Genomic DNA, 54,573 nt, shown 5'->3' with positions numbered 1-54,573 from the left:
GTCCCCGCCCCGGGACCGGGCCGCACCGTCCGGTGCACCGCCGCCACGAGCCCTCCACCGCGCAGGGCTCCGCAGACCGGAGAACCCGATGGACATATCCACACAGCAGACAGACGCAGACGCTCCGCCTCTTCCCCCCCGGCCCGTCCCGGCCGAGCACGGACGTGCCGGCCGTGGCGCCACCCGCCCCGGAGACCGGATCTTCCTCGGGCTCTCCCGCGGATCGGGCATCCTGCTCCTCGCGATCATGGCCGCGATCGCGGTCTTCCTCACCTACCGCGCGTCCCTGGCCATCAGCAAGGACCACGGCAACTTCCTGACCGGCTTCGAGTGGAACACCGGCGTGCAGCCGCCGGTCTTCGGCATCGCCGTGCTGGCCTTCGGCACGGTGGTCTCCTCGGTGATCGCGATGGTCGTCGCGGTCCCGGTCGCGGTCGCCATCGCGCTCTTCCTCACCCACTACGCCCCGCGCAGGCTGAGGGGTCCGATCTCGTACGTGATCGACCTGCTCGCCGCCGTGCCGTCCATCGTCTACGGCCTGTGGGGCGCCCTGGTCCTCGTACCGAACCTGGACGGCCTGTTCAGCTGGCTGAACGACTACCTGGGCTGGACCGGCATCTTCTCCTGGGAGGGCGGCGCACCCCGCTCGATGCTCACCGTGGGCATCCTGCTCGCCATCATGATCCTGCCGATCGTGACCAACGTCAGCCGTGAGGTCTTCCGGCAGGCCCCCCGGATGCACGAGGAGGCCGCGCTCGCCCTCGGTGCCACCCGCTGGGAGGTCATCCGCATGGCGGTGCTGCCCTTCGGCCGCTCCGGCGTGATCTCCGCCTCGATGCTCGGCCTCGGACGCGCGCTCGGCGAGACGATCGCCGTCGCCACCGTGCTCTCGCCGACCTTCGACATCAAGGCCAGCCTGCTCGACCCGGGCGGCGGCACCTTCGCCCAGAACATCGCCAGCAAGTTCAGCGAGGCGACCGAGTTCGGCCGTGACGCGCTGATCGCCTCCGGCCTGGTCCTGTTCGTCATCACCCTGCTGGTCAACGGCGCGGCCCGGCTGATCATCGCCCGCCGCAAGGAGTACTCGGGGGCCAACGCATGAGCACCGCAGCCATCGCCGACCAGCGTTCCAGCAGCCTGCGCGGCGCCAGCATGCCGCGGTGGGCCCCGTGGGCCATCGCGGCCGGCTCGATCGCCGTCGCCGTCGTCATCGGTCTGGCCTGCGGCCTGCACAGCCGGGTGCAGTGGGGCCTGATCGCCGCGCTCCTCTTCGTGCTGGGCACGTACGGCATCACCGCCCGGGTGGAGGGGCGCCGCCAGGCCAAGGACCGGGTGGTCACCAGCTTCGTCTGGGTCGCCTTCCTGCTCGCCCTGGTGCCGCTGGTCTCCCTGGTCTGGACGACCGTGCGGCGCGGTGTGAAGGTCCTGGACTTCTACTTCCTGTCCCACTCCATGGGGGTCGTCGCCGACACCGAGCCGGGCGGCGGCATCTACCACGCCATCGTCGGCAGCCTGGAGCAGGTCGGTCTCGCCACCGTGATCGGCGCGCCGATCGGTGTGCTCACCGCGATCTACCTGGTCGAGTACGGGCGCGGCGCCCTGGCGCGGGCGGTGACGTTCTTCGTCGACGTGATGACCGGCATCCCCTCGATCGTCGCGGGCCTGTTCATCCTCAGCCTGATGCTGATCTTCAAGATGCAGCCGTTCGGTTTCGCCGGCTCGCTGGCGCTGGCCATCCTGATGATGCCGGTCGTGGTCCGTTCCACCGAGGAGATGCTCAAGCTCGTACCGAACGAGCTGCGGGAGGCGTCGCTCGCCCTCGGTGTGCCGAAGTGGCGCACGATCCTGAAGGTGGTCCTGCCGACCGCGGTCGGCGGCATCACCACCGGCGTCGTGCTGGCCGTCGCCCGGATCGCCGGTGAGACCGCTCCCGTGCTGCTGCTGGTGTTCGGCAACCCGTTCATCAACACCGACCCCTTCGAGGGGGCGCAGTCCTCGCTGCCGCTGTACATCTACCAGCAGTACACGAACAGCGCGGGTTCCGGCGCGGCCTACGACCGTGCGTGGGCGGCCTCGCTCACCCTGATCGCCGCGGTGATGATCCTCAACCTGGCGGCCCGCGGCATCGCCCGCTGGAAGGCCCCTCGTTGACCGGGCCCCTCGTTGCAAACTGCGGCTCCCGCCGCGTGGCCGGTCGCTGGGCGACCCCTCAGCCGACTGAGACGGAAGTGAAGAAGTAGTCATGGCCAAGCGAATCGACGTGAGCGGTCTCACCGCCTACTACGGCTCCCACAAGGCGATCGAGGACATCTCGATGACGGTCGAGCCGCGTTCGGTGACGGCCTTCATCGGCCCCTCCGGCTGCGGCAAGTCGACGTTCCTGCGGACCCTGAACCGGATGCACGAGGTCACCCCCGGCGGCCGGGTCGAGGGCAAGGTGATGCTGGACACCGAGGACCTGTACGGCGCCGGGATCGACCCGGTCTCCGTCCGCCGCGAGGTGGGCATGGTCTTCCAGCGGCCCAACCCCTTCCCCACCATGTCGATCTTCGACAACGTGGCGGCGGGCCTGCGGCTGAACGGCAACTACAAGAAGAGCGAGCTGACCGACGTCGTCGAGAAGTCGCTCAAGGGCGCCAACCTCTGGAACGAGGTCAAGGACCGTCTGAACAAGCCGGGCGCGGGACTGTCCGGCGGTCAGCAGCAGCGGCTGTGCATCGCCCGCGCCATCGCGGTGGAGCCGAAGGTGCTGCTGATGGACGAGCCCTGCTCCGCGCTGGACCCGATCTCCACCCTCGCCATCGAGGACCTGATCGGCGAGCTGAAGGAACGCTTCACGATCGTCATCGTGACGCACAACATGCAGCAGGCGGCGCGCGTCTCGGACCGTACGGCGTTCTTCAACCTGGCGGGCGTGGGCCAGCCGGGCCGGCTGATCGAGATCGACGACACCGAGCGGATCTTCTCCAACCCGTCGGTGCAGGCCACGGAGGACTACATCTCCGGCCGCTTCGGCTGATCCCCAAGACCCCTCGCGGTGCTGCATGGCGGTGCCACCGCGAGGACGCAGAAGGGCCCGCCCCCGGCTCACGGGGGCGGGCCCTGTGCGTGCTGCGCACGCCGCGGTGCCTACAGGAACGCGAGGTCGATCAGCCAGAACGCGACGGCCGAGACGATCGCCGCGGCCGGCATGGTGATGAACCAGCCGAGGACGATGTTCTTGGCCACGCCCCAGCGCACCGCGTTGACCCGCTTCGTCGCGCCGACGCCCATGATCGCCGAGGTGATCACGTGGGTGGTGGAGATCGGGGCCTTGAAGAGGAAGGCGGTGCCGAACATGATCGACGCGCCGGTCGCCTCGGCGGCGAAGCCCTGCGGCGGGTCCAGCTCGATGATCTTGCGGCCCAGGGTGCGCATGATGCGCCAGCCGCCCGCGTAGGTGCCCAGGGACAGCATCAGCGCGGAGACCAGCTTCACCCACACCGGGATCGGGTCGCCGTAGGTCTCGACGCCGCCGATGACCAGCGCCATGACGACGACGCCCATGGTCTTCTGCGCGTCCTGCAGACCGTGGCCGAGGGCCATGCCCGCCGCCGAGACCGTCTGCGCTATGCGGAAGCCGCGCTTGGCCTTGTGCGGGTTGGTCCGGCGGAAGATCCACATGATGGCCGTCATGACCAGGTAACCGACGATCAGGCCGACCACCGGGGACAGGAACATCGGGGTGACGATCTTGTCCAGCACCCCGGACCAGTACACCGTCGTGCCGCCCGCGAGCGCCGCGCCGACCAGCCCGCCGAACAGGGCGTGCGAGGAGGACGAGGGCAGGCCGAAGTACCAGGTGACCAGGTTCCAGACGATGGCGCCCAGCAGCGCCGAGAAGAGGATCCCCATCCCCTTGCTGCCGGTGGGGGTGTCGATCAGCCCCTCGCTGACCGTCTTGGCGATGCCGCTGCCCAGGAAGGCGCCGGCGAGGTTCATCACCGCGGCCATCGCCAGCGCGGCGCGCGGGGTGAGCGCGCGGGTGGAGACGGAGGTGGCGATGGCGTTGGCGGAGTCGTGGAAGCCGTTGGTGTACGCGAAGCCGAGCGCGACCAGGATGGTCAGAACCAGAGCGAAGGTGTCCATGGACGCCTCAGGACTCCTTGACCGCGATGGTCTCCACCGTGTTCGCCACGTGCTCGAAGGCGTCCGCCGCCTCCTCCAGTACGTCCACGATCTGCTTGAGCTTCAGCACCTCGATCGCGTCGTACTTGCCGTTGAACAGGTGGGCGAGCAGCTTGCGGTGGATCTGGTCCGCCTGGTTCTCCAGGCGGTTCACCTCGATCCAGTACTCGGTGAGGTTGTCCATGGTCCGCAGGTGCGGCATGGCCTCGGCGGTCAGCTCGGCGGCCCGCGCCAGGACCTCGATCTGCTGCTCGACGCCCTTGGGCAGTTCCTCGACGTTGTAGAGGACGACCAGGTCGACGGCCTCCTCCATGAAGTCCATGATGTCGTCCAGGGACGACGCGAGGGAGTAGATGTCCTCGCGGTCGAAGGGCGTGATGAACGAGGAGTTCAGCTGGTGGAAGATCGCATGCGTGGCGTCGTCACCTGCGTGTTCCGCGGCCCGCATACGCTCTGCGATCTCGGCCCGGGCGGATGCGTCCGCCCCGAGCAGTTCCATCAGGAGTTTCGAGCCCGTGACGATGTTGTCCGCGGACGCGGCGAACATGTCGTAGAAGCTCGTCTCCCTGGGGGTCAGACGAAAGCGCACAAGGGGTCCTCGGGGTGCATCGGTTTCGGACAGGGTGATGCTAAGCGCATCATCCGGCCACGGCTAAGGGGCCGTCCCCCAGTGTCGCCCATCAGGCACAGTGGTCGGCACGGGGGCGGTCCTGGGCGGTCCAAGGGCCCTTGTACCCGGGGAAATTCGATAAGATATACCCGGCAGGGGTATGTCTCCTGGGTTTCCGTTTGTTTTCCGTTCCGAGCGGGAGGACGCGATGACGACCACCGAGGCCGGCGCGACGGCGCCCTCCGGGAGCGCCGGGGCGCAGGACGCGGCACCGCCCGAGAACGCGGGTGACGGGCACGCCACGTACGGCTACCACCACCAGAAGGACGAGCACCTCAAGCGGCTGCGCCGCATCGAGGGGCAGATCCGCGGGCTGCAGCGCATGGTCGACGAGGACACGTACTGCATCGACATACTCACCCAGGTGTCCGCCTCCACCAAGGCGTTGCAGTCCTTCGCCCTGCAACTGCTGGAGGAGCACCTGCGGCACTGCGTCGCCGACGCGGCCGTCAAGGGCGGAGCGGAGATCGACGCGAAGGTCGAGGAGGCCACCAAGGCCATCGGGCGGCTGCTGCGCACGTGAGGCGGTGAGCCGCAGATGTGACGGGGATCACCTGCTCGGGGTGGTCCGTCGCTCCTCGGTCACCCTCAGCACCTCGTCGATGTACTCCAGGCTGAGCCGCTCCCGGGCCGCCGAGGCGGCGATGATCAGCTCGCCGCACAGTTCGATCTCGGCGAGGGCCACGTGGTCCTGAACCGCCGTACCGCCGACCGGAGCCACGTGCATCACCTCGTCTCTGCGTCACCGGCTTCGGCGACAACAGACCTAGAGTAGGGAGCCGCGCGCGGCCCGCGCATGGCACGGAAGGGCTAGTTCCCCGGTCATTTCGGGCCCCCGCGCCGGCCGTGCCACCGGGTCACCTCTCGGCCACCCGGCCCGTGTAGATGTCCCGGGCGCGCGGGAGCGTCACGGTCACCGGCGTCCCGAAGGCGTACAGCAGCGTGGTGGAGAACACCTCCACCGTGCCCTTCCGCCGGGCGTTGACGAAGGCGAAGCTCTGCCGGAGCTTGCGGATGCGGCCCTGGTCGTCGAGGTAGGCGTCGAACGGGACGGCGGGCGTGGCGAACCCTTTCGCCGCCGCCCGCAGCGCGCCCCCGCCGGCCGCCGACGCTCCGCCGGCCGCCACGGCGAGGTCGGCGGTGCCCCGGTAGTGCCGCACCGCCACACCCGCGACCCGCGTACGGCCCACGTACGTCGCCGTCCGCGTCCCGCGCAGCACCTCGGCGGCGGCGAACGGGTCGGTGGCCCCGCCGGTGACCAGGTTGCCGTCGGACAGCGTCGCCGTCTCCACCCGCACCCACTTGTCGGCCGGTACGCCCGCGCCCCGGTTCTTCATGAACAGCGCGCCCGGCGCGAGGAGTTCCACGATCGGCGGGTGCCCGGAGTTCCCGGCCGGGTCCTGCGGCAGGATCACGGTCAGCTGTCCGCGCTGCGCCCGGAAGTCGTAGGCGCCCTCGCCGCGGATCGTCACCCGGGTCCCGCCGGCGGCCATCTCCATCGACGTGCGGGTCTGCGAAGTGCCCGCCCGCAGCAGGGCGTCGGGGGCCTGCCGCAGGGTGCGCACCGGGTCGTCGGCGGCGCGCGCGTCCTCGGCGGCCACCCCTCTGGCGGAGCACCCCGTGGCGCCCGCGCAGAGCAGGAGCCCCACCACGAGCACCGCCGCCCCGCCCGTCTGCCGCCGCTCCGTCATCGCCTGCCTACCCCCAGCTGCCGCGTCCGTACCGGGCCCCTGTCGTCCGGTTAACGACGGGTAGGGGACCCCGTCACGCGCCGGGCCGCCCGGTGGCAAGCCGCCACCGGCCGTTCACCCGGGATGGGTAGCGTGGGCGCCGTGGCGCAGGACGAACCCGGGCAGCGGGAGCATCGCACGACGACCGTCGAACAGGGCCGCTTCTGTCTGGCCCGCTGCACCTGCGGGTGGCGCGGCCCGGCCCGCCGGGCGCGCAGCCTGGCCCGTACGGACGCGGAGGCGCACGCGCGGGACGCATGAGGGTGCGGTGGGTCTCGGCGGCGCGCTGCGGGCCGCCGGCCGGTCCGGGGCCGGGCTCCTCCGCGACCGCGCGCGGCGCGGCGGTGAGCGGGCGCCGCCGCGCGCGGGCCTGACCTCGGGTCAGAGGCGGCCGCCGTGCCCGGCCGGGGGCCGTGCGGGCCGTCGTGCGGCGAGCGGCTCCGCAGGGCGCAGCCGACCGGCCGCGCCCGCCGCGGAGGTCACCGCGCTCCGGCCCCGCTCGTACCCCTCGCCGATCCCGCCGATCCCGCCGGTCTCGTCCTTCCCGCCGGGCGTGCCCTTCCGGTCCTTGTCATCCTTCTCGGCCGGCGCCCACGGTCTGCTTCAGCCAGGTCTGCTGGAAGGCGAACCTGGCCGCCTCCACCTCGTGCCGCTGGTCGGCGTGGAGCACGCCGAGCGCGTACGCCGTCGCCGGGGCGATGCGGGGGGTGCGGGCCGCCGAGGACGCGGCCGCCGCCGCCTCGGAGGCGTCGCGGTGCCGGTCCAGGGCCCGGCCCGCCGCCGGCAGCCGGCCGTCGGCGGCCGTCCGCGTGGCCTCCTGCGTGCCGTGCAGGGCCTCCTGGGCGTAGCGGTGCAGGCGCAGCAGCAGGCGGACCTGGTGCCAGGGGGCGTCCTGCGGGTGCGGGGCCGGGTCCGCGGACAGGCCGTGGATCAGGGCCTCCGCGTTGTAGGGGCTGCCCGCGGTGACGAGCGGCAGGGCGGCGACCGCGTCCGCGAGGCGCTCCTCGGCCGCGGCGGCGAGGGCGCGCAGGTCCGTGGCGTGCGCGGCGGGGGTGAGCGGGACGTCGCTGGCGAGTACGGCGACCTTGTCGGCGACGGCGTGGAAGCGGCTCGACCCCAGGGCCTGCAGGGCGGTGGAGTGGGCACGGGTGCGGGCCAGGGTGAGCTGGCGGTCCAGCAGGGCGCCCGCCTTGGCGGCACCCACGGTGAGGTTGCCGCGGTCCGGTGCGGGCGGCCGCGGCAGGTGGCCCGCGGCCCGGCCGCCCGCGACCGCGTGCGCCGGAGCGGCAGCGGTCGCGGGCGCGGGGAAGCCGGCCGTTCCCGAGAGTCTGTTCAGGGCCGCGAGGAGCCGGTCGAGCCGGGCCTGGCAGGCGTGTTCGCGGGCCAGGGTGCCCGAGAGCCAGGCGAGTTCGGGCCGCAGTTCCTCGGCCCAGGCCTCGTCGAGGACGCCCCGGAAGGTGTGCAGGCTGCCGCTGATGCGGCGGGCCGAGCGGCGCAGGGCGCGCGCCGCGTCGGCGGCCTCCTCGCCGGCGCCCGCGGCGGGGCCGGTCTCGCGGTGCAGGCGCAGCGCCCGGAGGAACTCCGTGGCCTGCGCCCGCAGATAGGCCGCGAGGCCGTCCGCGGTGGGCGTGCCGCCCTGGGGGTGGGGTGCGGGGGGCGGTCCGGCGGTGGTGCGCTTCTGCGTCGGGTCAAGGTGTTGCTGTGCCACGCCGGCGCCTCCGGGCGTCTATGAGCGTCTCCTGGATGTTGCGCAGCGGCTGGCCGTCCGCGTCGGTCGCGTGCCGGGTCCACTCGCCGTCCGGGCCGAGGTGCCAGGAGGCGGTGGTGTCGGCCATGCCGGTTTCGAGCAGCCGGTTGAGGGCGGCCCGGTGGGCGGGGTCGGTGACCCGTACCAGGGCCTCGATACGGCGGTCGAGGTTGCGGTGCATCATGTCGGCGCTGCCGATCCACACCTCGGGCTCGCCGCCCCCGCCGAAGGCGAAGACGCGCGAGTGCTCCAGGAAGCGGCCGAGGATGGAGCGGACGCGGATGTTCTCCGACAGGCCCGGTACGCCGGGGCGCAGGGCGCAGATGCCGCGTACCCAGACATCGACGGGGACGCCCGCCTGCGAGGCGCTGTACAGCGCGTCGACGACGGCCTCGTCCACCATGGAGTTGACCTTGATCCGGATGAACGCGGGCCGGCCGGCGCGGTGGTGCTGGGTCTCCTTGTGGATGCGGGAGACCAGGCCGTCGCGCAGGGACTTGGGGGCGACGAGCAGGCGCCGGTAGGTCTCGCGGCGGGAGTAGCCGGAGAGCCGGTTGAACAGGTCGGAGAGGTCCGCGCCGACCTGCGGGTCGGCGGTGAGCAGTCCGAGGTCCTCGTACAGCCGGGCCGTCTTGGGGTGGTAGTTGCCGGTGCCGACGTGGCTGTAGCGGCGCAGGGTGTCGTCGCCCTCCTGACGGACCACCAGCGACAGCTTGCAGTGGGTCTTCAGGCCGACGAGCCCGTAGACGACGTGGCAGCCGGCCTCTTCGAGCTTGCGGGCCCACTTGATGTTGGCGTGCTCGTCGAAGCGGGCCTTGATCTCGACCAGGACGAGGACCTGTTTGCCGGACTCGGCGGCGTCGATGAGGGCGTCGACTATGGGGGAGTCGCCCGAGGTCCGGTACAGGGTCTGCTTGATGGCGAGGACGTCGGGGTCGGCGGCGGCCTGCTCCAGGAAGGCCTGCACGGAGGTGGAGAACGAGTCGTAGGGGTGGTGCAGGAGCACGTCCCGGCTGCGCAGCGCGGCGAAGATGTCCGGCGGGGAGGCCGACTCGACCTCGGCGAGGTCGCGATGGGTGCCGGCGACGAACTTGCGGTACTTCAGCTCGGGCCGGTCCAGGCTGTGGATGCGGAAGAGGCCGGTGAGGTCGAGCGGGCCGGGCAGCGGGTAGACCTCGGCCTCGCTGATCTTCAGCTCGCGCACCAGCAGGTCGAGCACCTCGCGGTCGATGGACTCCTCGACCTCCAGGCGCACCGGCGGCCCGAAGCGGCGCCGCATCAGTTCCTTCTCCAGGGCCTGGAGGAGGTTCTCGGTGTCGTCCTCCTCGACCTCCAGGTCCTCGTTGCGGGTGAGCCGGAAGGTGTGGTGCTCCAGGACCTCCATGCCCGGGAACAGCTCCTCCAGGTGGGCGGCGATGACGTCCTCCAGGGGGACGTAGCGGCCCGGGGAGCTTTCCAGGAAGCGGTTGAGCAGCGGCGGCACCTTGACGCGGGCGAAGTGGCGGTGGCCGGTGACCGGGTTGCGCACGACGACGGCCAGGTTGAGGGAGAGGCCGGAGATGTACGGGAAGGGGTGCGCGGGGTCGACGGCCAGCGGGGTCAGCACGGGGAAGATGCGCTGCCGGAAGAGGGTGAACAGGCGGGCCTGCTCCTTCTCGGTCAGCTCGCTCCAGCGGACCAGTTCGATGCCCTCCTCCGCGAGGGCGGGGGCGATGTCCTCCTGGTAGCAGGCGGCGTGCCGGGCCATGAGTTCGCGCGAGCGGGCCCAGATCATCTCCAGCACCTCGCGGGGCTGGAGGCCGGAGGCGGAGCGGGTGGCGACGCCGGTGGCGATGCGGCGCTTGAGTCCGGCGACGCGGACCATGAAGAACTCGTCCAGGTTGCTGGCGAAGATCGCGAGGAAGTTGGCGCGCTCCAGCAGGGGCGTGTCGGGGTCCTCGGCCAGTTCCAGGACACGTTCGTTGAACGCCAGCCAGCTGCGTTCGCGGTCGAGGAAGCGGCCCTGCGGCAGCTGGTCCTCGCCGTCCCGCGCCTCCTCGTACGCGTCGAGGTCGGCATCGAGGTCGGGGTCCAGATCGGAGACGGCCGCGGCCACGGCGTGCGGGCGGTGGGCCGCGAGGGAGCCCACGGAGGGCTGGTGGTGCGGGACCTGCTGCGCTGCTGCCTGGGTGTCTGGCTGGCTCATGGATCCATTCTTCCGCGCGGCGGGGAAGGCAGGCGCGTCGGAAGGCGCGGGCGGGAGCGCGGCTGCGGACCCCTCGGGGGGCGGCGAAGGCTCGGGCACGGCGGGTCTCATTGAGCGAGCGTCGCAAGCCTGTCTGAATCACCGGTTACGGAGACATGACGTGCGGGATAGCGGGGGGCGGCTCGCGGGGGTGCGGGGCGCTCCGCGGCGGGCCCGGCGGCCGGGGGCGGCCGGGGGCGGGCGGGGGTCTGCCCCCGGCCCGCCCCCGCCGGTGTGCTCAGGCCGTGCGGCGGCGCAGGACCGTGAACGCGGCGGCGGTGACCGCGGTGGTGACGGCGAGGACGATGCCGGTCTCCAGCAGGTGCAGCGGCCAGAAGTGGGACTGCGGGTGGTACGTCGCGACGTACCGTTCGCCGTTGCCGCCCTCCCGCAGCAGGTAGGCGTCGTGCGGCAGCACGACCGGGTCCGCCGAGGTCCGGGTGACGGCGGGCCACAGGTGCGGCCGGACGGCCTCCAGGAGGAAGTGGAGCAGCCACATCGCGGCGAAGGAGAGGCCAAGGGCGGGCAGGGTGCGGCCGACGAGCAGTGCGGTGAGCGCGCCGACGGCCAGGGCGCACAGGGCGTAGGCCACGGTGGCAGGACCGCGGGCCACGAAGACGTCGGCGTAGGACCAGTTGTCGTGCATCAGGTCGCGGTGGGCGGCCCAGCCCCAGCGGTAGGCCAGGACGAGGGCGCCGGCGCCGAGGGTGAGGGCCGCGGCGGGCACGGCGAGCTTGGCCGTCAGCCAGCGGGTGGGGCTCACGCCCTGGGTCCAGGCGAGGCGTGCGGTGCCCGACTCCAGTTCGCGGCCGACGAGGGAGGCGCCCGCGAACGCGGCCACGGCGAGGAAGCTGTAGCAGACGAACGTGGCGATCCAGCCGGTCGGGTCGCTGTAGTCGAGGGCGGCGAACGGCGAGGCGGAGGCGTGCGCCCGCTCGGCGGTGACCTCGTTCAGCCACACCAGCCAGCCGATCGTGCCGGCCACGAACGCGCCCCACACCAGCAGCGCGGCGCGGTGCACGGTGAGGACCGCGCGGGGCAGTCCCTGGACGAGTGCGGTGCTCACGCGCCGGCCCCCTTGCGGAGGGGCGCCGCCAGGCGCGTGCCGCGCCGCAGGACGCTGAACGCGGCCCAGGCGAGCAGACCGGCCAGGACCAGGACGAGGGCGCTGGTGGCGAGGTGCAGCGGCCAGAAGTGGGAGAACGGCTGGCTCTGCGTGTAGAAGCCGGTGGCGTGCAGCTTGGCGTACGCCGAGGCGCACGCGCCCGGGTCCGGGGAGGCGCAGCCGGGGTCGGCGACGTGCGCGCCGGTGGCGGTGACCAGGCCGTGGCCGAGCGGGAGTCCGCCGCCGGCGTAACCCTGCTCCAAGGTGGTGACGCGGGTGACGGCGGGCCACATGTGGGGCAGGACCAGGCCGGCGACGCCGCGCAGGGCGGCGGCCGCGCACAGGCCGGTGACCAGCGCGGGCAGGGTGCGCCGCCACAGCAGGGCGGCCAGCGCGCCCGCGGCGAGGGCGGCCAGGGCGACGGCGACGGTGGTGGGCCCGTTGGCGTGCAGGGTCCAGGTGTCGGTCCAGCCCTTGGCGGTGTCGACCCGGCCGCGCGCCGCCGACCAGGCCCGGTTGTGCAGCAGCACCAGCAGGCCGGTGCCCACGGCGACCAGCGCGGCCGGGACGGCCAGGCGGGTCGCCAGCCAGCGGGCGGGGGTGACGCCCTGGGCCCAGGCGAGCCGCGCGGTGCCGCTCTCCAGCTCCCGCCCGAACAGCGAGCCGCCGGCCCAGGCGCCGACCAGCAGCGGGAGGGCGTTGAGGGCGAGGGTGGTGTAGTTGTAGACGTCCTTGTAGCGCACGATCGCGTCCTGGTCGTACGAACAGCGCGGGGACATGCCGCAGGCGCTGTACTGCCGCCAGGCGCTCGCCGAGGCGTCGGCGAGCGGGCCCCACAGCCACAGCAGTCCGGCCGCGAGGACGAGGACGAGCCCGGCCCACACGTACAGCGCGGGGCGGTGCAGGCGCAGCAGCCAGCGCACCAGGTGCGGCCGGCCGGCGCGGGACCCGGCGGCGGCCGGGCCGGTCGGGGCGGTCAGGGCGGTCATGCGCGGCTCTCCTGGGTCGTGCGGTTGTCCTGGGGCGCGGGGCTCCCGCCGGACCCGTCCAGGGCGGGGGCCGAGGGGTTGCGCAGGTGGGCGAGGACGAGTTCCTCCAGGCTGGGCGGGCCGGTGCGCCAGTCCCCGGGGAGGGCGCCGGCGGGCCGGATCAGCGCGGTGACCTGGCGGCCGGTGGTGCGGGACTCGACGACGGTGTGCCGGGCCAGTCCGGCGGTGCCGGCGGGCGCGGTCACGAGGGTGTGGGCGGCGAGCAGGTCGTCGATGTCACCGGCCAGCCGGATCCGGCCGCCGCCGACGAGCAGCAGGTGGTCGCAGGAGTCCTCCAGCTCGGCGACGACGTGCGAGGACAGCATGATCGTCGTGCCGTGCCGGGCGGCCTCGCCCATCAGGACGCCCATGAGGTCGTGCCGGGCCAGCGGGTCCAGGTCGGCCATCGGTTCGTCGAGCAGCAGCAGCCCGGGACGCTTGCCGAGGGCCAGGGCGAGGGCGACCCGGGTGCGCTGGCCGCCGGACAGGGCGCGGATGCGGGCCCCGGGGTCGAGGTCGCCGGCGGCCACGATCCGTTCGGCGCCGGCCGCGTCCCAGCGCCCCGGGTTGAGGTCGGCGCCCATGCGCAGCGTCTCGGCGACGGTGAGCTGCGGGTAGAGCGGCTTGTCCTGGGCGACGTAGCCGACGCGGGTGCGGGCGCTCGCCGGGTCGGTGCCGAGGACGCTGACACGGCCCTCGGTGGGGGCGAGCAGGCCGGCGGCGAGGGTGAGCAGGGTGGACTTGCCCGCCCCGTTGGGGCCGACCAGGGCGCAGACGCGGCCGGCGGGCAGCCGGAAGGTGCACTCGCGCAGCGCCCAGCCCTTGGTGCGCCGGGCGTACCGCTTGCCCAGCGCGGCTGCCTCGAGTGCCGTGCCGGTGTCGGTCATGAGGGGTCTCCCTGGAGGTGCTCTTCGCGCGGGGCGAAGTGTCGGTCGAGTACGGCGGTGAAGAGTGCGGCCACGTCGTCGCGGTCCAGGCCGGCCGCGCGGGCCCGCGCGGCCCAGCCGTCCAGCTCCGCGCGCAGCGGGGAGTCGTCGGCGGGCGCGGTGCCCAGGGAGCGGCGTACGAAGGTGCCGAGGCCGCGGCGGGCCTCCACCAGTCCTTCGCGTTCCAGCTCGCGGTAGGCCTTGAGCACGGTGTTGGGATTGATGGCGGTGGCCTCCACGACCTCGCGGGCCGTGGGCAGCCGGTCGCCGGGCCGCAGGGCGCCCAGGCGCAGGGCCTGTCTGGTCTGCTGGACGATCTGCATGTAGGTGGCCACCCCGCTGTGCCGGTCGATGCGGTATTCGAGCACCCCCGCGCACCACCCTTTCACTAATTGAGTAGTGAAAGGGTGGTGCAAGATGGTCGGGAAAGTCAAACGCCCCCGGCCCGCGGCCCGGCCCGCCGTGCACCGGAGCCCCGTGGGCCCGGCGTGAACCGGATCGCGGGGTCCGTGCGAAGAGGAGACGTGAGCGGAACGAGAAGCGACGGGGACCTGCTGCGGGCGATCGCGGCGGACCGGGACCGGCGCGCCTTCGAAGAGCTGTACCGGCGGTACGCGCCGTGGCTGACCGCGCGGCTGCGCGGCCGCTGCGCCGACCCCGCGACGGTGGACGACGTCGTCCAGGAGACCTTCCTCGCCGTCTGGCGCGGCAAGGCCCGCTACCGCGAGGAGGCCGCCGCCCAGGACGCGGCCGGATGGCTGTGGCGGATCGGCTCGCGCCGCCTGATCGACGCCCTGCGCGGCGACGGCGCGCGCGGCCGGATGCGCCAGGCCCTGGCCCGGCTGCGCCACCGCGACGAGGCGTCCGCCGAGGAACGCGTGCTCGCGGGGGTCGAGCACGGGGACCTGGCCGGCGCCCTCACCCGGCTCTCACCGGAACTGCGGGCCGTCCTGCAGGCCACCGTCGTCGACGGACTCACCACCCGGGAGGCGGCCGTGCTGCTCGGCATCCCGCCCGGCACGGTCAAGACGCGGGCCCTGCGCGCCCGCAAGCAACTGCGGGAGGCGCTGGCATGAACGGCGGAACGACACCCCGAAAGACCTGGCACGTCGCCGACGAACACCTGCGCGCCTACGACCGCGGCGAACTCGCCCCGCCGCTGCTGTGGTCCGCCGACACCCACCTCGCCGGCTGCGCCCGGTGCCGGGCCCGGCTCGCCGCGCTCGCCGACCCACAGGCACTGGAGGAGGGCTGGGCCCGGCTGGACGCCGAACTGGACGCGCCCCGCCCCGGACCGCTGGAGGCGCTGCTGCTGCGCTGCGGCGTCGCCGATCACACCGCGCGGCTGCTGGCCGCCACCCCGGTGCTGCGCCGCTCGTGGCTGATCGCGGTCGCCGCGGTGCTGGTGATGACCGCGGCGCTGTCCGACACGGTGCGCGCACCCGACTCGCCGACCCTCTTCCTCGCGCTCGCACCGCTGCTGCCGCTCGCGGGCGTGGCGCTCGCCTACGGACCCGCGCTCGACCCGGCGTACGAGACGGCCGTGGTCGCCCCGCTGCACGGGTTCCGGCTGGTGATGGTGCGCACCGTCGCCGTCCTGGCCACCGGGCTCGTCGTCAACGGCCTCGCCACCCTCGCCCTGCCCGGTTACGGGCTGCGCGCCCTGGGCTGGCTGCTGCCCGCGCTCGCCCTCACCTCGACCGGCCTCGCCCTCACCCCCCGGCTCGGCCCGGTCCTCGCCCCCGCCCTGACCGGCGGCGCCTGGGCGGTCTGCCTGCTGGTGACGCACGCGACCCGGCACGGCGGCGGGCCCCTGCCGCCGTTCACGGCGGCCGGACAGGGCACGGCCGCCGCGATCGCCGCCCTCGCCGCCGTCCTCCTCTACCGCCTGCGGGACCGCTTCGACCTGTCCCCGGCGCGCGCCCCGCACGGCGGCCTGCCGTACGGCGACCCGTCATGACCTCCGTACGGGAAGCCGCCGTGACCTTCGTACGGGAGCCCGGCCCCGCCCCCGCCGGGCCCGCCCGGCCCGCCCACGTGAACCGCACCGATCCTTCGCACGGGAGTGCCTCGTGACCGTCACCGTCTCCGCCTCCGGGCTCACCCTCCGCTACGGCGGCACCGCCGTCCTCGACGACGTGTCCCTGCGCCTGGAGGAGGGCATCACCGGGCTGCTCGGCCCCAACGGGGCCGGGAAGACCACGCTGCTGCGGGTGCTCGCCACCGCCGCGCCCGCCGACCGGGGCGCCTTCACCGTGCTCGGCCACGACCCCGGCACCACCGACGGCCGCCTCGCGGTGCGCCGCCTGCTCGGCTACCTGCCGCAGAACCCCGGTTTCCACCCGGACTTCACCGCGTTCGCGTTCGTCGACTACGTCGCGATCCTCAAGGAGCTCACCGACCGCGGCGCCCGCCACCAAGAGGTGCGGCGCGTCCTGGAGGAGGCCGGCCTCGGCGACGTGCGCGGACGGCGCATCAAGAAGCTCTCCGGCGGCATGCGCCAGCGTGTCGCCCTCGCCGCCGCGCTCGTCGGCGGCCCCCGCTTCCTCGTCCTGGACGAACCCACCGTCGGCCTCGACCCCGAGCAGCGGATGCGGTTCAGGGACCTGGTCACCCGCACCGCCGAGGGCCGCACCGTGCTGCTCTCCACCCACCAGACCGAGGACGTCGGGATGCTCTGCAACCGGGTGATCGTCATGGCCGGCGGCCGGATCCGCTTCGAGGGCACCCCCGCCGAACTGACCGCACGGGCCGCGGGCCGGGTGTGGAGCAGCGCCGAACGCGATCCGGCCGCCCGCGCCGGATGGCGCACCGGCACCGGCGACTTCCGCAACGTCGGCGACCCGCCCGAGGGTGCCCGCCTGCTCGAACCGACCCTGGAAGACGGCTACTTGCTCACCCTGGACGACTCCGGCACGAAGGCGGCGGCCCGATGACCACCACCACCGCACCTGCCCCGGCCGCCTCCCTGGCCGCCGCCGGCGGGGCACCCGGGGCCCGGCGCGCCCGTGCCGTCCTCGTCCTGGCCCGCGCCGAGGCGCGCCTGCTGGCCCGCCGGCCCGTCGTACTGCTCTTCTTCGCGGTGTACCTCGCCGCCACCGTCTGGCAGACGTACTCCGGCCACGCCGGCTGGCACGAGCTGACCGGCCGCGAGGGCATGGCCGACCACCCCGCCCTCCAGGACGCCGACCGGGCCACCCAGAGCGGTGCCCTGCTGCTGGGACTCGCCCTGTTCGTCTGCGCCGACCGGGCCGTGCTGCGCTCACGGCGCCGGGGAACCGACGAGCACTTCGCCACCCTGGTCATGGAGCCGTGGCGGCGCACCCTCGCGCACGCCCTGTCCGTCGTCCCGTTCGCGCTGTTCACCGCCCTCGTCGTCGCCTTCCGCTTCACCTGCGACGCGCTCCGGCCGGGCGCGGTCGGCCACGGCTCTGCCGCCGAACTCGCCGTGGCCCCGCTGGTCGTGCTGCTCGCCGGGGTCGCGGGCGTGCTCCTGGCCCGGCTGATCCCCTCCCCGTTCGCCGCACCGCTCGTCGTCGTCGGCGGTTTCCTGGCCGGCACCCTTTTCACCACGGGCGCGGACGGAGCCCACTGGCGGCACTGGCTGTCCCCGGTCGTCACCGAGGACGGCGCCGACCCGTTCCCGTCCGCCCTGGTGGGCCGCCCGGCCGCCTGGCACGCCCTCTACCTGGCCGGCCTGACCGGCCTCCTGCTGGGCGCCGCGCTGCTGCGCTCGGGCGGGCGCTCGCCGCGCGTCAAGGCGTTCGCCGTCCTCGCGCTCGCCGCGACCGCCGCCGGGATCGCCGGACAGTCCCCGGGCCCGTCCGCCGCGCTCCTGGCGGCCCGCGCCCGGGTGTCCGAGCACCCGGAGACGGTGGAGACCTGTGTGGCGCGCGGTGCGACGACGTACTGTGCGCTGCCCGAGTGGGCCGGCCGCACCGGCGACTGGGCGAAGGCCGTCGACCGCGTCCGCTCCCTCGCCGGCCCCGGCGCCGCGGCCCGGCCGCTGACGGTGCGCCAGCGCGTCGAGACACGCTACGGGCTGGAAGGCAGCAGCGCCTACGACCCGCTCACCGCACCCGGCACGGCCACGGTCCGCACCCGCTGGGGCGGCAACCGCGTCCCGGAGTTCTCCGTGGGCCTGGCCTCCGTCCTGGTCGCCGGTGACGAACGGGCGGGCGCCGAGCTGTGCGACGGCCGCGTCGTCACCGTCATGTGGCTCGCGCTGGGCGCCTCCACCGACCCGCTCGAAGCCCTGCGCGACGTCCGGCTCGACGACAGCACCGAGGGCAGCGCCTCCGTGCTGACGCCCACGGGCGGCCTGCGGATGAGCGCCGCCCAGACCACGGTCGTACGGACGTTGCTGGAGCGCCCGCGCGCGAAGACCGCCTCCGCCGTGAAGGCGCACTGGACCGAGCTGACCGCGCCCGGCACGTCGACGGCCCGTGTCGCCGACCTGCTGGACGTGCCCGGCGTGGGCCACGGGAAGGGGGCGGGGAACTCGTGCGAGGAGTGAGGCACGGCGGCGGCACGACCCGGCCGGCCGGCGCCCCGCCGGCCCCCGGCGGCACCGCTTCGGTGGCCGGCGCCCTGCTGGGGCCGGTGTGGCGGTCCCTGCCCCGGCGGGTGCTCGCCGCGGCGGCCGGGCTGGGACTGCTGAGCGCCGGGAGCCTTCGGCTGCTGTCCGGCGCGGGAGAGGGCCCGGCCGAGGGGACGGCGGTACTGCGCCTGGTCGCGCTGGTCGGCGGGCTCGGGCTGGCGTTCCTGCTCGACGACCCCGCCCGGGACACCACCTCGGCGGTCCCGGTACGGCGGCCCGTACGCACCGGACTGCGCCTGGCGCTGGTCGCCCCGCTCGCCGCGCTCTGGTGGGGCGCCGCACTGCTCCTCGTGCCGGACCCCGCCCGCCCGCCGGCCGGCGCCCTCACCCTGGAGGCGGCGGCCGTCGCGGCGGCGGCGCTCGCTCTCGCGGCGCTCTCGGTGCGCTGGTGCGCGGAGCCGGGACCGGGGGCAGCGACCGCGCTCACCCTGCTCGTCCTCGCGGTCGCCGCGCTGCTGGCACCGCACCGGTGGAGCCTGCTGCCGGACCCCGCCGACCCGAACTGGGCGGTGGCGCACCGCTGGTGGGCGGGTGTCCTGGGCGCGGCGGCGGCGACCTGGGCGGCGTGCCAGCCGGAACCCCTGGGGCGCCGCCGGCGGCGCCGTGACCGGACAGGCCCACCGGCCCGCGACGCCCGGCACGGCGCCCTCAGATCTCCGTCCGGTACATGAGGTCCGTCTCGTACGTGGTGAAGCCCAGCCGCTCGTAGACCGCGACCGCCGCCTTGTTGTCGGCGTCGACGTACAGCATCGCGGTCGGCAGGCCCCGCGCGGCCAGGTGGCGCAGGCCGGTCACGGTGAGCGCCCTGCCGAGGCCGCCGCCCTGCGCGCCGGGCCGCACGCCGAGGACGTACACCTCGCCCAGCCCCTCCTCGGCGTGCACCTTGGTCCAGTGGAAACCGACCAGCCGGCCCGCGCGCTCCGCCAGGAAGAACCCGCTCGGGTCGAACCACGGTTCGGCCTTGCGGGCGTCCAGGTCCCGCTGGGTGAGGGAACCCTGCTCGGGGTGGTGGGCGAACGCCTCCGCGTTCACGGCGAGCCACGCGGCGTCGTCCTGGCCGGGGACGAACGTCCGCACGGTGACGTCCTCGGGGAGCACCGGCTCGGGCAGCTCGAAACCGGCGAGCGGCCTGCGCATCTGCCGCAGTTCGCGGAAGAGGGTCAGCCCGAGGACCTGTGCCAGGTGCCGGGCGGCGGAGTGGCCGCCGTGCGCCCACACCCGCAGCCGCTTGCCGGAGGCGGCGAGCAGCGCCGAGCCGAGCGCCCGGCCGTGCCCGTGCCCGCGGTGCGCCGGGTGCACGACCAGCTCGGCCGCGGGCGCCTCCACCGGGTCGGTGTCCTCCAGCTGGGCGTAGCCGACCAGGTCGCCGTCGACCCGCAGCAGCAGGTGCGACACGCCCTCGCGCGCGCCGCCGCGCAGGTGCAGCCTGCCCTGTTCGGACACGGCCTGCTGACCGTCGTCGTGGGCCGCCGCGGCCAGCAGGGCGAGCACGGCGTCGGCCTGGTCCGGGGAGAGTTCGCGGAGCGTCTCCAGTGAGCGGGCGATCGGTGCGGTCTCGTCGCTGGTCATGCCTTCGAGAGTACAGAGCGGGCGCCCGGACGCGGCGGTGTCGCCCCGGTCCGCTCCGCTGATCAGGACACGTTCTCGGACCGGCGGGCCGTCCGGAGCGGCCGGGCTGCCGGATGCCGCGGCCGTCAGGGCAGTTCGGGGGGCGGGGTGGGCGCACCCGGGAGGCGGACCGTCACCAGGGTGCCGCCGTTCTCGGCCCGGGTCAGGGTCACCTCGCCGCCGGACTGGCGGACCGTGCGGGCGACGATGGACAGGCCGAGACCCGAACCGGGCAGGGCGCGGGCGCTCGGGGAGCGCCAGAAGCGGTCGAAGACGTGCGGGAGTTCGTCGGCGGGGATGCCGGGACCGTGGTCGCGGACCGTGAGGACGCCGTCGGTGAGCCGCACCTCCACGGTGCCGCCCTCGGGGCTGAACTTCACCGCGTTGTCCAGGATGTTGACGATCGCGCGTTCCATGGCGGCCGGTTCGGCCCGGACGAACCAGGGTTCGAGGTCCGCCGTGAGGGTCAGCTCCGGGCCGCGCAGCCGGGCGCGGCGCAGCGCCGCCTCCACGGTGTCCTGGAGCGCGATCACCTGGATCCGCTCGCCGCGCTGCCCCTCCGAACGGGACAGCTCCTGGAGGTCGCCGATCAGTGCGGCCAACTCCGTCACCTGCGCCTTCACGGACGCCAGCAGCGCCTTGCGGTCCGCCTCGGGCAGCGGGCGGCCGGTCTCCTCGCTGCGGGTGAGCAGTTCGATGTTGGTGCGCAGGGAGGTGAGGGGCGTGCGCAGTTCGTGGCCCGCGTCGGCGATCAGCTGCTGCTGGAGGTCGTGGGAGGACGCCAGGGACGCGGTCATCGAGTTGAAGGAGCGCGAGAGCCGCGCGACCTCGTCCTCGCTGTCGTCCTCGACGGGGATGCGGATGGTCAGGTCCTCGGTGCGGGCCACGTGCTCGACGGCCTCGGTGAGCTTGTCGACCGGCCGCAGACCGGCGCGGGCCACCGCGAGCCCGGCGGCACCGGCGCCGACGACCCCTATCCCGGAGACGAGCAGGAGCAGCAGCGCCAGGTCGTTGAGGGTCTTGTCGGTGTCCTTCAGCGGCGTGGCGATCAGCAGCGCGTGCCCCGGGTACAGCTGGGGGCCCGCGGGGGAGGCGATGAGCAGCGGGGAGGTCAGCACGCGTACGGGGTTGCCGTCGGTGTCCGTGCCGTCGTGCAGCCGCTCGATGCCCTGCCCGGCGTTCCGGGCGATCGCGGTGTCCGCGCCGGTGACCCGGACGGTGCCGACGGAGTTGGTGAAGACGCAGGTCCCGCCGGTCGCGCTGATCACCTGGACGTAGTAGTCGGCGGAGCCGGGACCGCGGTCGTCCGAGGGGCGGGGCGTGGTGGTGCAGTCGGCCAGCAGGTTCGCCACGCTCTGCGAGCTGACCGGCCTGCTGGTCGCCTTCAGGTCCTCGTCGATCTGCTGGATCAGCTTCCCCTGGACGATGAACCAGCACGTCACCGACACCGCGGCCACGCCGAACGCCACCGCCGCCGCCACCAGCAGGGCGAGCCGGGAGCGGATCGGCAGGGAACGGAACCGGCGCACCGCCTTGTTCACTCCGCGCCGCCCTGCCGCAGGACGTACCCGACCCCGCGCACGGTGTGCACCAGGCGCGGCTCGCCGCCCGCCTCGGTCTTGCGCCGCAGGTACATCACGTAGACGTCGAGGGAGTTCGACGAGGGTTCGAAGTCGAAGCCCCACACCGCCTTGAGGATCTGCTCCCGGGTGAGCACCTGGCGCGGGTGCGCCATGAACATCTCCAGGAGCGTGAACTCGGTCCGGGTCAGTTCCACCTGGCGTCCGGCGCGTGTCACCTCACGGGTCGCGAGGTCCATGCGCAGGTCGGCGAAGGCCAGTACGTCCCCTTCGTCGACCGTGTCGTCCACGGCCGCCGCGTACGAGCTGCGGCGCAGCAGCGCGCGGATCCGGGCGAACAGCTCGTCCAGCTCGAACGGCTTGACGAGGTAGTCGTCCGCCCCGGCGTCCAGCCCGGTCACCCGGTCGCCGACCGTGTCGCGGGCGGTCAGCATGAGGATCGGGGTGGTGTCGCCGGCGCCGCGGATCCGGCGGGCGGCGGTCAGGCCGTCCATGCGGGGCATCTGGATGTCGAGGACGACCAGGTCGGGCCGGTAGGCGCCCGCCTTCTCCAGCGCGTCCGCGCCGTCCACGGCGACCTCGGTGTCGTACCCCTCGAAGGCGAGGCTGCGCTGCAGGGCCTCGCGCACCGCGGGCTCGTCGTCGACGATCAGGATGCGCTGGGCGGCACGGTCGCGGTCGTCACGGTCGCGGTCGCCGTCGGCGGGGCTCATCGGTCGTGGTTCCTCGGGTTCCTCGGGGCCGGCCGGGCCTGGCGGGACGACCGGTGGGTCGCTCTCCAGGCCCGTGAGGGGACGCTCCCAGATTCGCATGTCCGACACCCGCCGCGCGGCGCGCGGCCGCTCAGGCCGCCACGGCCGTCAGCCGTCCCAGGGGCACCTTGTGGCGGTGCGGGCGGGTGGCGGGCATCCGCAGGCCCATCAGGTGGGGGACGGCCGCCGCGGCGGGGGCGGGGGCGGTCCGGGGGGCGCGGCTCACGGGGATGTCCGCGCGGGCGCTCTCGTCGGGGGTGCCGGTCGTCTGGTGCGTGAGCTGCTGGATCATGACGTGCTCCTTGTCGTGCGGGGGTGCGCGTTCTCGTCCTGCGGGTCCTCTTCCGTCCTGCCGGTTGCCAGTTGGCACTTGCCGGTTGTCGATGGTCAGTCGTGGGTTGCCGGTTGCCCGTTGCCGGCCGCCGGACACCTTCGTGGGGCGGGGACGGCCGGGCCGGGGCCGGTCAGTTCTGTGCGCCGGAGCGCAGCTTGGCCAGGTCGGCCTTGACGGTGTTGACCGGGATGGCGAAGCCGAGGCCGACGCTGCCCGCGCTGGACGAGTCCGACGCGGCCGCCGCCGAGTACATCGCCGAGTTGATGCCGATGATGTTGCCGTTGGCGTCGATCAGCGCACCGCCGGAGTTGCCCGGGTTCAGGGACGCGTCCGTCTGGATCGCCTTGTAGGTGGTGGTCGAGGAGCCGGTGTCGCCGTTGAAGTGCCGGCCGCCGAACTCGAACGGCCACTGGCCGTCGCCCTGCTGCCGGCTCTGGTCCTCCTCGGTGGACACGGTCACGTCCCGGTTGAGCGAGGAGACGATCCCGCTGGTGACGGTGCCGGTCAGGCCCTCGGGGGACCCGATGGCCACGACCTGGTCGCCGACCGCCACCCCGTCGGAGTTGCCCAGGGCCGCGGGCTTCAGGCCGGAGGCGCCCTCCAGCCTGATCAGCGCGAGGTCCTTGGAGCTGTCGGTGCCGACCACCCGCGCGGTGTACGTGTCGCCGTCGCTGGTCCGCGCCTTGACCGTCGAGGCGCCCGCTATCACGTGGTTGTTGGTGACGACCTCGCCGCTGCTGCTGATGACCACGCCGGAGCCGGTGGAGGTGCCGTTGTCCAGCGTGGCCGTGATCTCGACGACGCTCGGGCTGACCGCCTTGGCGATCGCGGCGATGCTGCCGCGCTGGCTGGAGGGCACCACGTTGGTGCTGGTGCTGCTGGAGGCGACGGTGTCCTTGCCGGTCAGCTGCTGAAAGGCGTAGGCGGTGCCGCCGCCGACGGCCGCCGCCGCGATCGCCACGGCGGCGAGCAGTGCGAGCGGTCCCCGGGCGCGCTTCCTGGGCCCGGGAGCGGAGCCGGCCGCAGCGGGGGGCAGGAGAGCGGTGCCGCCGTCGTTCCCACCACCATGCGCGCCGTACGCGCCGTGCATGCCGGGCGCACCAGGAGTTCCGTACGCGCCGTGTGCGCCGTGTGCGCCGGGAGTGCCGTACGTGCCCGGCCCGGCGGCGGCGGGCTGCGCGGGAGCGTGCGCCGGGGGGTAGGCCGGTGGGGGCGGCCACTCCGGGTCCACGGGCGAGGCGGAGCCGGTCGGGGCCTGTCCGTCACCCTGGGGGTACTCGTACTCGCCGCTGCGGCGGATGCTCTCGGTCATGTCATTGAGAGTGACCCGCGTTCATGAGAGCTTCCTGAGTCCACGCTGAAAAGCCCGACAGAACCTCGTATGCCCGATATAAAAGTGCGGGCCGTGAGGAGCGGGCCGCAGCGGGTGGCCGCGGCGCGCGGCGTGACCGGCGCGGGGCACGGCGGCGCGGCGTGCGGCCCGGAGGTCAGCCGCAGCCGCAGGAACCGCGGACCACCAGCCGCGAGGGGAAGACCTTCAGCCGCTCCCGCCGCGACCCGGCGACCCGCAGCCCGTCGTCCAGCACCAGGTCCACGGCGGCGCGGGCCATGGCGGACCGGTCGGACGCGACCGTCGTGAGCGGCGGGTCCGCGAGCGGGGCTTCCTTGATGTCGTCGAACCCGGCCACCGCCAGCTCGCCCGGCACGTCGATGCGCAGCTCCCGCGCGGCCCGCAGCAGTCCGATCGCCTGGTCGTCGGTGGAGCAGAAGATCGCCGGCGGACGGTCCGGACCGGCGAGGATCTCCAAGCCGACCCGGTAGGCGTCGTAGCGGTTGTAGGGCGCCTCGAACAGCCGTCCCTCGGTGGTGAGCCCGGCCTCCGCCATCGCACGGCGCCAGCCCTCGACGTGGTCGGAGACGGGGTCGCCCACGGCGGGGGTGTCCGCGGTGCCGCCCATGCAGGCGACGTAGTCGTGGCCGTGCTCCAGGAGGTGGCGCACGGCGAGTTGGGCGCCGCCCAGGTCGTCGGTGACCACGGCGACGTCGTCGATGGCCTCGGGCCGTTCGTGCAGCAGCACCACGCGGGCGTCCCAGGCGTCGATCTCGGCGGCGGCCAGGTCGTTCAGCGCGTGGGAGACGAGGATCAGCCCCGAGACGCGCATCCCGAGGAAGGCGCGCAGGTAGTGGACCTCGCGCTCGGCGACGTAGTCGGAGTTGCCGACGAGGACCATTTTGCCGCGCTCGGCCGCCGCCCACTCGACCGCGTGCGCCATCTCCCCGAAGAAGGGCTGGCGGGCGTCCGGGACGATCAGGCCTATCAGGTCGGTGCGCCGCGAGGCCATGGCCTGGGCGACCCGGTCGGGGCGGTACCCCAGTTCCTTGATCGCGGCGAGGACGCGCTCGCGCGTGGCCGGGGCGACCGGCCGGGGTCCGTTGTTGATGACATAACTGACCACGGCGGTGGAAGTCCCCGCCAGTCTCGCCACGTCGTCCCGAGTCACCTTGGCCACGCGCGGAGTCTACGCGGATGGACACCCCCCGGGCAGGGAGTATCAGTGCGTGGATGTGCGGCCCCGGCGCGAGGCCCGCACGGTGCGCCCGCCGGCCCCGTGACCCTCCGTGGCCGCCGGCACCTCCGGGCGCGCCTCTCCCGGGCCTCGCCCGCACCCGGCCGGCCTCGCGCGCGAGACCGCCGCGCTCACGCCTCCGCACGCCCCCCGCGCCCGCTCACGCCTCCTTCGCGCCCGCACGCCCCCGCGCCCGCTCACACCTCCGCACGCCTCCTGCGCCTCTCACGCCTCGCGCTCGGCGTGCGAGCCCCCCCGCGCCCCTCACGCCTCGCGCCCTCACGCCCGGCGTCCGAGCCGCCCGCGCCCGCTCATGCTTCCGCGCGGGCCGGGGCGCCGGTGGCGGCGCTGTCGCCGGCCTCGCCGGTCCCGCGCCCGGTGCGGCCGGCCGTCCTCGTCCCGCCCTTGTCCTCGCCCGCGGGGCGGTCCGCCTTCTCGGGCTTCTCCGGGGTGACGAACCGGTATCCCACGTTGCGCACGGTGCCGATCAGGGACTCGTGCTCGGGGCCGAGCTTGGCCCGCAGCCGCCGTACGTGCACATCGACGGTCCGCGTGCCCCCGAAGTAGTCGTAGCCCCAGACCTCCTGGAGCAGCTGGGCACGGGTGAAGACGCGGCCCGGGTGCTGCGCGAGGTACTTGAGCAGCTCGAACTCCTTGAAGGTGAGGTCCAGCACCCGGCCCTTCAGCTTGGCGCTGTAGGTGGCCTCGTCCACGGACAGGTCGCCGTTGCGGATCTCCATGGGCGAGTCGTCGTCGACCATCTGCCGGCGGCCCATCGCCAGCCGGATCCGGGCCTCCACCTCGGCGGGGCCCGCCGTGTCGAGCAGCACGTCGTCGACGCCCCAGTCCGCGGTGACGGCCGCCAGGCCGCCCTCCGTGACGACGAGGAGCAGCGGACATCCCGGCCCGGTGGAGCGCAGCAGCTGGCACAGGCTGCGCACCTGCGGCAGGTCGCGCCGCCCGTCGATCAGGATGACGTCGGCGCCCGGGGTGTCGACGAGCGCGGGCCCCTCGGCCGGGGCCACCCGCACGTTGTGCAGCAGCAGGCCGAGGGCGGGGAGCACCTCCGCCGACGGCTGGAGTGCGTTGGTCAGGAGCAGCAGAGAACTCATCGCGACCCCCCTGTCCGGGTCGTCGTATGGTCGTGCACGGTTCGCTCGTCCATGGCGTCTGGTTCCTCCTCGGGTCCACTGCGAGGACGTGTGCGGCACTGTTCGTCGCTTCGTCTGTGGTGCGGATCCCGCGCCCTGGGACCCGCCGCGGATCCCGGGCCTTGCACGAACCCAAGAGCCACTGTGCCCCCGAAGGCGCCGTACACCTGCGGTTTCCCGCGTCGTATACAACGGCCGCCGAAAGCACAAAAGGACCCGGGGGCTTCACTGCCCGAGTCCTCTTCGCAGCACAATAGCCGACATGGGCTCGGATTCGGCAGGTCATGTGGCGCGTTCGACGATCGTCCCGGAGTCCGAGACGGCGCCGTCCGCGCGGGTCAGGAGGTTCCTGCGCACGGCGGACGGGGTGGCGGTCGACGCGCTGTACGAGCCGGGGACGGTGGCGGGGGCGGCATCCGGGACGCCGCCCGTGGTGTTCGTGATCGCCCACGGATTCACGGGCGACCTGGGCCGGCCGCACGTGCGCCGGGTGGCGGAGGCGTTCGCACGCCACGGCGCCGTGGTCACGTTCTCCTTCCGCGGCCACGGCGCCTCCACAGGGCGGTCGACGGTCGGCGACCGGGAGGTGCTCGACCTCGCGGCGGCGGTGGGGTGGGCGCGGAGCCTGGGGCACGCGCGTGTGGTGACCGTCGGCTTCTCCATGGGCGGCTCGGTGGTGCTGCGGCACGCGGCGCTGTACCGGCCGGAGAGCGGCACCGGCACCGGCACCGGAGCCAGGACCGGCACCGCGGCCCGCACGGGCGCAGGCGCCGAGGGGCGCACAACGGCGCGCGGAGTGGCGCATCCGGAGCACTCTGAACCCGCTGAGCACTCTGAGCCCGCTGAGCCCGCTGAGCACCCGGACGCCGTGGTGTCCGTGAGCGCCCCGGCGCGCTGGTACTACCGGGGCACGGCCCCCATGCGCCGGCTGCACTGGATGGTCATGCGCCCCGAGGGCCGCCTGGTCGGCCGGTACGCGTTCCGCACCCGGATCCACCACCGCGACTGGGACCCCGTCCCGCTCTCCCCGGTGGAGGCGGCGGCCCGCGTCGCGCCCGCCCCGCTGCTGATCGTGCACGGCGACCGGGACGCGTACTTCCCCCTCGACCACCCCCGGATGCTGGCCGCGGCAGCCGGTGACCAGGGCGAACTCTGGCTGGAGCCCGGCATGGGCCACGCGGAGAACGCCGCCCCCGAGGCCCTCCTGCACCGCATCGCACGCTGGGCCCTCTCCCGGGAGGGCCTAACCTGACCATGTCCATTACCGAGTGACTCGAGGAACGGCATGGCAAAGGTCACGGTGCGCTACTGGGCGGCGGCGAAGTCCGCGGCCCGGGTCGCCGAGGAGCCGTACGAGGCGGAGACGCTCGCCGGAGCGCTCGCCGCGGTGCGCGAGCGCCACCCCGGCGAACTCGTCCGCGTCCTGCGGCGCTGCTCGTTCCTCATCGACGGTGACCCCGTGGGAACGCGCGATCACGAGACGGTACGGCTGACCGAGGGCGGCACGGTCGAGGTGCTCCCCCCGTTCGCAGGAGGGTGAGCATGACCGACCAGCCGTACGAGGGCTCCGGGTACGACGGCTCCGGGCAGGGCGCGTACGAGGGCTACGACCCCTACGCCGCCCAGCACCAGCAGTATCAGCACCACCCCGAGCAGCAACAGCAGCCCCACCAGCCCCACCAGCAGCAGTACGGGCAGCAGCCCGCCCACCCGCAGGCGCCCGCCCCCCAGCAGCAGTACCCGCCCGCCCAGCCGCAGCAGTACCCGTACGGCCAGCCCCAGCCCCAGCCCCAGGCCTGGCCCGGCAGGCAGCAGGCGTACGACGATCCGTACGCCGGTCCCGCCCAGCAGTGGCAGGGCCAGACCTGGGACACCCAGACCCACGGGCAGCCGGTCGTCGCCGCCCCGGAACCCGCGGCACAGACGGCCTACCTGCCCCAGGTGGACCACCCCCAGCCGCAGCCGCAGGCCCACCCCGGGCCGCACGCCGGGCCGCGGCCGCACCCGTCGGCGGCCTACGCGGGCCCGGCCCCCACCGGCCCCGCCCGGACGGCCCCCGCGGCCCCGGCGGCCTCCGCCGCCCCCGCGGCCCCTTCCGCCCCGGAGGACCCGGCCGCCGAAGAGCCCGCCTACGGTCCCGCCACCATCGGCGGCAACACCCGGGTCACCGACGCCCAGCGGGCCCGCGCGGAGGGCCGCTCGCCGGTCATCGACCCGGGCATGCAGCCCGCCGCGCTGACGGCGCTGCTCGGGCTGTTGCTGGCCGGTGCGGCCGAGGCCGGGACGTACGCACTGCTCGTACCGCTGGTGGTGCTCCAGGCGGTGACGGCGGCCGGCTGGTTCCGGCTCAACGGCATGTGGCCCGCCCGGCAGGGCATCGCCCTCGGTTTCGCGGGCGCGCTCGTCAGCGACGTGGCGGTGCTCGGCGCGGGCCGCGAGCACGCGCCCGCGGCGATCCTGGGCACGCTCGGCGTCTGGGTGCTGCTCTCCCTCGTCCTCCAGCTGCGCTCCCACGCCGACCCGGACGAACGGATGTACGGCCTGATGGCGACCGTCGCCTCGGCGGCGCTGTCGATCCTGGCGACCGGCTATCTGGCGGGCGGCTCGGACGCGGTCGCGGTGGGCGCGGCGGCGGTCGCGGTGGCCGTCCTGGCGCGTGCGCTGCCGCTGCCCGCCGCGGCGTCGGTGGTCGTCGCGCTGCTCGCGGCGGCGGGCGCGGGCATCGCCGTCGGCGGCATGACGGGCCTGGGTGCCAAGGGCGCGCTGCTCGGGGCGTGCGCCGCGGTGTGTGCCCTGATCGGGCACCGCGTGGCCGCCTACGACTACCCCTCCCGCTTCGTGCACTTCACGGCCGGGGTCGCCCTGCCGCTGTCGGCGGCGGCGCCGGTGGTGTGGGTGCTGGGACGCGCGCTGGGCTGAGCCGTCCGGTGCTGTCACAGGTGATCGACAATCCCGCGGTCGCGCATCCGGGCGGGGTTACGCTCGCGAAGGACGGCTGCCCGGTCGTCGTGGACGGATGAGGTGGGGGAACACCGGATGCGCGCCCTGCGAGCACTGCTGATCGTCGTCGTGGTCCTGGGCGTGCTGTTCGTGGTGGTCGACCGCGTCGCGGTGCACTTCGCCGAGGGCCAGGTCGCCGACCGGCTGCGCAGCGCGGAGCACCTGGCGAGCACCCCCGACGTGTCCATCGCCGGTTTCCCGTTCCTCACCCAGGTGGCGGGCGGTGAGCTGGACGACGTCGAGGTCGGCATCAAGGACTACGAGGCGGCCACCGGAGAGGGCGACAAGATCCGTATCGACGACCTGAAGGCCCACATGAGGGGCGTGGAGTTCTCCGGCGACTACCGCTCGGCCACCGCCGCCCGCGCCACCGGCACCGCGACCATCGCCTACGACGAACTGCTGAAGGCCGCCAAGTCGACGCCGACCGACATCGGCTTCGGCCTCAAGGCGCAGGTGGTGGGCCTCTCGGACGGGGGCGACGGCAAGATCAGGATGGCCGTGCGGATCGCGTCGTTCCCGGTGGTCCACGTGCTGGGTTCGATCGAGGTCGAGGGCGACAGGATGCGGGTCACTGCCGACGGGATGCCCAAGCTGGCCGGTCTCGCGCTCGCCGAGAGCCGGATGCGGGCCATCACCGACTTCCAGCAGGCCCTGGACCAGCTGCCGGGAGGCATCAGGCTCGACTCGGTGCGGGCGGGGAAGGACGGAGTCGAGATCACGGTGAAGGGGTCGCACGTCAAGCTCACGCAATGACCTCCGAAGCTCCTGCCATGACGTCCGAAGCTCACGTCACGACGTCCTGAGCCCACGCCATGACGTCCGAGGAGCGAGACACCCCGTCCGTACCGCAGCTGCGCCGCCGGGGACGGGCGGCCCCGGGACCGCCCCGGTTCTGGCTCATTTCCTCCGGTGTCCCACATGGCGGACCATCCCGTCTCATGATGCGACACGCCGGTGACATGGCAGCCTGTCCCTCCCTACGATCGACGGCATGAGGCGACAGGCGGATCTCACGAAGCGGCGGGCAGTGGACCTGTGCCGCGTTGCCGCCATGCTCTGTCGCCCCTTCTGAGCGGAAGCCCTCCCGAGGCTCCGCGTCTCCCAGCCGCCCTGCTCGAAGGGCATCCGTGCGCCGCTCGCACCCCGAGCGCGCAGCCACGCACCCGCACGCCCCGCCGTAACTGCCCCGGAGGAGATTGAGCATGAGCCGCACTGACGTCCTGGTCGACGCCGACTGGGTCCAGGAGCACCTGGACGACCCGAGCATCGCCATCGTCGAGGTGGACGAGGACACGTCCGCGTACGACAAGAACCACATCAAGAACGCCATCCGGATCGACTGGACCGACGACCTCCAGGACCCGGTCCGCCGGGACTTCATCGACCAGGCCGGCTTCGAGAAGCTGCTGTCGGAGAAGGGCATCTCGAACGACCACACGGTGGTCCTCTACGGCGGCAACAACAACTGGTTCGCCTCCTACGCCTACTGGTACTTCAAGCTCTACGGCCACGACAACGTCAAGCTCCTCGACGGCGGCCGCAAGAAGTGGGAGCTGGACGCCCGCGAGCTGGTCGACGGCACCGACGTGCCCGAGCGTCCGAAGACCGACTACAAGGCCAAGCCGCAGGACACCTCCATCCGCGCCTTCCGCGACGACGTGGTGAAGGCCATCGGCGCGCAGAACCTGGTCGACGTGCGCTCGCCCGACGAGTTCTCCGGCAAGCTGCTCGCCCCGGCCCACCTGCCGCAGGAGCAGTCGCAGCGCCCGGGCCACGTCCCGTCCGCGAAGAACATCCCGTGGTCGAAGAACGCCAACGACGACGGCACCTTCAAGTCGGACGAGGAGCTGAAGGCCCTCTACGCCGACGAGGACGTGGACCTCGCCAAGGACACCATCGCCTACTGCCGCATCGGTGAGCGCTCCGCCCTGACCTGGTTCGTCCTGCACGAGCTGCTGGGCGTGGAGAACGTCAAGAACTACGACGGCTCCTGGACCGAGTACGGCTCCCTGGTGGGTGTGCCGATCGAGCTGGGCTCCGGCAAGTAAGACGGACCCGACCGTACCGACCTCTCAAGACCTCTCTTCAGGAGTACGCCATGTGTGGAGCGAAGGCCGGCGGCCCCGACGCCTCGACGATCAAGCCCGGTGAGACGACGATCCAGGGGCAGGTGACGCGTGACGGCGAGCCGGTGAAGGGCTACGTCCGCCTGCTGGACTCGACCGGCGAGTTCACCGCGGAGGTCCCGACCTCCGCCACCGGCCAGTTCCGCTTCTACGCCGCGGAGGGCACCTGGACCGTGCGCGCGATGGTCCGCGGCGGCAGCGCGGACCGTACGGTGGTCGCCCGGCAGGGCGGGCTCGCGGAGGTCGCGATCGCGGTCTGAGACCGCCGAGCACGCGGAGGGCCGCACCCCGGGGTTGGACGCCAGGGGTACGGCCCTCCGGCTTGTCCGCGCACCCGCCGCCCAGGGGGGCGCGGAACTACCCTGAAGGTATGTACGCACGGCGCCGCCACGCCTACTTCGCCATGATGGGCACCTGCATCACGCTGTTCGTCCTGGCGTGGGGGGTCGTGCGCATCTGGTCGGTGCCGGCCGCCGTCGGCATGTGCCTGTTCGCCATGGTCATCCCGCCGGTCGCCGCCATGGTCGCCAACCGGCGCGGCCCCGACGACCGCTGGTGGGACGACCCGTCCGGCGACCCGAAGTCCGACGAGTGGTGGGACGAGCTGGACGGCAAGAAGCGCCGCTGAGGGCGGCCGGGGACCGGTCCCGGCGCTCGTCTCAGTAGACGAGCGCCTGCGTTCCGTCGGCCGTCGCCTCCTGCACGAAGACCTGCGCGCCCGCGATCCGCACGCCCTCGATGACGTCCTCCTCCGTGATGTCCCGGCGGGCCGCGCACTGCGTGCACAGGGTGACGCGGCCGGCCGCGAGGACCGAGTCGATCAGGTCGGGCAGCGGGGCGGCGTGCGGAAGCTCGAACTCGGCCGCCCGCCCTGGCAGCGCGAACCAGGACGACTCCCCGGTCAGCCACAGGGACACGTCCACACCGCTGGCCACGGCCACCGCCGCGACCGTGAACGCCTGCGAGCACCGCTCGGGGGAGTCCGCACCGGCCGTCACCTTGATCACGAGCTTCTTCGCCATGCCCGAATCGTAATCAACTCCTTTACAACCGCGGGTGCCGCCAGGGGGTCTCCTGTGCAGCGCGCATACGGAAGGCGCGCTTCATGTTCTGTGGGGGCACGTCTTGGAAGTACCGGAAAGACCGATTTCCGCGCCCGGGGGGGTTGCGGAGGCTGCGGTGGCCGCGCCGGAAGCACCACCGCGCCGGTCCAGGCGTACCGCGCTGCTCGTCGCCGCCGCGGCCGTGCTCGGCGTGGTCGCCGGCACCTGCACGGGTTACATCGTCCAGGCGGGCCGCGAGCCCACCCCGCTCCCTCCGCTCTCCCAGCCGGTGGTCGGGCAGGCCAAGGGCGAGGCGGAACCGCTGCCGGCCGCGCAGGACCGCCGGGTGAAGACCGACGGTGACCTGCGCAAACTGCTGGTCGACCGGCCGAAGGGGGCCCGGGACGATCCGTACGGCGCGAACGGCGACGGCTGGATGAGCCTCACGGAGTACGCGCACGAGTTCACCAAGCCGGACAAGGCGTTCGGCAACGACCTCTCGGACGATTTCCGGCGGGCGGCCGGCACCAGGTGGGAGACGGGCGACACCCATGAGGTCGAGATCCGTCTCGCGCAGTACCGCCAGGAAGAGGAACTGACCGCCGCGGGCCAGGCCGCCGGCGCGATGTACTGGGCGGAGCGGGAGATCCACGGCCACCACTGGCCGATCCCGGGCACCGGCTCCGGCATGGCGTACACGGCCACCGAGCCCCATCGGAAGCCGGGATACCTGCCGATGTACGAGGCAGAGGCCCACGCCTGGCGCGGCGACATCGTCATGGAGATCTACGTCTACGACACCAAGCCGATCACCAAGAAGGAGATCATGAGTCTGGCCCAGCGGCAGATGGGACGGCTGTGAACGAGAACCAGTCGGACCAGCCGGTCCAGTCGTCCGTGCCGGCCCCCGCTCCCGCCCCCGATTCCGCACCCGTGCCCGCACCGCGCCGCCGCCGCTGGGGCGTCATCGGCGGGTGCGTCGTGCTGCTCGTCGCGCTCGTCGGCGGCACCGGTTACACCGTCACCACCGTGCGCGCCGCCGACCGCGACCCCGGCTCTCCGGTCTGGCGCCTGCCGAGGTCCGCCGCCGAGCAGCATCCGGCCCCGGCCACCGGTCTGAAGGCGATGCTGCTGCCCTACGGGACCCAGGAATTCGTACGCGGCCCCGACATGGGTCAGTTCGGGAACGACGCCGAGCTGAGCGGCGCGCAGGCCACCCAGCTGCGAAAGGACGCGCTGCGCAACCTGCCCAGCTCCCAGCGGCGGCAGCTGGCGAAGGAGATCGACAAGCAGCACGTCAAGGGCATGGTGATGCGCAGCTACATCAACGACGGCGCCGCGGTCGGCGTCAGCTCCTACGCGGAAAAGGCCTACACCGTCCAGATCGTGCTCTCCCGGATGGGCAGCAGCAGGACCGTGCGTTCCATCGCCGGCTACCAGCAGCAGTTCTTCGAGACGCTGAGGATCTTCCGCGCCGGTCCGAAGATCGAAGGGCACCGGAACGCTCGGTGCTTCCTGCCGCCCGCGGACTCCGAGGAGAAGCTCGACGCGATGATCTGCTCCGGGTACGAGGACGACGTCCTGGTCAGCGCGACCATGCAGGCGGTCAAACCGCTCGACACCGAGGACGCGGCCCGGATGTTCCGCAAGCAGCTCGACCGCATCAAGGGATCGGGGCAGGCGGTATGACCGAGCAGACCACCGAAGCGACCGCCGGGCAGAGCGCGAAGGACACTCTTCCCGAACCACCGACCGCGCCCCCGCCGCCGGCCACGGACCCCGCGCCCGCGCTCACCGCACCCGCCCCGCCCGCCAGGCGGGACCGCCCCCGGCTGCGCGCGCTGCTCCGGTGGACCGCCGCCGTCGTCGTGTTCGCGGTGGCCGGGGCCGGGACGGCGTACGGCATCACCCGCGCGGACCGTACGGACCTCCCCGGTCTCGCCACCGCGTCCGACGGCCGCTGGGACTACCCGCCGATCGTCAGGCCGCCGCTGCCGTCCGGCAGTCTCGGCCGGGACGACTCGAACAACACCGCCGGCGCGCACTACGCCGACCTGCGCGCCCTGGTGCTGCCCGCGCCGCACGGTGCCCGCGAGGACACGGCGCTGCGGGGCACCGGCGGCTGGCTGGCGACGAAGGACTTCCTCGCCGCGTACGCGCGCCCGCAGGACCGCGAGGAGTTCGGGCAGCAGCTGACCGACCACGGCCTGCGGCACGCCGCCGCCCGCGGCTGGACCACGGCGGACGGAACGCGTACGCGGATCTACCTGCTGCAGTTCGACACCGCGGCCGTCGTGCAGCACCTGTACGACACCGGGCTCTCCCAGTCCGGCGGCCCCGGGTACGAGCTGGCGGGCGTCGAGCGGTCCGTCTTCGACAACGGTTTCCCGACCGCCTCCCGGGTGGACGGCGTCGACCGCGTCGCCTACGTGGAGGCCGAGCCCTACGGCGCCGAACAGGTCCGCCAGGCCTATCTCCGCGCGGGGGACGTCCTCGCCCTGGTCGTCCAGTCCCGCAAGGGCTCGGCGGCCGCCGTGCCGTTCCAGCAGACGGTGACGCTGCAGAGCGAACTGCTCGGCTGAACGGGTGAGGGAGTACCTCGCCAAGAGGGCCGGGCCCCGGCCGACTAAGCTGGGGCCCGGCCCTGTGTACGTACGTACCGCACCGCGCTCGACAAGGAGCACCCCGTGGAGATCTTCTTCGAAACCCTGCTGGTCCTGGTCTGCGTCGGCGTCCTCGCCTTCGCCTACCTGACCGTGAAGAAGCTGTACCAGGGCCAGCGCTGACGACGTCCGGGAGCCACCGCTCATGATCGAGATCCCGTCCGACCTCCACAAGGACCTGGTCCCCCTCGCCTTCCTGCTCGGCAACTGGGCCGGTGCCGGTGTGCACGACTTCCCCGGGGCGGAGAAGTGCAACTTCGGCCAGGAGGTCACCTTCACCCACGACGGCCGGGACTTCCTGGAGTACCACTCGCACACCTGGGTGCTGGACAACGACGGCAACAAGGTACGGCCGCTGGAGTCCGAGTCCGGCTTCTGGCGGATCGACGACAGCCGCAAGGTCGAGGTCACGATGGTCCGCGACGACGGCGTCATCGAGGTCTGGTACGGCGAGCTGGCCGACAAGAAGCCGCAGATCGACCTGGCCACGGACACCGTGGCCCGCACCGCATCCTCCGCCCCCTACTCCGGCGGCAAGCGGCTGTACGGCTACGTCAAGAGCGACCTGATGTGGGTCGGCGAGAAGCAGACCCCCGAGGTCGAGCTGCGCCCCTACATGTCGGCCCACCTGAAGAAGGTCGTCACCCCGGAGGAGGTCGAGCGCTGGGCCAAGGCCCTGCCGGACGACCTGCCCGACGACGGCATCGCCTTCTTCAAGTAGTCCCGGGCACGCCCGGGCGGCCTAGACTCTCCGGTGTGGTGAGCACCGACTGGAAGAGCGATCTCAGGCAGCGCGGCTACCGGCTGACGCCGCAGCGTCAGCTCGTGCTCGAAGCCGTGGACACCCTGGAGCACGCGACCCCCGACGACATCCTCGGCGAGGTGAGGAAGACGGCGTCGGGGGTCAACATCTCCACCGTCTACCGGACGCTGGAGCTGCTGGAGGAGCTGGGCCTGGTCAGCCATGCCCACCTCGGCCACGGCGCCCCCACCTACCACCTGGCCGACCGCCACCACCACCTGCACCTCGTCTGCCGCGACTGCGACAACGTCATCGAGGCCGACGTCGAGGTGGCGGCCGAGTTCACGGCCAAACTGCGCCGGCAGTTCGGGTTCGACACCGACATGAAGCACTTCGCCATCTTCGGCCGGTGCAAGGACTGTTCCGGCCGGGACCGTTCGCCGGAGGGCACGCCGGGCACGTCGTAGGCTTGCCCGTATGAAGAGCCCCCTGCTGTCGCTGCCCGGTGCCGTCCCCGGCGAGGGCGTGGACGAAGGCGTCGCCGCGCACTACGGCGACCTGTTCCGCGAGCAGCGCGCGCTCGCGGACGGCACCGGTTTCGTCGACCTGTCGCACCGCGGTGTCGTCACCGTCTCCGGCGAGGACCGGCTGAGCTGGCTGCACCTGCTGCTCACCCAGCACGTCAGCGACCTGCCTGCCGGCCGGGCCACCGAGGCGCTGATCCTCTCCGCGAACGGTCACATCGAACACGCGCTCTACCTGGTGGACGACGGTGAGACGGTCTGGGCCCATGTGGAGCCCGGCACCCAGGAGGCGCTGATCGCCTACCTGGAGTCGATGAAGTTCTTCTACCGGGTCGAGGTCGCCGACCGCACCGCCGACATCGCCGTGGTGCACCTGCCGGCCGGCTCGATCGCCGAGGTGCCCGAGGGCGCCGTCGTCCGCGAGACCGCCTACGGCCGCGATCTGTTCCTGCCCCGCGCCGAGCTGGAGCCGTACGCGGCCCGCAGCGGGCCGCCCGCCGGGCTCCTCGCCCACGAGGCGCTGCGCGTCGAGCAGCACCGCCCGCGGCTCGGCTTCGAGACCGACCACCGCACCATCCCGCACGAGCTGGGCTGGATCGGCACCGCCGTCCACCTGCAGAAGGGCTGCTACCGGGGTCAGGAGACCGTGGCCCGGGTGCAGAACCTGGGCAAGCCGCCGCGTCGGCTGGTCTTCCTGCACCTCGACGGCAGCGAGGTGCACCTGCCGCCGCACGGCACGGAGATCCGCCTCGCCGACGAGGGCCCCGACGGCCGACGGATCGGCGTGATCACCACGTCCGCACGCCACCACGAACTGGGCCCGGTCGCCCTGGCCCTGGTCAAGCGGAACGTCCCCGTGGACGCCCGGCTCATGGCCGGGGACACGGCGGCCGCGCAGGAAGTGGTCGTGGAGCCGTAGCCGGCCGGCCGCACCCGCGGTTCAGATCTCCAGCAGGACGGTGAACGGGCCGTCGTTCGTCAGCGACACCCGCATCCGCGCGCCGAAACGGCCCGTCTCCACCGTCGCGCCCAGCGAACGGAGCTGGGCGACCACCTCGTCCACCAGCGGTTCGGCGACCTCGCCGGGCGCGGCGGCGTTCCAGGTGGGACGGCGGCCCTTGCGGGCGTCGCCGTAGAGCGTGAACTGGCTGATCACCAGCAGCGGGGCGCCCGTGTCGCTGCACGACCTCTCGTCCTGCAGCATGCGGATCGTCCACAGCTTGCGGGCGAGCTGCGCCGCCTTCTCCTTGGTGTCCTCGTGGGTGACCCCGACGAGGACGCACAGCCCCTCGCCCTCGATGGCCCCCACCGTCCGGTCCTCCACGACGACGCTCGCGCCGTCCACTCTCTGCACCACTGCACGCATGCCGACCATGATGCCGGGCGCCGCCGCGGCCTCCGGACCGACGTCCATATCGTGCTTCTTTATGCTTCGTAACCCCCCATCCGGGGCTGATCGGGGGCACTCGGTCACATACCGGCCACTGGGGGTGGCACGATGCTTCCGTACGCGCCGGTCGAGGGGACGGTTGAGGCGCATGAGCACATCGAGTACCGAGCCGCAGCCGCAGCCCGGGGCGGTCCCGCCCCTCGGCACGGCGGTCGCGGAGACCATCGCCCACCGGCCGCCGGTGCAGCGTACCGACAGCCCGCCGCTGCCGTCGGGTCCGCCGCCCGCCGCGGACCGGCCCGCGAGCACCGAGGGGCTACCGGAGGCACCCGTGGTGGACCCACTGCTGGCCATGGAGCCGGCCGAGCCCGACCTGACGGTGCTGAGCCTGCCGGAACTGCGCGCCCTGCGCCGCAGGGCCCAACGGGACGAGGCGGACCTGAGTTACGTACGACGGCTGCTCCAGGGGCGGATCGACATCCTGCGCGCGGAGCTGGCCCGGCGGGGCGGCGGGGCGCGGACGGCCTCCGGCGGGGACGGCGCCGGGCCCGCGCCCGCCGTGGAGGACGGCGGGGCGTCCGTCGTGGAGCGGCTCGCGGAGATCCTCCGGGACGCGCCCGCCCGCCAGCGTTCCTCGGCCCGGCACCTGACGCTGGGCACTCCGCAGGGCGAGGAGTACCGGCGGCTGTCCGCACAGATGCTCGCCGAGGTCGAGCTGTCGGACCTCGACGCCCGCACCGACCTCGAACTGGGTGCGGCGATGGGCCGGCTCGTCCGGTACGAGCAGCAGGTCTCCCGCCGCCGCCACCAGCTCCAGCACACGGCCGACGGCTGCAGCGCGGAGATCGCCCGCCGCTACCGCGAGGGCGAGGCCCAGGTGGACGACCTGCTCGTCTGAAAGGCGCGGCGGGCCCGGGCCGCCCGGCGCGCCGCGCCCCACGGGCCCGCGGATTCGCCGAGGCCGACCGGTTCGGCTGGTCCGGCCGGCCGGACCGTCCGGTCGCCTGGCGGGTCGGGTCGCCGGGGGCCGCCGGGTGGGGCGGGCGGAGCGGAGGCCGCCGCCCGGGTGGCCCGCAGGCGGGGCGCTGCCGGGAAAAGCCCGCGACACGTCCCTCCCGTGCCGCCTACCGTCGGTCCATGACCGGCGACCACCACCGCACCGACAGCCTCCCCACCGCCACCGCCACCGCCACCGCCACCGCCACCGGCCCGCGCCCCGCCGGCCCGGCCTCCCACTCCGACGGCATCGAGGTCCGCCGCGTCGAGGAGGCCGACGTCGCCGACTGGATCCGTGCCCTGAGCACCGGCTTCCTGCGCAGTCCGGTCGTCTCCGGCGACGAGGTCGCCGAACGCACTCCGCACTACCTTGCGTCGCGGACCCTCGGCGCCTTCGACCGGGGGCGGTGTGTGGCGACGTTCCGCTCCTTCGGCCAGGAACTCACCGTCGTCGGCGGCGCGACCGTCCCCGCCGACGCCATCTCCAACGTCACCGTGACCGCCACCCACCGCCGCCGCGGCCTGCTCACCCGCATGATGACGCGGGACCTCGCGGCGGCGAAGGAACGCGGGGACGTCGTCGCCACCCTGGTCGCCGCCGAGTACCCGATCTACGGCCGCTACGGCTTCGGCCCCGCCACCTGGAGCACGGAGTGGACGATCGACGTGCCGCGGGCCGGCCTGGACCGCCGCAGGCCGGTCCCGGACGGCGGGGGCCGGATCGACCTCGTCGACGGCGACGACGTGCGCGCCCTCGGCCCCGGACTGCACGAGCGGCTGCGCCGCGTCCAGCCCGGCGCGATCGACCGTCCGGAGCGCTGGTGGCAGGTCAACACGGGAGCGGTGCGCCTGGAGCACAGCCCCTGGACCGAGCCGTTCCACGCCGTGTACCGCGCGGCGGACGGCACGGTCGAGGGCCTGGCCGCCTACGTCTGCGACGACACCTGGACGGACGCGAAGCAGCCGCAGAACACGGCCACCGTGCGGAACCTGATCGCGGTGTCCCCGGCCGCCGAACGCGCCCTGTGGCTCCACGTCTGCTCGACGGACTGGGTGACGAAGGTGAAGAGCGGCTGGCGGGCCCCGGACGACCTGCTGCCCCTCCTCCTGCCCGACCCGCGAGCGGCCGTGATCACCACGCATGCCGACTGGCTGTGGGTGCGGATCCTGGACGTCGTGCGGGCGCTGGAGGCGCGGACCTACGCCGGGTCCGGGACGCTGGTGCTGGAGGTCGCCGACGAGAGCGGATGGGCGCACGGCCGCTGGCGGCTGGAGGCCTCACCCGCCGGGGCGTCCTGCACGCCGACGACGCGCAGCGCCGACCTGACGCTGCACGTCAGGGAGTTGGCGCCGCTGTGGCTGGGTGACGAGTCGGCGGTCCGGCTCGCGGCGCTGGGCCGTGTCCGAGAAGAACGAGCGGGCGCCGCCGAGGTGGCCGACGCCCTGCTGCGTACGTCCAGGCGGCCGTGGTGCCCGGACCTGTTCTGAACGCTCCTTCCTGCCGGTGACCGTGACGGGGGCGGTGATCCGTAGCGTGCTGTTCTGTTGTGGCTGTGCCATGGGGACGGTCTTCAGTTGTGGCGGTGCTCGAGACGCTCTTCGGTTGTGGCTGTGCGGTGTCGCCGACCGGGCTCCCGGCTCCCCTCCGGAGGGGAGCGCGGTCCGGCGTACCCCCTGTGTCACCGTGGGACCAACCGGTCGAAGGTTCGACCATGTACGGCAAGTTGGCCACCAACTTCTCTCTGCTTATCTCCGCTTGGAAGCGGCTCATAACCACCTTTTCCTGAACTGCCCAAAGATGGCGAGAAGTTGTACCGTTCAGTGGTGGACCCGGAACACGCCTTGGCCAGTGGGCGGAAGAGGACACAGCGGCCACAGAGGTCACACCGCGAGGTGGCCGACGAACTGCGGCAGCGGATCAGGACCGGTGTGCTGCGGCCGGGTGAGCGCATGCCCACGCAGGCCGTGCTGGCCGCCGAGTTCGGTGTCGAGCGCGGGACCGTCCGGCAGGCCCTGCGCATCCTCCAGTCGGAGCACCTGCTCACCCATGTGACCAAAGGGAGCCCGGCGACCGTCGCGGCCCTCCCGGAACGGGTCCTCACCGGCCCCGCCGCCCCGCCGCTGCCCACCACGGCGGCGCTCGCGCCCCGTATCGCCGCCGCCTTCACCGCCTCCCACGTGGAGATCAACGCGCTGTGCCTGACCGCCGTCTCACTGACCCTGGCCATGGGCGAGCCGCTGCGGCAGATCCACGCGGGGCGGCTGAAACCGGCCAAGGTCGACGTGCGGGTGCTGCTGCGCGGCACAACCTGATGTCGCTGCGCGCCACCCACGGCATCGACGTGCGGGTCACCTTCCGCGCGCTGCCCTTCACCCCGCCGGTCAAGCTCTACCTGCTCAACGGTGCGGAGGCGCTGTTCGCGTACTACACGGTGCGGCGCCGTGAGGAGGAGATCGACCACGAGCCGTTCCAGCTCTACGACGCGCAGGGCACCCGTTCGATGCTCTTCTCCTTCGCGGAGGGCGCCGGACCGCGTGACACGGCGTTCGTCGAGCAGTCGCACGTCTGGTTCGACGCGCTGTGGGAGACGATCAGCTCGGAGCTGGTGCTCACGAGCTGAGGTGCGCTCCTACGGGGCGGCTCACAGGGCCGGTCCCGCGACCAGCATCGCCAGGACGACCGCGCCGGCGGAGCTGAGGGCGGGGCTCTTGGCCTTGATGCCGACGGTGAGCAGCAGCAGGCCCACGAGGCCCGTCGCACCGTACTTCCACTGGACGATCTGCTCGAAACCGACGACGAAGAGGGCGGACAGGAGGGCGAGGACAGGCACGGCGATTCCCCCTTCTATCGCCAACTCGCTGAAGTTGGCAGCCAACTTACTCTCAGTTGTCCCCACTTGGTGTGTGTTCGAAACAGATCTAGAACAACTCCCGCCAAGTGGATCGAAGTTGTAGCGTTTGGTTGTGACCCAAGAGAATCTGGCCGTGGACGGCAGCCGGAGGAACTCCCCGCAGGAGATCGCCGACACCCTGCGCGAGCGGATCCGCGCGGGCGAGCTGAAACCCGGCGACCGCCTGCCCACCCAGGCCGAACTCGCCGAGGAGTTCGGGGTGGAGCGCGGCACCGTGCGCCAGGCGCTGCGGGCCCTGCAGGGCGACGGGCTGCTCAGCAACGTCAGCAAGGGCAGCCCGCCCAGGATCGCCGACGCCGCCCCCGCGCGGGAGGAACCGCAGCCGACCATGGTCGCGCTCGCCCCCCGGCTGACCGAGGCGTTCACGAACCGCCGGGTGCGCATAGACGTCGTCTCCCACACCGCGGAGACGCTGATGCTGGCCATGGGCGAGCCGCTCCGGCTGATACACGAGGGCCGCATACGCCCCGAGACCGTCGACGTCCGTGTCCTGGTGCCGTCCCGCGGCACAACCTGATGTCGCTGCGCGCCACCCACGGCATCGACGTGCGGGTCACCTTCCGCGCGCTGCCCTTCACCCCGCCGGTCAAGCTCTACCTGCTGGGCGACGAGGAAGCCCTCATGGGCTACTACACGCTCACCCGGCGCGAGGAGGACTGGGGCGACGAGACCCTGGACATGTACGACGTCCTCGGCTCCCAGTCCCTGCTCTTCTCCTTCCTCAAACGGGCCGGACAGCGCGACGCCGCGTTCGTCACCGAATCCCAGAAGTGGTTCGACGCCCTCTGGGAAACCATCACCACGGACCTGACACTCTCCTAGTGACTTCTGACACGACGCAGCCGGGGATGCGGGCGCTGCGGGAACTGGTCTCCCGCACGCAGGTGGTCCTCTGGGACTTCGACGGCCCGATCTGCCGCCTCTTCGCGGGCCACTCCGCGGAGCGGGTGGCGCACGGCCTGCTCGACTGGCTCGGACAGCAGGGCCTGCACGGGCTGTTGAGCGACGACGAGCGGGAGCCGCTGGACCCGCACGCCCTGCTGCGCGCGGTGGACCGCCGGCGCCCGCGCAGCGACCTGGTGACGGAGCTGGAGGAGCGCCTCACCCAGGAGGAGCTGAAGGCGGCGGTCACGGCCATGCCGACCCCGTACGCCGACCCGCTGATCCGCACCTGGACCGCGGTCGGCGCCCGGCCGGCCGTCACCAGCAACAACTCACCGGCCGTGGTGCGCGCCTACCTCCAGGGGCGCGGCCTGCTGCCCTGCTTCCAGCCGCACCTGTACGGCCGGACCGGCGAGCTGCGGCACCTCAAGCCCGACCCGCACTGCCTGCACCGCGCGCTCAGCGCCATGGGGGCGGCCCCCTCCACCGCCCTGATGATCGGGGACACCCCCACCGACCTGGAGGCCGCCCGGCGGGCGGGCGTGCACTTCCTCGGCTACGCGCGCAACGAGCACAAGGCGCACCTGCTGGAGGAGGCCGGCGCGAGGACGGTCCTACGGTCCCTGGGCGACCTGCTGGCGGCCCTGCGTCCCGCCTGAGACCCCGACCGGACCGCCCGGACGCGGTACCGCGCCGGTGCGACGCGCCGTGGGGCCGAGAAGTTCGGGGCACCTTCCGTGGCGAGGTGGGAGTAGCGTGTTCCCACTTCAGCGCCCTCCGCGGGGCCCGCCCCCGCGGCCGGGTGCGACCCTCCTGGGGGGCACAAGGCGAAAGAAACGGGCAATGCCGCTCGAACTTGTCTCACTCGGACTGGATGCACCCGAACCCGGCCAGTCCGAACCCGGTCCGTCCGGACCCGGCCCAGCCGGGACCGGTTCACCTCCAGGTCCGCCCGTGCCCGGTTCGCCCGGACCGGCTTCCCGCGCCCGGCTGCACGCCGTCGAGGCGAGCGGTGACCCGAGCCGGGTCGAAGGGCCCCTTCAGGGATACCACCACGAGACGTACGCCTTCCCGCTGGCGGGCGAGCTGGGCGCGCTGCGTCCGGGGCGGTGGAAGTGCCGGGAGCCGCGCAGCGACCTGCTCTGGTTCGACCGGCGCTGCTTCGCCTCCGAGGAGCAGCTGCTGGCGGCCCTGCAGGGCCGGATCGACCGGATCCCGGAGCTTCTCGAAGCCGGCGGCATCGGCCTGCAGCGGTTCATCGAGGGCCGCACCCTCGGCTCGCTGTACGCGTCCGGGAACGCCGTGCCGGGCGGGCTGTTCGGCCAGATCGTCGAACTGTTCGGCCACCTGATCGCGGTGACGCCCGGCATGCTCACCGTCGAGCGCCGCTGCGAGGCCGCCGACCGGCCGGCCGACGGGGACACCGCCGCGTTCCTCGAACGGCTGGTGCACTTCGCCGAGGAGCGCGTCTACGCCCGCAACCTCACGGACTTCGGGGAACTCTTCGCCGACCTGCGGATCGACGGCGAGGCGTTCAAACGGCTGCGCAAGCACCTGAAGGGGCTGCGCGAGCGCCCTTTCTGCCTGCTGCACGCCGATCTGCACCGGGAGAACTTCATCGTCGACGCGGAACACCGGCTGTGGACGATCGACTGGGAACTGGCCATGCTCGGCGATCCGCTCTACGACCTCGCCACCCACCTCTACCTGATGCGGTACCCGCGGTGGCAGGCGCGCCGGATGACGCAGGCCTGGTGCCGGACCGCGGAGGCCGTCCGCCCCGGCAGCTCCCGCGGCTGGGAGCACGACCTGGAACTGCTCGTCGGCTTCAAGAAGGCGCAGTCGGTCTTCACCGACGTCATCCGGACGGCGCTGGCCCTGGGCACGGGTCCCGGGCCCGACCGGCGCACCCTCACCGTGCTGGGCGGGAAGCTGCACCGCGTCCTGGCGGCCGCCGCGCACCCGCTGGCCCTGGAGTCCGTACCCGCCCCGGGCGCCGTCGTGGCCGCCCTCACCCGCTGGCACCGCACCCACGGCCACCGGCGGGGCGAGCAGGCCCCCTGACCCGCCCGTGACCGGGCAGGAGGCCGGATGGCGAGCCGCGGGCGGGACGGGTCAGACGGTGCCGGCGGCGGCGTCGGGACCGACTGCTCCTCCTCGCGGACGTGGGGATCGTCCCGGCCGCCCGCGCCGGGGAGATCCTGCGTGCCGCCCGCGCGAAACCCGCCGAGGAGGCCTCCCGGTCCCTGGGCGACCGGGAGGCGGCCCGCCGCTCCCGCACCGACGCGGTCCTGAAGGCGCAGGGGCACGAGGAGGCGGGCCCGGTCCGCTGAGGGCGACACGGGGGCGCACTCTTGCAAGCAGTGTGCTTGCAATTGTTAGCGAGGGTGGTGCATGGTGGAGACATGGCATCGCTCAACGTCGGCAATCTCGGTGAGTACCTGCGCGAGCAGCGGCGCAACGCGCAGTTGTCGCTCAGGCAGCTCGCCGATGCCGCCGGGGTGTCCAATCCGTACCTGAGCCAGATCGAGCGCGGGCTGCGCAAGCCGAGCGCGGAGGTGCTGCAGCAGGTCGCCAAGGCGCTGCGGATCTCCGCCGAGACGCTGTACGTGCGGGCCGGCATCCTCGACGCCGAGCGGGACCGCGACGAAGTCGAGACGCGCGCCGTCATCCTGGCCGACCCCACGCTCGACGAGCGGCAGAAGCAGGTGCTGCTCCAGATCTACGAGTCCTTCCGCAAGGAGAACGGGTTCGGGCCCGGCAGGACGGGCAGCAGGGACGAGACCGGCGGCACGGACGGCGCCGGGGACACGGACGGTGCCGAAGATCCAGGCGGTGCCGGCGGCCCCGGTGCCGGTCACGGCGGCGCCGGCGACGGCACCATACGGTCCGCCGCCGCTCCCGCACGGGACGGCGGCCGCCCCGGTCCCGCCGAGCGCCCCGGTTCCGCGTCCGGCGGCAGCGACACCGGTCCGCGGGAGGCGGCCGGCTGATCCCGGGGCCCGCAAGGGCCCGGCGGCCGGTGCACCGCGGCACACCACAACCCTCAGCCGAAAGCGATCCGGGAGGATCATCACCATGGCCATCGCCGACGACCTGCGCAAGACCCTCAGCGACCCCACCCCGCTCTACTTCGCCGCGGGCACCGCGGACCTGGCCCTGCGTCAGGCCAGGAAGGTGCCCGCCCTGGTGGAGCAGCTCGCCGCCGAGGCCCCGGCCCGCATCGACGCCGTGCGCAACACGGACCCGAAGGCCGTCCAGGAGCGGGCCGCCGCCCGCGCCAAGGAGGCCGGCGCCCGCGTCAAGGAGACGCAGGCGACCGTCCAGTCCCGGGTCGGCGAGTTCCTGAACTCGCTCGACTCCGACCTGAAGAAGCTCAGCACGAACTTCGACGCCGACCTGAAGAAGCTCGGTGAGAGCGCCCAGGACCTCGCCCTGCGCGGGGTCGGCGTCGCCGCCGAGTACGCCGTGAAGGCCCGCGAGACCTACGAGAAGGTCGCCGAGCACGGCGAGCAGGCGGTACGGACCTGGCGCGGCCAGGCCGCCGAGGGCATCGAGGACATCGCCGAGGACGTCGAGGAACTCGCCGTCGCGGTCGAGCCCAAGACCACCCCCCGCAAGGCGCAGCCCAGGACCGAGCCGGTCGTGGTCAGCGAGGAGAAGTCCGCCGGGGCCAAGGCCGCGCCGGCGGCGAAGAAGGCGCCCGCCAAGAAGGCCCCGGCCACGCGCCGGACCACGGCCACCGCCCCCGCGGCCAAGAGGACCACGCCGCCCGCGAAGTGAGGACCGCACGCCGGACGGGCCGGGCACCCTTGGGGTGCCCGGCCCGTTCTCCGGGTACGGTGGCGGCGTAGGCGTCGGAGAGAACGGGCGGTGGACGGCATGCTGATGTTGGGCTTCGCGGGGTTCCTGGGGATCCTCAAGATCCTGCTCATGGTCCTGGCCGCGTTCGGGCTGTGCGACGCCGCGATCCGGCGCGAGGACGCGTTCCGCGCCGCCGACAAGCAGAACAAGGTGTTCTGGCTGATCATCCTCGGCCTGGCGCTCGTGGTGAGCTACCTGTTCTCGATCCTGTCGTTCCTGCCGATCATCGGCGTGATCGCGAGCATCGTCTACATCGTGGACGTGCGGCCCGCGCTCAAGCAGGTCTCCGGCGGTGGCGGCGGCTGGGGCCGTCGTCGCGGCGGCAGCAGCAGCGACGGTCCCTACGGGCCGTACAACGGCGGCCGGTAGCACCCGCCTTCGGCCGCGGCGCGCTCACGGCGCGTACATGCGCGGCGCGCGAAGCGGGGGGCCGGCGCCCGCGCCCGCGACCCCTCCGGCGTACGACGCCCACGACCGCTCCGGCGGCCACCGCCCGCGACTGCTCCGGCGGCCGCCGTCCAAGGCTTCCCGGGTGCCGCGCCTACGACTTCCGGCCGACCGCCGCCCCTGCTGCTCCCGGATGGGCGCGCCCGCGCGCGCCCCGGCCGAGACCCCCGTGTCGGACAGAGGCCCCCGCCGTGCCGCCGCTACGGCTCCCGGTCGAGCAGGACGACCGCCACGTCGTCCGTGAGTTCACCGCCGTTGAGCGCGCGCACCTCGTTGACCGCCTCCCGCAGCAGGTCCTCGCCGCGCAGGCCCTGGCCGAGCTGGCGGCGGACCAGTTCCAGCATGCCGTCCTGGCCGAGCCGTTCGCCGCCCTGGCCCGTCCGGCCCTCGATCAGGCCGTCGGTGTAGAGCATCAGGCTCCACTCGGCGCCCAGCTCCACCTGTGTCCGGGGCCAGCGGGCGCCGGGCAGCAGACCGAGCGCGGGGCCGTTGTTGTCGTACGGCAGCAGCCTTGCCGGCAGGCCGGGCGTGATGACCAGCGGCGAGGGATGGCCGGCCAGGCACAGGCCCGCGCGGCGCCCGTCCGGCGCGATGTCCACCGTGCACAGCGTCGCGAAGATCTCGTCGTCGGCCCGCTCGTGCTCCAGCACCTGCTGGAGCGTGTTCAGCAGTTCGTCGCCGCACAGCCCGGCGAGCGTCAGGGCCCGCCAGGCGATGCGCAGCTCCACGCCGAGCGCCGCCTCGTCCGGGCCGTGCCCGCAGACGTCGCCGATCATGGCGTGCACGGTGCCGTCGGGGGTGCGGACGGCATCGTAGAAGTCGCCGCCGAGCAGGGCGCGCGAGCGTCCGGGACGGTAGCGGGCGGCGAACCGCAGCGTCGAACCGTCCAGCAGGGGTGTCGGCAGCAGGCCGCGCTCCAGACGGCGGTTCTCCTGCGCGCGCAGCCGGCCCTCGGCGAGCCGGCGCTCGGCCGTGTCGGAGCGCTTGCGCTCGACCGCGTACCGGATGGCCCGGCTCAGCAGCGGCCCGTCCAGCTCGTCGCGGAGCAGGTAGTCCTGGGCGCCGACGCGCACCGCCTGGGCGCCGCGCTCGGCGTCTCCGGACGCGGTCAGCGCGAGCACGGCGTGCCGGGGCGCGAGCTCCAGCACGTGCTTGAGCACGGCCAGCTCGTCGTCGTCACCGGCCGGTCCGGCACCGGTTCCGGCGCCGGAACCCGCCCCGGACCGGCCGGGGGCCGGGAGCGCGAGGTCCAGCAGGATGCAGTGGACGTCGTCGGTGAGCAGCCGCGAGGCCTCGGTGAGGTTGCGGGCCGTGCGGACGCGGATCGGCTTGCCGGCCGCGTCGAGCAGTTCGGGCACGATCGGGGAGCCGCCGGGATCGTCCTCGATCAGCAGCAGCGTGAGGTTCGTGCCGTGGGCTGGGTGGCCCGCGGCGCGGTTGTCCTTCTCGGCCGTGGTGTCCTTCGCGTTCTCCTCCGGGGCTTTCGTGGCTCGGGTGGCTTCCCCGTGCGGGGCCTGTGCTGCGGAGGGGCCGCCGCCGTGGGTCACGGTCGGCGCCTGGCCGCTCTCCGCGGCCGGTGTCTCTCGCTGCCGCGGTACGGGCACGGGCATCGTTTCGGGTTCCTTCCCTCCCCCCGAGGGCATGGCGGGACGAGGGACCTCGTTCCACCGACGGGGACCATAGCGGTAGTCGGCGCCGCGGGGGAATGGTGTGAGGCGCGTCGCTCGCGCTTCGGCCACTGTCATATGCCGCGATCCGCAACGGAGTTGGGCACCGTGCCCCGCGCTCCGGAATGACGAAGGTCACGCCAGGACAGGTTTGGCGCCGACCGGGCGTGTGATGGGTCACATGGCCCAGGTCACCGGGCGGGCGGAGCGGCTCTCCGTTCGGCGCCGGGAGGGGGAGGAGAGTCCTCCGCGCGGCGCCCGGGGGAGGGGAGGGGGAGGAGACGCGTGCGTGCCCTGGGTCCGTGCCGGGCGCAGGGGCGTGGGCCATCCCCCGGTCCGTGCCCGGGCGCGGGGGCGCGGGAGGCCGCCCCTCTCAGTCCGCGTCGGGCCGTACGACGCCCAGGATGGGCATCGTGCCCGCGCCCGCCAGCGTGACCGTGCGGCCGGGGCGCGGGGCGTGGACGATCCTGCCCTCGCCGACGTACATCGCGACGTGGCTGGCGTCGCCGAAGTAGATGATCAGATCGCCGGGGCGCATGTCCTTCACGGACACGTGCTTGAGCTGCTTCCACTGCTCCTGGGAGGTGCGGGGCACGGGATGCCCGGCCGCCGCCCAGGCCTGCGAGGTCAGACCGGAGCAGTCGTACGTCCCGGGACCCTCGGCGCCCCATTCGTACGGCTTGCCGATCTGGGCCGTGGCGTACGCCACCGCCTTCTTGTCCGCCTCGGTCGCGCCGCCGCTGATCTCCTTGAGGATGCCGGTGTCCAGCCACGCCGCCTGAGCCTGCTGGGCGGCCTGCCGTTCCAGCTGCGCCAGCCGCTCCCGCTGCCGCTTCTCCAGCGTGGCCTGGAGCTGCTCCGCCTCCTTGATCCGCTGCTGGATCCGCTTCTTCGCCGTGGCCTTGGCCTTCCGGTTGTCCTCCAGCTTCCGCAGGCGGTCGGCGGCGTCGGAGGCGTACTGCTCCAGGTCCTGCTGGGTGTGGGTCATGTCCTGGAGCAGCCCGCTGGTCGCCCGTTCGCCCTCCAGGAGCCGTCCGGCCCCGTCGAGGAACTGCTGCGGGTCGTTGCTGAGCAGCAGCTGGGCCTGGGGCGGCAGCCCGCCCGTGCGGTACTGGGCGCGGGCGGCGGCGCCGGCGCGGTCCTTCAGTTCGTCCAGCTTCCGCTGCTGCTCGACGATCTTCCGGGACAGGTCGGTGACCTGGGCGGACTGCTGCTCGGCCCGCTCCTCGGCGGCGTTGTACGCGTCGGTGGCGACGGACGCGTCGTGGTAGAGCTGGTCCAGCTTGGTGCGGACCGCCTCCAGGTCCTTGTCCGGCGGGACCGTGACGGAGGGCGAGGGCGTGGACGAGGGCGTGGACGAGGGGGAGGGGGAGGCGGGGGGCTTCGTCCCGGGGGACGTCGGTTCCCGGTCGGGTCCCGCGCTCGCGAACGCCGTGCCGGACGCCCCCAGCAGGGTGACCGCGCAGACCACGGTCACGGCCGCCGCGAGCACGCTGCGCCTGCCCCGTCCCATAACCCCGCCCCCAAGTTGATTTACCGTCAGTAACATGTCCCGTCCGGGGGATACTGCCACGACTGCGCCCGAAACGACAGGGCCCGGTCCCCGGTGCTCAGCCCGCACCGGCCCCCGTCTGTGGGACGTGCGGTCGGCGAAGATCGTTCCCCGCCGCTCCCTCCCGTCAGCCGCGCGGTGCCAACGCCCCCCAGGCCACCGTGACTTCGCCCTGCCGCCAGCGAGCGGGCCCGTCCGTCACCGGCCAGTCGGCCGCAAGGTCGCGCACCGCGCGGATCCAGCGCTGCCGGGCCCCGTAGGAGGCGTAGGGCGCGGCGGCCGCCCAGGCGCGGTCGAAGTCGCGCAGGAACGCGTGCACCGGCTCGCCCGGTACGTTGCGGTGGATGAGTGCCTTCGGGAGGCGTTCGGCGAGGTCCGAGGGGCGGTGCAGGGAGCCGAGGCGGGTGGCGAAGGTGACCGTCCGGGGTCCTTCTGGGCCCAGGGCGACCCACACGTGCCGGCGGCCGATCTCGTCGCAGGTGCCCTCCACGAGCAGGCCCCCGCGCGTGTGCCCGTCCGCCGGGGCGAGCCGTGCGCACAGCCGCCCCCACACGCCGGCGACTTCGGACTCGTCGTACTGCCGCAGCACGTTCGCCGCGCGGATGAGCTGGGGGCGCTGCGGCAGGGGCACCTCGAAGCCGCCGTGCCGGAAGACCAGGCCCTCGCGCTCGTAGGGGAGCGCGGCGGCGACCCGGGCCGGTTCGATCTCGACGCCGACCACGCGCGCGCGGGGAGCCGCGGTGCGCAGCCGCCGGAGCAGTTCGACGGCCGTCCAGGGCGCGGCGCCGTAGCCGAGGTCGACGGCCACGGGGTCGGCGGCGCGGCGCAGCTCGGCGCCGTGCACGGCCGCGATCCAGCGGTCCATGCGGCGCAGCCGGTTGGGATGGGTCGTCCCGCGCGTCACCGTGCCCACCACGGCGCTCCCGCCGCTCGGGCGGAGCCGGGAGGGCGGGCGGGTCGCTGCGCGGGATGTCATGGATACGAGGGTATGGGGGCACCCGGACCCGGACGCACGCCGCATTCCCCCCCCGGAGCCCGGCGGAGGCTCCCCTTGGGACACCGGGTGATTCCCCGGGGATCCGGGCCTTTGCCGGGGCCTGGGGCGGGGCCCGGGGCGAGCGCCCGCGCGGCACGCACCCCGCCGTCGAACGGTTGAGCGATATTCGGTAATGATTGAGCAAAGAGCCCGGCGGCGGAAATGGCGGCGCCGCTCACGGCGTTGCCCCCTGAAGGGCGCACCGCGTCCCGGGTCCGGCATGCCCGCAGCAAGGAGGAACGCCACGTGAGCCAGTACGTCGGCAGGCTCGGGCGCCGCTCTTCACCGGCTCCGGCGCGGCTGCGGCTGTCCCGCAGACCCCGGCGCGTCGCCATGCTCTCCGTGCACACCTCGCCGCTCCACCAGCCCGGCACGGGCGACGCGGGCGGCATGAACGTCTACATCGTCGAGCTGGCCCAGCGCCTGGCCGACCAGGGCGTCGAGGTGGAGATCTTCACCCGGGCCACCGCCGGCGGCCTGCCGCCCCGCGTCGACCTCGCGCCCGGCGTCCTCGTCCGCCATGTCGACGCGGGCCCCTACGAGGGTCTGGCCAAGGAGGACCTCCCGGCCCAGCTGTGCGCCTTCACCCACGGAGTGATGCAGGCCTGGGCCGGTCACCGCCCCGGCTACTACGACCTGGTGCACTCGCACTACTGGCTCTCCGGGCACGTCGGCTGGCTCGCCGCCCAGCGCTGGGGCGTGCCCCTGGTGCACGCCATGCACACCATGGCCAAGGTCAAGAACGCCAACCTGGCCGAGGGCGACACGCCCGAGCCCGCCGCCCGGGTCATCGGCGAGACCCAGATCGTCGCGGCCTCCGACCGGCTGATCGCCAACACCGACGACGAGGCCGAGGAACTGGTACGGCACTACACCGCCGACCCGGCCAAGGTCGCCGTGGTCCACCCCGGGGTGAACCTCGACCGTTTCCGCCCGGCCGACGGTCGCGCCGCCGCCCGCGCCCGCCTCGGCCTCCCGCAGGACGCCCTGATCCCGCTCTTCGCCGGCCGCATCCAGCCCCTCAAGGCCCCCGACGTGCTGCTCAGGGCCGTGGGCGTGCTCCTCGGCGAGCGCCCCGACCTGCGCTCGCGCATCGTCGTCCCGATAGTGGGCGGCCCCAGCGGCAGCGGCCTCGCCAAGCCCGAGGGCCTGCAGAAGCTGGCGGCCCGACTGGGCATCGCCGACGTCGTACGGTTCCGCCCGCCCGTGGGGCAGGAGCAGCTCGCCGACTGGTTCCGGGCCGCGTCCGTGCTGGTCATGCCCTCCTACAGCGAATCCTTCGGACTGGTCGCGATAGAGGCGCAGGCGGCCGGCACACCGGTGCTCGCGGCGGCGGTCGGCGGCCTGCCGGTGGCCGTCCGCGACGGCGAGACCGGCTTCCTCGTGCAGGGCCACGACCCCGCGGCCTACGCGCGCGTACTGGGCGACTTCGCCGACCACCCGCACCTCGCGGACCGGATGGGCGCCGCCGCGGCCCGGCACGCGCGGTCCTTCGGCTGGGACGCCTCGGCGGCCGCCACCGCCGACGTGTACACGGCAGCACTGCAGTCCCACCGCCGTCGCGTACGCTCCCACCATGGGTGACACGGACGAGGCAGCTCAGGCCCGGCAGGTTCTCGAAGCCGTCTTCAAGGACACCGGACTGGAGTGGGAGTCCCCCGAGCCCGGCAGTTACGTCGTCAAGCTGCCCGGCACCCGCAAACTCTCCACGACCGTCTCCTTCCTGGTCGGCCGTCACTCCCTCTCCCTCAACGCCTTCGTCGTCCGCCACCCCGACGAGAACGAGGCGGGCGTCCACCGCTGGCTCCTGGAACGCAACCTGCGGATGTACGGCGTGAGTTACGCCGTCGACCGGCTCGGCGACGTCTACGTCACCGCCCGTCTCTCCCTCGCCTCCGTCACCGCCGACGAGATCGACCGGCTGCTCGGGCAGGTCCTGGAGGCGGCCGACGGCGCCTTCAACACCCTGCTGGAGCTGGGCTTCGCCTCCGCGATCCGCAAGGAGTACGCGTGGCGGGTCTCCCGCGGCGAGTCGACGCGGAACCTGGAGGCCTTCACGCACCTGATCCAGCGCCCGGCCGACTGAGGACCGGGCCGGTCGGCCTCATGGGGCGCGGCGCGCGCCGCGCCCCCGGTAGCGCCCGGGGGTGACCCCGACCAGCTTCTTGAAGTGCCGGGTGAGGTGCGCCTGGTCGTAGAACCCGGTCACCGGCGCCACCTCGCCGGGCGGCAGTCCGTCCAGCAGCAGCCGGCGCGCCCGCCCGACCCGGCGCGACATCAGGTACTGGTGCGGGGCGATGCCGTACGCGCCGCTGAACGCCCGTACCAGGTGCGCGGGATGGGCGTGCAGCAGCCGCGCGGCCTCCTCCAGCGGGACGCCGTCCACCACCCGCGCGTCGAGCAGTTCCCGCAGCCGCCGGGCGAGCGCGGGATCCGGCCGCTGCCGCTGCGCCGGGTGGGCCGCCCGGCGCAGCAGATGGTCCCGCAGCCGCTCCCCGACCAGCGCGAGCCTGCTCTCCGCCTCCAGTTCGTCGCCGCGGCGGCCGAGCGCGGAGTGCAGCCGGCCGACGCGCCGCCGCAGTACCGGGTCGCGCAGGTCCGGTCCGTCCACGGCCGCCCCGATCAGTTCCTCGCCCAGGTGGCTGCTGTCGAGGTACACCACCCGCTTGCGGAAGCCGCCGGGGACCGCCGGGGAGCCGTTGTGCGGCACGTGCGGCGGCAGCAGGGAGACCGTGTCGTGCGGGGTGCCGTGCTCGTGCCGGTCCAGGTCGTAGCGCACCGCGCCGTCGTCGACGATCAGCAGCGTCCAGGCGTCATGCACGTGCATCGGGTACGAGTACGCGGGGAAGTGGGCGTGGAAGACCTCCACGACGCCCGGGACCCGGGGTCGCCAGGCGGAGACTTCGGCCTGTCCGGCCCGTTCGGCGGCCACGCAAAGAACGTACAAGACCCGGTGCCGGGGTGCCCGGCAGTCTCACTCCATGAACTCCGAGCCGAAGCCCGAGCCGAACTCCCGGCCGCACCCCGAGCCCGCCTCTCAGCCCACCTCCGAGCCGACGTCCCGGCCGACGTCCCGGCCGGCCTCCGGGCCGGAACCGGACGCGCCGGTCCGCTTCGACACCAAGATCGCCGTCCTGCTCCGCGAGGACCTGGAGACGTGGCAGCGTCTGAACGTGACCGCCTTCCTGGTCAGCGGCCTCGGCACCACGGTCCCGGAGGTGATCGGGCAGCCGTACCAGGACGCCGGCGACGTGTCCTACCAGCCGATGTTCCGCCAGCCCGTGCTCGTCTTCGAGGGCACCAAGGAGACGCTGACGGCGGCCCACGCCAGGACCCTGTCCCGGGCCCTGCCGCGCGCGGTGTTCACCTCGGACCTCTTCGCCACGGGCAACGACCGCGACAACCGCGCGGCGGTACGGGCGGTGCGGACCGCCGACCTGGACCTGGTGGGACTGGCGGTGTACGGCCCGCGCAACGCGGTCGACAAGGTGCTCAAGGGGGCGCGGATGCACCCGTGAGGCGGGCCGGGCGCAGCGG

General features: G+C 73.5%; 59 protein-coding genes and 2 pseudogenes. 37 read left to right on the top strand and 24 right to left on the bottom strand.

Annotated elements, in window-relative coordinates; translation table 11 throughout:
* Positions 1-88 precede the first annotated feature (88 nt).
* From pstC to pstB, 3 genes are all read left to right on the top strand, one after another.
* Positions 89-1,102: a phosphate ABC transporter permease subunit PstC gene (pstC, locus tag IG64_RS17815; protein ID WP_037857220.1), complete on the top strand. Its 1,014-nt coding sequence runs from the start codon at positions 89-91 to the stop codon at positions 1,100-1,102.
* A complete protein-coding gene (pstA, locus tag IG64_RS17810; protein WP_037857217.1) occupies positions 1,099-2,151 on the top strand; it encodes a phosphate ABC transporter permease PstA in 1,053 nt (350 codons plus the stop codon). Before pstC ends, pstA begins: the two co-directional genes overlap by 4 nt.
* Before the next feature lie 91 nt (positions 2,152-2,242).
* The gene (gene pstB / locus IG64_RS17805) at positions 2,243-3,019 is read left to right on the top strand and encodes a phosphate ABC transporter ATP-binding protein PstB (RefSeq protein WP_037857214.1); all 777 of its coding nucleotides are present in this window, start codon (positions 2,243-2,245) and stop codon (positions 3,017-3,019) included.
* A gap of 110 nt (positions 3,020-3,129) precedes the next feature.
* On the opposite strand, the gene IG64_RS17800 is transcribed toward pstB, so the two are convergent.
* Together IG64_RS17800 and IG64_RS17795 are read right to left on the bottom strand one after the other, a co-directional pair.
* The gene (locus tag IG64_RS17800; protein ID WP_037857212.1) at positions 3,130-4,128 is read right to left on the bottom strand and encodes an inorganic phosphate transporter; all 999 of its coding nucleotides are present in this window, start codon (positions 4,126-4,128) and stop codon (positions 3,130-3,132) included.
* A 7-nt stretch (positions 4,129-4,135) separates the two neighbouring features.
* Positions 4,136-4,756: a DUF47 domain-containing protein gene (locus IG64_RS17795; protein ID WP_026252685.1), complete on the bottom strand. Its 621-nt coding sequence runs from the start codon at positions 4,754-4,756 to the stop codon at positions 4,136-4,138.
* Between the two features lie 229 nt (positions 4,757-4,985).
* Between IG64_RS17795 and IG64_RS17790 the strand changes: the two genes are divergently transcribed.
* Positions 4,986-5,360, top strand: a complete 375-nt coding sequence (locus tag IG64_RS17790) for a metal-sensitive transcriptional regulator (RefSeq protein WP_037857211.1) — start codon at positions 4,986-4,988, stop codon at positions 5,358-5,360.
* A 27-nt stretch (positions 5,361-5,387) separates the two neighbouring features.
* Here IG64_RS17790 and IG64_RS41595 read toward each other — a convergent pair whose 3' ends face one another.
* Together IG64_RS41595 and IG64_RS17785 are read right to left on the bottom strand one after the other, a co-directional pair.
* On the bottom strand, positions 5,388-5,558 hold the full coding sequence (locus tag IG64_RS41595; protein ID WP_199811613.1) for a hypothetical protein: 171 nt from the start codon (positions 5,556-5,558) through the stop codon (positions 5,388-5,390).
* A gap of 136 nt (positions 5,559-5,694) precedes the next feature.
* Entirely contained in the window at positions 5,695-6,528 is an 834-nt protein-coding gene (locus IG64_RS17785; RefSeq protein ID WP_037857209.1) for a hypothetical protein, read from the bottom strand.
* A 141-nt stretch (positions 6,529-6,669) separates the two neighbouring features.
* On the opposite strand from IG64_RS17785, the gene IG64_RS41590 reads away from it, so the two are divergent.
* Entirely contained in the window at positions 6,670-6,828 is a 159-nt protein-coding gene (locus IG64_RS41590; RefSeq protein WP_199811612.1) for a hypothetical protein, read from the top strand.
* A gap of 310 nt (positions 6,829-7,138) precedes the next feature.
* Here the strand turns inward: IG64_RS41590 and IG64_RS17780 are convergent, their stop codons facing one another.
* The 6 genes from IG64_RS17780 to IG64_RS17755 all read right to left on the bottom strand — a co-directional run bounded on the left by IG64_RS17780 (position 7,139) and on the right by IG64_RS17755 (position 13,965).
* Positions 7,139-8,275, bottom strand: a complete 1,137-nt coding sequence (locus IG64_RS17780) for a CHAD domain-containing protein (RefSeq protein ID WP_037857207.1) — start codon at positions 8,273-8,275, stop codon at positions 7,139-7,141.
* Positions 8,256-10,610 carry an RNA degradosome polyphosphate kinase gene (locus IG64_RS17775; protein ID WP_078884064.1) on the bottom strand — a complete coding sequence of 785 codons (2,355 nt, stop codon included), beginning with the start codon at positions 10,608-10,610 and terminating at the stop codon, positions 8,256-8,258. Before IG64_RS17775 ends, IG64_RS17780 begins: the two co-directional genes overlap by 20 nt.
* Before the next feature lie 166 nt (positions 10,611-10,776).
* On the bottom strand, positions 10,777-11,604 hold the full coding sequence (locus tag IG64_RS17770) for a hypothetical protein (protein WP_107474285.1): 828 nt from the start codon (positions 11,602-11,604) through the stop codon (positions 10,777-10,779).
* The gene (locus IG64_RS17765) at positions 11,601-12,632 is read right to left on the bottom strand and encodes a hypothetical protein (protein ID WP_037857202.1); all 1,032 of its coding nucleotides are present in this window, start codon (positions 12,630-12,632) and stop codon (positions 11,601-11,603) included. The genes IG64_RS17770 and IG64_RS17765 overlap by 4 nt, the downstream gene beginning before the upstream one ends.
* A complete protein-coding gene (locus tag IG64_RS17760; RefSeq protein ID WP_037857199.1) occupies positions 12,629-13,558 on the bottom strand; it encodes an ABC transporter ATP-binding protein in 930 nt (309 codons plus the stop codon). The genes IG64_RS17765 and IG64_RS17760 overlap by 4 nt, the downstream gene beginning before the upstream one ends.
* On the bottom strand, positions 13,555-13,965 hold the full coding sequence (locus IG64_RS17755; RefSeq protein WP_037857196.1) for a GntR family transcriptional regulator: 411 nt from the start codon (positions 13,963-13,965) through the stop codon (positions 13,555-13,557). Before IG64_RS17755 ends, IG64_RS17760 begins: the two co-directional genes overlap by 4 nt.
* Positions 13,966-14,121: 156 nt before the next feature.
* Here IG64_RS17755 and IG64_RS17750 point away from each other — a divergent pair, with 156 nt between their 5' ends.
* From IG64_RS17750 to IG64_RS17730, 5 genes are all read left to right on the top strand, one after another.
* Positions 14,122-14,673: an RNA polymerase sigma factor gene (locus IG64_RS17750; RefSeq protein WP_037857191.1), complete on the top strand. Its 552-nt coding sequence runs from the start codon at positions 14,122-14,124 to the stop codon at positions 14,671-14,673.
* A complete protein-coding gene (locus IG64_RS17745) occupies positions 14,670-15,557 on the top strand; it encodes a hypothetical protein (RefSeq protein WP_037857188.1) in 888 nt (295 codons plus the stop codon). Before IG64_RS17750 ends, IG64_RS17745 begins: the two co-directional genes overlap by 4 nt.
* Positions 15,558-15,669: 112 nt before the next feature.
* Positions 15,670-16,533 (top strand): ABC transporter ATP-binding protein, encoded by an 864-nt coding sequence (locus IG64_RS17740; protein WP_037857187.1) that lies wholly within the window; start codon positions 15,670-15,672, stop codon positions 16,531-16,533.
* Entirely contained in the window at positions 16,530-18,113 is a 1,584-nt protein-coding gene (locus tag IG64_RS17735) for a hypothetical protein (protein WP_037857183.1), read from the top strand. The genes IG64_RS17740 and IG64_RS17735 overlap by 4 nt, the downstream gene beginning before the upstream one ends.
* 62 nt (positions 18,114-18,175) lie before the next feature.
* Positions 18,176-18,868: an ABC transporter gene (locus IG64_RS17730; RefSeq protein WP_078884067.1), complete on the top strand. Its 693-nt coding sequence runs from the start codon at positions 18,176-18,178 to the stop codon at positions 18,866-18,868.
* Here the strand turns inward: IG64_RS17730 and mshD are convergent.
* From mshD to IG64_RS17695, 7 genes are all read right to left on the bottom strand, one after another.
* On the bottom strand, positions 18,846-19,766 hold the full coding sequence (mshD, locus tag IG64_RS17725; protein ID WP_037857181.1) for a mycothiol synthase: 921 nt from the start codon (positions 19,764-19,766) through the stop codon (positions 18,846-18,848). The genes IG64_RS17730 and mshD overlap by 23 nt on opposite strands.
* A gap of 125 nt (positions 19,767-19,891) precedes the next feature.
* Complete coding sequence (locus IG64_RS17720) at positions 19,892-21,346, bottom strand: HAMP domain-containing sensor histidine kinase (RefSeq protein WP_037857179.1); 1,455 nt, start codon at positions 21,344-21,346, stop codon at positions 19,892-19,894.
* Positions 21,343-22,098, bottom strand: coding sequence for a response regulator transcription factor (locus tag IG64_RS17715; protein ID WP_037857176.1), 756 nt, complete (start codon positions 22,096-22,098; stop codon positions 21,343-21,345). Before IG64_RS17715 ends, IG64_RS17720 begins: the two co-directional genes overlap by 4 nt.
* Before the next feature lie 130 nt (positions 22,099-22,228).
* On the bottom strand, positions 22,229-22,429 hold the full coding sequence (locus tag IG64_RS17710; protein ID WP_051813003.1) for a hypothetical protein: 201 nt from the start codon (positions 22,427-22,429) through the stop codon (positions 22,229-22,231).
* A 172-nt stretch (positions 22,430-22,601) separates the two neighbouring features.
* Positions 22,602-23,783: a S1C family serine protease gene (locus IG64_RS17705; protein ID WP_037857175.1), complete on the bottom strand. Its 1,182-nt coding sequence runs from the start codon at positions 23,781-23,783 to the stop codon at positions 22,602-22,604.
* Positions 23,784-23,958: 175 nt separating this feature from the next.
* Positions 23,959-24,981, bottom strand: coding sequence for a LacI family DNA-binding transcriptional regulator (locus IG64_RS17700; RefSeq protein WP_078884063.1), 1,023 nt, complete (start codon positions 24,979-24,981; stop codon positions 23,959-23,961).
* A 368-nt stretch (positions 24,982-25,349) separates the two neighbouring features.
* Positions 25,350-26,150 (bottom strand): response regulator transcription factor, encoded by an 801-nt coding sequence (locus IG64_RS17695; protein ID WP_037857168.1) that lies wholly within the window; start codon positions 26,148-26,150, stop codon positions 25,350-25,352.
* A 301-nt stretch (positions 26,151-26,451) separates the two neighbouring features.
* Here IG64_RS17695 and IG64_RS17690 point away from each other — a divergent pair, with 301 nt between their 5' ends.
* From IG64_RS17690 to IG64_RS17660, 8 genes are all read left to right on the top strand, one after another.
* Positions 26,452-27,441 carry an alpha/beta hydrolase gene (locus IG64_RS17690; RefSeq protein WP_107474284.1) on the top strand — a complete coding sequence of 330 codons (990 nt, stop codon included), beginning with the start codon at positions 26,452-26,454 and terminating at the stop codon, positions 27,439-27,441.
* 33 nt (positions 27,442-27,474) lie between these two features.
* Positions 27,475-27,729: a MoaD/ThiS family protein gene (locus IG64_RS17685; RefSeq protein ID WP_037857162.1), complete on the top strand. Its 255-nt coding sequence runs from the start codon at positions 27,475-27,477 to the stop codon at positions 27,727-27,729.
* 2 nt (positions 27,730-27,731) lie between these two features.
* On the top strand, positions 27,732-29,108 hold the full coding sequence (locus IG64_RS17680) for a hypothetical protein (protein WP_037857159.1): 1,377 nt from the start codon (positions 27,732-27,734) through the stop codon (positions 29,106-29,108).
* A 117-nt stretch (positions 29,109-29,225) separates the two neighbouring features.
* The gene (locus tag IG64_RS17675; RefSeq protein ID WP_037857156.1) at positions 29,226-29,945 is read left to right on the top strand and encodes a DUF2993 domain-containing protein; all 720 of its coding nucleotides are present in this window, start codon (positions 29,226-29,228) and stop codon (positions 29,943-29,945) included.
* Between the two features lie 238 nt (positions 29,946-30,183).
* On the top strand, positions 30,184-30,264 hold the full coding sequence (locus tag IG64_RS43260; protein ID WP_351055874.1) for an Ms5788A family Cys-rich leader peptide: 81 nt from the start codon (positions 30,184-30,186) through the stop codon (positions 30,262-30,264).
* 130 nt (positions 30,265-30,394) lie between these two features.
* Complete coding sequence (locus IG64_RS17670) at positions 30,395-31,240, top strand: sulfurtransferase (protein ID WP_037857153.1); 846 nt, start codon at positions 30,395-30,397, stop codon at positions 31,238-31,240.
* 50 nt (positions 31,241-31,290) lie between these two features.
* Positions 31,291-31,578 (top strand): DUF1416 domain-containing protein, encoded by a 288-nt coding sequence (locus tag IG64_RS17665; protein ID WP_037857149.1) that lies wholly within the window; start codon positions 31,291-31,293, stop codon positions 31,576-31,578.
* A 110-nt stretch (positions 31,579-31,688) separates the two neighbouring features.
* Positions 31,689-31,946, top strand: a complete 258-nt coding sequence (locus IG64_RS17660; protein ID WP_037857147.1) for a DUF3099 domain-containing protein — start codon at positions 31,689-31,691, stop codon at positions 31,944-31,946.
* Positions 31,947-31,977: 31 nt separating this feature from the next.
* Here the strand turns inward: IG64_RS17660 and IG64_RS17655 are convergent, their stop codons facing one another.
* Entirely contained in the window at positions 31,978-32,340 is a 363-nt protein-coding gene (locus tag IG64_RS17655; protein ID WP_037857146.1) for a DsrE family protein, read from the bottom strand.
* A gap of 157 nt (positions 32,341-32,497) precedes the next feature.
* Between IG64_RS17655 and IG64_RS17650 the strand changes: the two genes are divergently transcribed.
* From IG64_RS17650 to IG64_RS17620, 6 genes are all read left to right on the top strand, one after another.
* Positions 32,498-33,223 carry a hypothetical protein gene (locus IG64_RS17650; protein ID WP_051813001.1) on the top strand — a complete coding sequence of 242 codons (726 nt, stop codon included), beginning with the start codon at positions 32,498-32,500 and terminating at the stop codon, positions 33,221-33,223.
* Positions 33,220-34,050, top strand: a complete 831-nt coding sequence (locus IG64_RS17645; protein ID WP_037857142.1) for a hypothetical protein — start codon at positions 33,220-33,222, stop codon at positions 34,048-34,050. The genes IG64_RS17650 and IG64_RS17645 overlap by 4 nt, the downstream gene beginning before the upstream one ends.
* On the top strand, positions 34,047-34,943 hold the full coding sequence (locus IG64_RS17640; protein WP_037857139.1) for a hypothetical protein: 897 nt from the start codon (positions 34,047-34,049) through the stop codon (positions 34,941-34,943). Before IG64_RS17645 ends, IG64_RS17640 begins: the two co-directional genes overlap by 4 nt.
* A gap of 226 nt (positions 34,944-35,169) precedes the next feature.
* Positions 35,170-35,745, top strand: a complete 576-nt coding sequence (locus tag IG64_RS17630) for an FABP family protein (protein WP_037857137.1) — start codon at positions 35,170-35,172, stop codon at positions 35,743-35,745.
* A gap of 35 nt (positions 35,746-35,780) precedes the next feature.
* Complete coding sequence (locus tag IG64_RS17625; RefSeq protein ID WP_037857134.1) at positions 35,781-36,233, top strand: Fur family transcriptional regulator; 453 nt, start codon at positions 35,781-35,783, stop codon at positions 36,231-36,233.
* 10 nt (positions 36,234-36,243) lie between these two features.
* Positions 36,244-37,209, top strand: a complete 966-nt coding sequence (locus IG64_RS17620; protein WP_037857131.1) for a YgfZ/GcvT domain-containing protein — start codon at positions 36,244-36,246, stop codon at positions 37,207-37,209.
* A gap of 21 nt (positions 37,210-37,230) precedes the next feature.
* Here IG64_RS17620 and dtd read toward each other — a convergent pair whose 3' ends face one another.
* Positions 37,231-37,656: a D-aminoacyl-tRNA deacylase gene (dtd, locus tag IG64_RS17615; RefSeq protein WP_037857295.1), complete on the bottom strand. Its 426-nt coding sequence runs from the start codon at positions 37,654-37,656 to the stop codon at positions 37,231-37,233.
* 172 nt (positions 37,657-37,828) lie between these two features.
* Between dtd and IG64_RS17610 the strand changes: the two genes are divergently transcribed.
* The 3 genes and pseudogenes from IG64_RS17610 to IG64_RS17600 all read left to right on the top strand — a co-directional run bounded on the left by IG64_RS17610 (position 37,829) and on the right by IG64_RS17600 (position 41,297).
* Positions 37,829-38,578 carry a hypothetical protein gene (locus IG64_RS17610; protein ID WP_037857130.1) on the top strand — a complete coding sequence of 250 codons (750 nt, stop codon included), beginning with the start codon at positions 37,829-37,831 and terminating at the stop codon, positions 38,576-38,578.
* Positions 38,579-38,817: 239 nt separating this feature from the next.
* Positions 38,818-40,164 carry a GNAT family N-acetyltransferase gene (locus tag IG64_RS17605; protein WP_078884062.1) on the top strand — a complete coding sequence of 449 codons (1,347 nt, stop codon included), beginning with the start codon at positions 38,818-38,820 and terminating at the stop codon, positions 40,162-40,164.
* A 354-nt stretch (positions 40,165-40,518) separates the two neighbouring features.
* Positions 40,519-41,297: pseudogene (locus IG64_RS17600) on the top strand (winged helix-turn-helix domain-containing protein).
* Between the two features lie 21 nt (positions 41,298-41,318).
* Here IG64_RS17600 and IG64_RS17595 read toward each other — a convergent pair.
* Positions 41,319-41,507, bottom strand: coding sequence for a hypothetical protein (locus IG64_RS17595; protein ID WP_037857129.1), 189 nt, complete (start codon positions 41,505-41,507; stop codon positions 41,319-41,321).
* Positions 41,508-41,634: 127 nt separating this feature from the next.
* On the opposite strand from IG64_RS17595, the pseudogene IG64_RS17590 reads away from it, so the two are divergent.
* From IG64_RS17590 to IG64_RS17565, 7 genes and pseudogenes are all read left to right on the top strand, one after another.
* Positions 41,635-42,410: pseudogene (locus IG64_RS17590) on the top strand (GntR family transcriptional regulator).
* The gene (locus IG64_RS17585) at positions 42,359-43,129 is read left to right on the top strand and encodes an HAD family hydrolase (RefSeq protein ID WP_199811609.1); all 771 of its coding nucleotides are present in this window, start codon (positions 42,359-42,361) and stop codon (positions 43,127-43,129) included. The pseudogene IG64_RS17590 and the gene IG64_RS17585 overlap by 52 nt, the downstream one beginning before the upstream one ends.
* 295 nt (positions 43,130-43,424) lie before the next feature.
* The gene (locus tag IG64_RS17580; protein ID WP_234438534.1) at positions 43,425-44,534 is read left to right on the top strand and encodes a phosphotransferase; all 1,110 of its coding nucleotides are present in this window, start codon (positions 43,425-43,427) and stop codon (positions 44,532-44,534) included.
* 101 nt (positions 44,535-44,635) lie between these two features.
* Positions 44,636-44,803, top strand: a complete 168-nt coding sequence (locus tag IG64_RS41175; protein WP_158771584.1) for a hypothetical protein — start codon at positions 44,636-44,638, stop codon at positions 44,801-44,803.
* Positions 44,804-44,875: 72 nt separating this feature from the next.
* Positions 44,876-45,463, top strand: coding sequence for a helix-turn-helix domain-containing protein (locus tag IG64_RS17575; protein WP_037857127.1), 588 nt, complete (start codon positions 44,876-44,878; stop codon positions 45,461-45,463).
* Between the two features lie 85 nt (positions 45,464-45,548).
* Positions 45,549-46,253: a hypothetical protein gene (locus IG64_RS17570; protein WP_037857124.1), complete on the top strand. Its 705-nt coding sequence runs from the start codon at positions 45,549-45,551 to the stop codon at positions 46,251-46,253.
* Positions 46,254-46,352: 99 nt separating this feature from the next.
* Positions 46,353-46,703 carry a DUF2516 family protein gene (locus IG64_RS17565; RefSeq protein WP_037857283.1) on the top strand — a complete coding sequence of 117 codons (351 nt, stop codon included), beginning with the start codon at positions 46,353-46,355 and terminating at the stop codon, positions 46,701-46,703.
* A gap of 278 nt (positions 46,704-46,981) precedes the next feature.
* Here IG64_RS17565 and IG64_RS17560 read toward each other — a convergent pair whose 3' ends face one another.
* The 3 genes from IG64_RS17560 to IG64_RS17550 all read right to left on the bottom strand — a co-directional run bounded on the left by IG64_RS17560 (position 46,982) and on the right by IG64_RS17550 (position 50,976).
* Positions 46,982-48,391 (bottom strand): PP2C family protein-serine/threonine phosphatase, encoded by a 1,410-nt coding sequence (locus IG64_RS17560; RefSeq protein ID WP_037857122.1) that lies wholly within the window; start codon positions 48,389-48,391, stop codon positions 46,982-46,984.
* A gap of 430 nt (positions 48,392-48,821) precedes the next feature.
* On the bottom strand, positions 48,822-49,961 hold the full coding sequence (locus tag IG64_RS17555; protein ID WP_037857121.1) for a C40 family peptidase: 1,140 nt from the start codon (positions 49,959-49,961) through the stop codon (positions 48,822-48,824).
* Positions 49,962-50,127: 166 nt separating this feature from the next.
* Positions 50,128-50,976 (bottom strand): class I SAM-dependent methyltransferase, encoded by an 849-nt coding sequence (locus IG64_RS17550; RefSeq protein WP_234438533.1) that lies wholly within the window; start codon positions 50,974-50,976, stop codon positions 50,128-50,130.
* A 306-nt stretch (positions 50,977-51,282) separates the two neighbouring features.
* Between IG64_RS17550 and mshA the strand changes: the two genes are divergently transcribed.
* Complete coding sequence (gene mshA / locus IG64_RS17545) at positions 51,283-52,620, top strand: D-inositol-3-phosphate glycosyltransferase (RefSeq protein WP_037857120.1); 1,338 nt, start codon at positions 51,283-51,285, stop codon at positions 52,618-52,620.
* Entirely contained in the window at positions 52,613-53,122 is a 510-nt protein-coding gene (locus IG64_RS17540; protein WP_037857119.1) for a YbjN domain-containing protein, read from the top strand. Before mshA ends, IG64_RS17540 begins: the two co-directional genes overlap by 8 nt.
* A gap of 18 nt (positions 53,123-53,140) precedes the next feature.
* Here IG64_RS17540 and IG64_RS17535 read toward each other — a convergent pair whose 3' ends face one another.
* The gene (locus IG64_RS17535) at positions 53,141-53,968 is read right to left on the bottom strand and encodes an AraC family transcriptional regulator (RefSeq protein WP_037857117.1); all 828 of its coding nucleotides are present in this window, start codon (positions 53,966-53,968) and stop codon (positions 53,141-53,143) included.
* 49 nt (positions 53,969-54,017) lie between these two features.
* Between IG64_RS17535 and IG64_RS17530 the strand changes: the two genes are divergently transcribed.
* Positions 54,018-54,554: a DUF2000 family protein gene (locus IG64_RS17530; RefSeq protein WP_078884059.1), complete on the top strand. Its 537-nt coding sequence runs from the start codon at positions 54,018-54,020 to the stop codon at positions 54,552-54,554.
* The last annotated feature ends 19 nt before the right edge of the window (positions 54,555-54,573 follow it).

Source organism: Streptomyces sp. NRRL S-340, assembly GCF_000720185.1.
Classification (GTDB): domain Bacteria; phylum Actinomycetota; class Actinomycetes; order Streptomycetales; family Streptomycetaceae; genus Streptomyces.
Note: the sequence above shows the minus strand (reverse complement) of the source record. Positions and strands in the feature narration are given on the sequence as shown.

Excerpts from the sequence above, each read along its gene's own strand:
- pstC (WP_037857220.1), top strand. The coding sequence starts at position 89 with ATGGACATATCCACACAGCAGACAGACGCAGACGCTCCGCCTCTTCCC.
- pstA (WP_037857217.1), top strand. The coding sequence starts at position 1,099 with ATGAGCACCGCAGCCATCGCCGACCAGCGTTCCAGCAGCCTGCGCGGC.
- pstB (WP_037857214.1), top strand. The coding sequence starts at position 2,243 with ATGGCCAAGCGAATCGACGTGAGCGGTCTCACCGCCTACTACGGCTCC.
- IG64_RS17800 (WP_037857212.1), bottom strand. The coding sequence starts at position 4,128 with ATGGACACCTTCGCTCTGGTTCTGACCATCCTGGTCGCGCTCGGCTTC.
- IG64_RS17790 (WP_037857211.1), top strand. The coding sequence starts at position 4,986 with ATGACGACCACCGAGGCCGGCGCGACGGCGCCCTCCGGGAGCGCCGGG.
- IG64_RS17785 (WP_037857209.1), bottom strand. The coding sequence starts at position 6,528 with ATGACGGAGCGGCGGCAGACGGGCGGGGCGGCGGTGCTCGTGGTGGGG.
- IG64_RS17775 (WP_078884064.1), bottom strand. The coding sequence starts at position 10,610 with ATGAGACCCGCCGTGCCCGAGCCTTCGCCGCCCCCCGAGGGGTCCGCA.
- IG64_RS17765 (WP_037857202.1), bottom strand. The coding sequence starts at position 12,632 with ATGACCGCCCTGACCGCCCCGACCGGCCCGGCCGCCGCCGGGTCCCGC.
- IG64_RS17760 (WP_037857199.1), bottom strand. The coding sequence starts at position 13,558 with ATGACCGACACCGGCACGGCACTCGAGGCAGCCGCGCTGGGCAAGCGG.
- IG64_RS17745 (WP_037857188.1), top strand. The coding sequence starts at position 14,670 with ATGAACGGCGGAACGACACCCCGAAAGACCTGGCACGTCGCCGACGAA.
- IG64_RS17735 (WP_037857183.1), top strand. The coding sequence starts at position 16,530 with ATGACCACCACCACCGCACCTGCCCCGGCCGCCTCCCTGGCCGCCGCC.
- mshD (WP_037857181.1), bottom strand. The coding sequence starts at position 19,766 with ATGACCAGCGACGAGACCGCACCGATCGCCCGCTCACTGGAGACGCTC.
- IG64_RS17715 (WP_037857176.1), bottom strand. The coding sequence starts at position 22,098 with ATGAGCCCCGCCGACGGCGACCGCGACCGTGACGACCGCGACCGTGCC.
- IG64_RS17710 (WP_051813003.1), bottom strand. The coding sequence starts at position 22,429 with ATGATCCAGCAGCTCACGCACCAGACGACCGGCACCCCCGACGAGAGC.
- IG64_RS17705 (WP_037857175.1), bottom strand. The coding sequence starts at position 23,783 with ATGACCGAGAGCATCCGCCGCAGCGGCGAGTACGAGTACCCCCAGGGT.
- IG64_RS17695 (WP_037857168.1), bottom strand. The coding sequence starts at position 26,150 with ATGAGTTCTCTGCTGCTCCTGACCAACGCACTCCAGCCGTCGGCGGAG.
- IG64_RS17690 (WP_107474284.1), top strand. The coding sequence starts at position 26,452 with ATGGGCTCGGATTCGGCAGGTCATGTGGCGCGTTCGACGATCGTCCCG.
- IG64_RS17685 (WP_037857162.1), top strand. The coding sequence starts at position 27,475 with ATGGCAAAGGTCACGGTGCGCTACTGGGCGGCGGCGAAGTCCGCGGCC.
- IG64_RS17680 (WP_037857159.1), top strand. The coding sequence starts at position 27,732 with ATGACCGACCAGCCGTACGAGGGCTCCGGGTACGACGGCTCCGGGCAG.
- IG64_RS17675 (WP_037857156.1), top strand. The coding sequence starts at position 29,226 with ATGCGCGCCCTGCGAGCACTGCTGATCGTCGTCGTGGTCCTGGGCGTG.
- IG64_RS43260 (WP_351055874.1), top strand. The coding sequence starts at position 30,184 with ATGAGGCGACAGGCGGATCTCACGAAGCGGCGGGCAGTGGACCTGTGC.
- IG64_RS17670 (WP_037857153.1), top strand. The coding sequence starts at position 30,395 with ATGAGCCGCACTGACGTCCTGGTCGACGCCGACTGGGTCCAGGAGCAC.
- IG64_RS17665 (WP_037857149.1), top strand. The coding sequence starts at position 31,291 with ATGTGTGGAGCGAAGGCCGGCGGCCCCGACGCCTCGACGATCAAGCCC.
- IG64_RS17660 (WP_037857147.1), top strand. The coding sequence starts at position 31,689 with ATGTACGCACGGCGCCGCCACGCCTACTTCGCCATGATGGGCACCTGC.
- IG64_RS17655 (WP_037857146.1), bottom strand. The coding sequence starts at position 32,340 with ATGGCGAAGAAGCTCGTGATCAAGGTGACGGCCGGTGCGGACTCCCCC.
- IG64_RS17640 (WP_037857139.1), top strand. The coding sequence starts at position 34,047 with ATGACCGAGCAGACCACCGAAGCGACCGCCGGGCAGAGCGCGAAGGAC.
- IG64_RS17630 (WP_037857137.1), top strand. The coding sequence starts at position 35,170 with ATGATCGAGATCCCGTCCGACCTCCACAAGGACCTGGTCCCCCTCGCC.
- IG64_RS17620 (WP_037857131.1), top strand. The coding sequence starts at position 36,244 with ATGAAGAGCCCCCTGCTGTCGCTGCCCGGTGCCGTCCCCGGCGAGGGC.
- dtd (WP_037857295.1), bottom strand. The coding sequence starts at position 37,656 with ATGCGTGCAGTGGTGCAGAGAGTGGACGGCGCGAGCGTCGTCGTGGAG.
- IG64_RS17610 (WP_037857130.1), top strand. The coding sequence starts at position 37,829 with ATGAGCACATCGAGTACCGAGCCGCAGCCGCAGCCCGGGGCGGTCCCG.
- IG64_RS17605 (WP_078884062.1), top strand. The coding sequence starts at position 38,818 with ATGACCGGCGACCACCACCGCACCGACAGCCTCCCCACCGCCACCGCC.
- IG64_RS17575 (WP_037857127.1), top strand. The coding sequence starts at position 44,876 with ATGGCATCGCTCAACGTCGGCAATCTCGGTGAGTACCTGCGCGAGCAG.
- IG64_RS17570 (WP_037857124.1), top strand. The coding sequence starts at position 45,549 with ATGGCCATCGCCGACGACCTGCGCAAGACCCTCAGCGACCCCACCCCG.
- IG64_RS17565 (WP_037857283.1), top strand. The coding sequence starts at position 46,353 with ATGCTGATGTTGGGCTTCGCGGGGTTCCTGGGGATCCTCAAGATCCTG.
- IG64_RS17560 (WP_037857122.1), bottom strand. The coding sequence starts at position 48,391 with ATGCCCGTGCCCGTACCGCGGCAGCGAGAGACACCGGCCGCGGAGAGC.
- IG64_RS17555 (WP_037857121.1), bottom strand. The coding sequence starts at position 49,961 with ATGGGACGGGGCAGGCGCAGCGTGCTCGCGGCGGCCGTGACCGTGGTC.
- IG64_RS17550 (WP_234438533.1), bottom strand. The coding sequence starts at position 50,976 with ATGACATCCCGCGCAGCGACCCGCCCGCCCTCCCGGCTCCGCCCGAGC.
- IG64_RS17540 (WP_037857119.1), top strand. The coding sequence starts at position 52,613 with ATGGGTGACACGGACGAGGCAGCTCAGGCCCGGCAGGTTCTCGAAGCC.
- IG64_RS17530 (WP_078884059.1), top strand. The coding sequence starts at position 54,018 with ATGAACTCCGAGCCGAAGCCCGAGCCGAACTCCCGGCCGCACCCCGAG.